Origin of the sequence: Kitasatospora sp. NPDC059327 (assembly GCF_042752535.1) — a bacterium.
Lineage (GTDB): Bacteria > Actinomycetota > Actinomycetes > Streptomycetales > Streptomycetaceae > Kitasatospora.
In genome coordinates, this window is sequence record NZ_JBHYYB010000077.1 from 1 (window position 1) to 42792 (window position 42792).

The following is a 42792-nucleotide window of genomic DNA, read 5'->3' on the forward strand; positions in this document are numbered from 1 at the left end:
CGTAGGTGAGGCCCTTGAGGGTGATCAGGGAGCGGATCACCGCCTCCCGGTAGGGGCCCTGGTAGGTGCACTGGTCGGCCCACTCGTGCCAGAAGCCCGCGGTGGCGTCGAGTTCGCGGTGGGCGTCGATGACGGGCGGGGAGCCGCGGTGGGATTCGCGGTAGGTGAGGACCAGGGCGACGCGCTGGCCGGCGGTGACGGTGAGGTCGGCGTTCAGGGTGCCCGTGTCGGGGGCGTGCCGGGGGCCGTCGAGCCACAGCGCGTCGGGTCCGGCGACCGCGACCGCGCGGTGGCGGCCGTCGCCGCGCTCCACCAGTGTGATGGCGGGCGTTGTGCGGCCGTAGCCGAATCGGGGGCGCAGTGTGGAGCGGACCCGGACGGTGCCGGTGAGACCTTCGACGATCCGGATGATCCGGGGCACGGGGTCGGCGCCGGCGCGTGGGGCGGTGGGCATGAAGTCGATCACCCGCACGGTCCCGCCCGGGGTGTCCCACTCCTGCTCCAGGATCAGCGAGTCGCCCCGGTAGCGGCGCCGGTCGGCCGGGGCGGGCGGGCTGTCGGCGCTCACGGGAGCGAGGTGCCAGGAGCCGTGGTCGTCGGTGCCGAGCAGGGCGGCGAACACGGCGGGTGAGTCGAATCTGGGCGCGCACAGCCAGTCGATCGCGCCGGTACGGCCGGTCAGGGCGGCGGTCTGCATGTTGCCGATCAGCGCGTAGTCCTCGATACGCGGAGCCATCAGGTGGTCCTTCCTGTGGGCGGGTGGGCCCGGTGGGTGGGGTGTGCGGGTCGGTCAGAGGGGTGTGGTGAGAGTTCCGGCGAGGGCCGCGCGCAGCAGCGCGTGACTGTCCTGGGGGTTCAGGGCGCGGGCCTGGGCGGCGTCCAGGAGGGTGCCGAGGTCGTGGTCGGCCGCCGTCCCGGCGCGGTAGAGGACGCCGAGCGCGTCGGCGCTCGCGTACAGGCGCCCGGTCCCGTACTGGGGGAAGTCGAACTGCGTGACGTCCACCGGCGACGGCTCGTCGGCGCCGGAGGGAAGGACGTGGAAGGCCTCGACGCGGGTCAGCGGCGCGAGGTCGAGCCTGCCGGCGGGAGTGACGGCGCGGCTGCGTAGCAGGTGTTCGGCCAGGAGCACGGTATGGGTGGTATGGATGTGTCGGTCGTCGAGGGCGGCCGCCGGGGGCAGGGCCTGGGTGGCCGCGATGCGCAGGTGGCCGGCGCTGGCCGCCACCGTTGCCAGCCGTTCCTGCCATGCCCCGCGGTCGCGCATGGCGCCGCCGGCGGCCGGGGAGGTGCTCTGGCGGCACAGGGTGAGCAGTTCCTGTCGGTGGCGCGGGTCGGCGTTGTAGTGGGTGAGGAGGCGGTCGGTGAGGGTTTCGGTGAGCCGGAGCTGGCCGTGCTCGATCTGGCTGAGGCTGCTGAGGGCCACGCCGGTGGCGGTGCTGACCTTGGCGAGGCTGAGGCCGTGGTCGATGCGCAGGCGCCGCAGTTGCAGGCCTACGACCCGGCCGAGGACCGCTGCCGGGCCGCTCGGACGCCCGACCGGGGACAGCGGCCTGGGTGCGGGTGTCGCGGGCGGAGCTTTGGGGCGTGCCGGGGTGGGCGGGCGGTGCTGCCTCGGCAGGTCGGCGGTCAGCAGGGTCGTTCCGATCTCTTGCCGTAGACCGCGTGGCAGGTCGCCCGGAAGGTTGACCCAGTCGAGTGCGCCTCCCGGGTGAAAGGGGTCCTTTCCTTCGCCGGCGCCCGCGTGTTCCGTCCGGAGGCGGTGACGCAGGTGGGAATCCAGTGCGGCGAGGGCCCGCACGACGGCGACCGCGTCGGCGGGGGCGGCCGGCGGGCGCCACCGCCGGCCGGCGCCCGGCTGGATCGGTGCCGTCATCAGGAGCAGCGGCGTCGACGACGGCGCGGCGAGGGCGCGTTCGAGGAATGCGAGGGTCCGCCACGGCTGTTGGTGGGCGGCGAGCAGCATGAGCGCGCCGGTCCCTGACGGAACGGACGTGGGTTCGGTCACGGCCACGGCGCCATGGGCACCGCGCCCCAGTCGCTCTAGCACTGCGCGCTGAGCCGCGCGGCTCTGGTCCGGGGTCAGGCTCGCGGTCACCCATGCGCGTCCCCTGGCGGGGGCCGGGTTCGGGTGTGTCTCCAGGTGGCGGGCGAGCCGGCGGGCCAGGCGTTCGTCAGGGCATGCCACGGCGATGAGGCGCGTGTCCGGGCGGGTGGCCGCTTCCAGCAGTTGGTCGACGGCGCAGGTGAGCGGTGTCCTGCCTGCTCCGGGCCTGTCGGCGGTGGTCAGAGTGATCTTCAGCCGGTAGGAGCGTCCGATGCCTGGTCCGAGGCGGTGCGCCTCGCCGAATCGGGTGCCCGGCTGCGCGGTCCACGTCCGGCCGGTGCCGTCGACGAAGCGTGTGGTGCAGCTCTGCAGTAGCCGGCGCGCGGCCGGGATCGCGTGGTCGGACAGTAGGTCTGCGCCGATGCCGTGGGCGGCGTCCAGGGCCAGGGCGTTCTCGACGACGAGCAGGTCCCAGGCGGGGAGGTGGTGGTCGCGGTAGGCGCCGGCGAGGACTTGTGCCCCGCCGAGGGTCGCGACCAGCAGCATGGCGCCGGGGATGTGTAGGTGGTGGGCCAGGTCGGTGCTGCGGGAGACGATCGGGCCGCCGGGCGGGCGCCGGTGGATGGCCGTGCGTTCGCCGGGTCCCCGGATTCCGAGGAGTCGGGTGGAGGGGGCGGCGACGGCGCGCCAGTGGGTGAGTGCTTGCGCGAGGTCGCCGTCTTGAAGGACCAGGACCGCGCGGCGGGCTCCGCGAAGGGCCGCTCGGGCGTGGCTGTCCAGAACCGTGCGGTCGCCGGTCATCAGTACCCGCTCCCCGGCCCTGCCCTGCCTGTTGTGATCTTCGTGGCCCGGGTCATGGGCAGGTGGGGTCGGTGCGGCTTGGACCTCGTGGCTGTGTTCCGTTTCGGGACGCGGTGCGGCGGCCAGGTGGTCGGCGCTGATGTGCCCGGTGATGACCAGGACCGCCACCGCGCCCTCCAGCGTGGTGTGCCATTTGCTCAGCAGTCCCGCGACGCTGGCCCGGGCCCTGGCTGGGTGGGTTCCGGTGAGTTGGGCCGCCTGTTCGACGGTGTGTCCGGCGGCGATCAGGCGCAGCAGGCCGAGCTGGAGGTCCGTGGCGTCGGCGCGCCGAGGGACGGCGGTGAGCATCGCCTGGTCCACCGTCGCGTCGAGCAGGCGCTTCGCGACAAGGGCGGGCCCGGAGGCCACGCCGGCGCGGACGCGGAGTTCGGTGACGGCCTGTTCGGCCTCCTCGGGTGTGACGTCGTGTTCGGCGGCGATCGCCGCGATCTCGAGTCCGGAGGCGAGGAGAGTGACCAGGGCGGCGTCGCCGTCGATCACCGGCGCCGCGGTGGTGACGTGTTCGGCGTCCTGCCTCGTTTCAGCGGCCCGTCCTCGCGGGGGGTGACTCGCGCCCGCAGCCGCCGACGTGCTCTCGTGCGTCATCGCCTTTCCCCCGCCCGGGCCGGTGTGGCGGACTTGCGTCGGGGGCGGGTGCGTGCGCGCATCGCCTGCGCCGCCGACCGCAGACGCTGCGGTGCGGTCGTGACGGAGCCGGCGCGGTGCTTGACGGAGTCGATCACGGTGATGGCGTCGGCCGCCGCCTGGCCGGTGCGGTAGACGACTCCATCCGGGGTGACTTCGACCACCATTGGCCCGACGTGGCGGGCCCTCATCTCGATGAGCGCGGGCCCGGGATGGGCCGCCTCGGAGTAGACGACCGCGACGGATACCATCCGGTTCCCCAGCAGGGCCAAGAGGTGGTCGAGCTGATCTGCCGTCGTCGCGGGCCCGCCCACGGGCCGCTCCAGCGCCGCCTCGTCCAGCAGAATCAGCGGCGCGGTCCAGCGGCCGGGCACCGTGGTGGCGAGGGTGGCGAACACCGACAGGTCCGACCGGGCGAACTGGTCGAACGCCGTTGGGAGGCAGGCCTCGTGGAACGGCGCGGTGCGCAGTCCGAGCGGGACCGCTCCCCCGCACGCGGAACGCCAGCTCGTGGCGCTGCCCAGCACGCCGGCCAGGCGCGCGGCCCAGCCCCGGGACCGGTCGGTGACGCTCTCGCTGGCGTCGGCGGACAGCCCGGTGAGCGCGTCGAGCTCACCGAGGGCACCCAGTGCGTTGAGGAGGGAACCGAGTTGGCCTGCGGTCGGCGTGGTGAGGCCGCTCTCGATGTCCTCAAGACGGCGGGGTGTCAGGCGCGTCATCCCGGCGAGATCCGGCCAACCGCTCCCCAGGGTCGTGCGCAGGGCGGTCAGCCGCAGGCGTGTGACGGCCTGCCCGGCGGACACGCAGCGTCCTGGTACCTGGGTGACGAACTCCTCTCGGATGGTCACGCCTGCTCCTCGGTGACGGCCAGGGTGTGCGCGGCGACGGCGATTCGCTCGTGGTGTCGCTCGCTCAGGTGTGGGTCGATCTCAAGCCACGCCCGCGCGGAGCCGATGGGGTGCGCGGTGGCGCGTTCGGCCAGGCCGGGGTCGAGGAGGGCGGCCGCCTGGGTGAGAACGGTCACCGGGTCGCTGGCCTCCGGTCCCTGGTAGTCGGGCGTGAGCGCGGCGATCACCAGGAGGGGAGGGCCTGTGTCGCGCCCGCGGGGATCCAGCGCCCAGTCGATGATCTCGGCCGCGGTCCGGGCGTCGGGCGGGTCGAGGAGGAGCAGGGCGTCGGCGCCGGTGGCACGTGCGGGCCCGCGGGTGATGAGGACGCGCAGGGTCTCGTTCCCGTCGGCGAAGTGGCCGAGCGTCACGTGCCTTTGGGAGGGCGTGGTGTGTGGGGTGAGGGTCTTGGTCCACAGGGAGCGAGGGCGTTTCCCGGCCGGGAGCGCGGCGGTGGCCCGGTCGAGGGCGGCGGTGAGTTGGCGGCTCTGAGGAGCGGAGGAGGAGGCCACCTGGATGCGGCGCAGTCCGTGGCGGCGGGCGATGTCGTGGAGCAGGAGCGCCAGGGGCACCATCGCACCGCGTCCAGTGGGCGCGGCCGGCGCGGGCGCGGTGACCAGCAGCCGGAATCCGCGTAGGCGGCCGTCGTGTTCGGCGTCGGCGGTGCTGCGGAGCACCGAGAGCGGTCCGGGCGGGGTCGGCGGGACGGTGGGCGCGGTGGCGGTCAGGGCGAGATGGGCTCCGGCGGGTAGGGAAGGTTCAGCGCCCGCGGGGTGGGGGTCGAGGGTGACGATCAGGTCCCAGCTGGCGACCGGGGCCAGGCGGTGCGTCGCGGCCACGGTGGGCAGGGCCTCGGGTGTGGTGACGACGGTAATGGGCTGGCGGGTGCCGGCGAGGTCGAGCAGGTGGCGGGCGGATGTCGCCACCGGCCGGTTCTCGGACAGCGCCGTATGGTGCGCCAGCTGGCCGGGGGCGAGAACGCCGACCGCGTGACCGACGTGGGCGCGGGCCGCCCGCCACACCTCCAGCGCGGTGTCCCAGGCGGGCCCGTGCGGGGCGACCACCAGGACGCGGGTGTGGAGGCCGAGGTGGACGAGCGTGGCGGCCATCGACACCTGGGCCTGTTCGGCGCGCGGGATCTGTCCGGCCGCCCGGTGCGGGGCCGTGGCCATCGTCGCGGCCAGGGCTTGCGCGGCCGGGCGCAGCCAGTCGTCGACGGCGGGTGCGGGTAGGGCCAGGTGGGTGTCGGGGCGTACGTCGAAGGGGCGCACCAGGCCGGTGGAGGCGGCGCCGAGGACGGCGAGGTGGGTGGCGTCGGTGTGCAGCGCGGCGAGCAGGCGGGCGACGCGGCGGCGTGCGGTGTCCGGTGTCACGCCGAGTTCGGCCGCGAGGTCGGGCGTGGTGAGGCGGGCGGTCAGGCGCAGGAGGACCTGGTCGGTCCAGGTCAGGTCGCTCAGGCCGGTCAGTGTGCCGGTGGGGGCGACGGGGCCGATGAGGCCGGCCAGGTAGTAGGTCGCGCAGACGTGGGCGCGTGTGGCGCAGTGGGAGCGCTGGGCCAGTCCGCTGGCCGCCCGTTGCACGGTGTCGGTGGGCAGGTGGTGGGTGCGGGCGATGTCCGCCTCGGAGCCGCGGCGGCACAAGAGCCGGGCCCAGGCGAGCGAGTCCTCGTCGGTCGCCAGGGTGCGCGCCAGCGCGGTCACGGTCTCGGTGACGAGGCGGTACCGGGCCGGGGCGATTGGCGAGGTAAGGGTGGCGGCGAGCGCCGCGGTCGAGAAGGTCGTGGTGGTGGTCATGCGGTGCGGCTTCCAGTGGGTCGGGCGGCGGGTACGGGCGAACGGCCGGGGGCAGGGAGCGCGGACAGGAAGGCGGTGGCGGCGGGTGCGCGGTGGCGGGCGAGCCAGGTACCCAGGCTCAGGCCGCTGGGTGAGACGGTGGCGGGCCGGGCCCGGTGGTGGAGAGCCACGTCCCGGTCGCGGGTGCGTACCATCTCCTCCTCCCACGTCGTGGGCGCCCACGCGCACACCGCGCGGGCCCGCCGCCGGGTTTCGGCCGTCAGGCCGGGCAGGGCGAACTCCAGTGCCTCCCAGCCGTCGTCGGGCCGGCTGTCGCGGGCGGCGCGCAGGGCGGCGCGCAGTCCCGGGTCCAGGGCCGCGGCGGCGCCGGCCAGGGCCGCCAGTTCCGTCCACACGCGGTCCTGGCTGTCGACGGCGGCCACAGCGAGCAGGGGCCCCACTCCCGGACCGGAGGGGGTCAGCGCGGCTTCGAGGCTGGCGGCGGTGTGCGCGGCGGGATGCTGGTCGGTGGCCTGGACGAGAAGGTCCGGGTCCAGGGCCGGTGGCAGCGGCCCGCACGTCAGGAGCACGCGCAGGCGTTCGCTTCCGCCGGTGAACCGCGCCATCGCCTCCTCCTGCCCGCCGCGCAGGGGCAGGACCACGGCCAGCACGTCGTCGCCGTCCCCGGCGGCGGTGATCTCGCGCTCCAGGCGGCGTGCCTCGGTGGTGGTGGAGCACAGGACGGCGGCGCACGTGCGGTCGTGGGCGGCGGCCAGGTCCAGGACGAGCCGGGCCAGGCGGCCGCGGGCGCCGGTGGCGGCGGGCAACGGGGCGGCCGCGATCCGCAGCTCGCGCATCCGCCCGGCCCCGGCGACCTGGCGGGGCGTCAGAGCGGCCGTGATCGGGCCGGTGGCGTAGAGGTCGGCTCCCTCGATACGGGTGCGGTCGGTCGAGACGAGCCGGGGCGTGGACGTCAGCCACACCGTCGCCTGGGCCGGCGGACTGCACTCGTACCGGCCCGCCTTCGCGGCGATGTCCGGCAGGTGCGCGTCGAGCGCCACCAGCAGGTCGTACGGGCGCTGGTGACGCGCTGTGTCCCAGGCCGCGCGGGCGACTGCGAGGCCGCCTGGGGACACGATGACGGTGGCGGGCAGCGTCGACCCGACCAGGCGCTTCAGGTGGGCCGGGTGGGTGGCGACCGGGACGCCCGGCGGGGTCCGGACGGCGGGGTGGTCGGCCTCGTCGCGGGTCAGGACCGCCGCTACCTCGCCGTGGCCGCCGCGGCCGGCGGCGAGCGCCTCGACGCTCTGGCACCAGTGGACGCCGGGCCGCGCGACGACGAGGATCCGGCCGTCGGGGCCGGCCTCGCTTCGGGCGAGGAGGGCCGCGAGCGCCGGCTGCTCGCGGCGCGGTGCCACGGCCATGGCCCGCCCGGACATCAACGCCAGCCGCACAGGCGGCAGCAGGGCGAGGAGAAGCTCGTCCCCGTCCGCCGGCGGACCGGACGCGGCGTCCGCCGGGAGTCCCAGGTCGGAGGTCCGTACGAGTTCGGTCAGGCAGGCCAGGCCCACCGCCTGGTGGACCTCGGTGCAGCCCATCCGCGCCACGGCCGCGGCCTGGTAGCGGGCCGCCGTCAGCCGGGTGACGCCGACCTCGTCGGCGATCGTGGTCTCGCTCAGGCCGCGCGCGAGCATCCGCAGGATGAGCCGGTCCATCGCGTCCGAGCCGGGGTCCGTCGCGGCCGCCCCGAAGTCCCGCCGTGCGAGGTGCCCGGCGAGCGCGTAGCGCGCCACCAGCGCCGTCCGGTCACGGGCCCCGGCGGCGGCGGTCAGCTCGGTCAGGGCGCGCCCGGCCTCACCGACGGAGCAGCCGACCGCGTGGGCGACCTCCTCCAGCGGTAGGGGCCCGGCGAACCGGCGGACCCACGCCCGCGAGGCGCCGTCGGCCGGCAGCGGCGGTGGCGCCGGTGCCGGGCTCACCGCGCTCCCCCGGTGGCCGGGAGCGGCACGTCGCCCGTCCGGCAGGGGGTTTCGCGCGCGGTGCAGAGCGGGCTGTCCTCGTCGGCGGCGTGGAAGGAGCCGTCCGGGGCGGAGGGCACGGCGGCCTCCGCGATGGTGTCCAGCCACACGCGCGGTACGGGCCCGGTGAGCGCCGTCCGTGTCGCCAGGACGAGGACCGCGTCCTTGAGGTGGACGACGCGGGCACGGGCGTCACCCGCGGCGTACTGCGACGCCGCGTGGTGGTGGCCGTCGACGCGCAGGAAGACGACCGGGCCCTCGGCCGCCCCGGGACCGAGGACGGTACGGGCGACCGTGTGCGCCGCTGTCCGCGCGGGCAGCAGCCACAGGTCGATTCCGCCGTCATAGCCGACACGGACGGCCGTGGTGCCGTCCTCGCCGATCCGGCGCGTCAGGTGGTGCGGGCCGCGTGCTCCGTACAGCAGTGGCACCCTCAACGGCGGGGCCAGGAAAAGCTCCGGGACAGGGCCACGGGGGTGGGAGGAGGGCATGGGTGGTTCCTCGACAGGGGCGAAGTGGGCGACGGGCGGAAAGCACGGGCGACGAGCGTCGGGGTCAGACGGCCCCGGCGGTGCTGAGGTGGCCGGGAACCGGCGGGCCCTGCGCGCCCAGGAGCCGGACAGCGCTCCCGCCGGCCGGGATGCCGTGGACGGTGACGCACCACCCTCCCGACCGCGCCGTCCAGGAACGCACCGGTTCTCGGGCGACCGTCCGGTAGCCCGTCGCGCGCACGCGGGCACCGTCGACGACGAGCACACCGGCCTCGAACAGCCCGCACGCATCGATCGCCGTCAGGGTGTCCGCCGCGTTCTGGGGATCAGGGTCCGGGAAGGACAACGGAAGGTGTACCGAGACGGCCACGCCGTGCGGGTAGCTGGTGCGACTGCCGGTGAATCGCAGGACGGCGTCGATCAGGTCGCTCTCGGCACTGATGCGCAGCGGATCCTGGCGGGTGTCCAGCAGTGCCACCGGAACACCGGTGACCCGCTGTACGGCCATGACCCGCTCTGCGACCGGTAGGGCGGACGCGGCCTGGCCGAATGCGGGGTCCAGCACACGCGCGTGGCCGTCCGGACACCTAGGTTCGTGCCAGTCGGCCAGGTCCCGTCCGGTCAGCTCCCGCCGGATCTCGTGATCGTCTCGCGGGGTGAGCGGTACCGGCTCCAGGCCGGCGGTGCTGCGGCGCACGAGCTGTTGTCCTTCCATGGGTGGTTTCGGGGCCGGGAGAGGGTCACCGACCGGGTCGTGGTCGCTGTGGCCCTTGGTCGCGTGTCGGCCCGCCGGGTCGTTCAGCGGTCCCGGCTGTTGGCCGGCTACCAGCCCCGGCGGGGCAGGCGCAGGGTGCCGGCCGCGGCCTTGTCCAGCAGATCGCCGCTCACATCCGGGTCGAGGGATCTCTCCAACGCGAAGCGCAGGCCGGGGTGTGGACCGTCGCGGTAGGAGACGCCCGCGTCGCCGAGTGACGCGGTCACGGTCCTTCCGCCGCCGAGGTCGAGTTCGGCCTTCTCGCCGCGCAGCATCGCTCCGCTGTTGAACGGCACCACCCGCACCAGCAGCCGGGTGTGGCGGGTCAGGTCGGCGAGGTGGCCCATCTGGGCGGCGTGCGCACGCGCGCTGCCGCCACGGCGGTGGAGGACTCCCTCGTCGAGGAGCAGGATCGTCTCCGGGCCGTCCTCGCGCCGGATGCGCTTGTCGAACGTGTCGGCCCGCGCCTCGGCGACCGCCCGCTGCCACCGGGCGGCCGTGCCCGGTTGCGCGAGCAGATCGGCCCGGTACGCCACGCACACCTCACAGCCCGCCGCAGGCACCATCGCGAGCACCGGGGAGGTCCCCTCTCGTGGCACGGGATCCGCACAGTCTCCCTCCATCCACATCGCGGCCCACGTCTGTGCGGTGCGCAGCGGGCCCGGCAGGTTGGCGAAGGCGGTCAGCAGCACGCGGGCGGCGCCCTGCTCCAGGACCTGGTAGCGGTGCGGCCAGGCGAGCGCGTCGTCGGTCAGGACCGGGCCGAGGCCTTCGCGCAGGCAGGCCGCGACGACCCGGTGGTAGTCGGCGAGCGCGATCCGGCCGGCGCCGCAGGCCCGCAGTACGGACCCGAGACGACCCAGTCGGGCGGATCCAGGCACCGGGGTGCGGCCGGCTTCCACGTCGCTGACACCGTCGGCGTCCAGGCGGTGCGGGCCGGGAACGCGGGCGGCGACGTCGGCGGGCGTCAGGTTCTGGCACTCGCGCAGATGGCGCAGATGGGCGCCGAGCAGGAGAGCACCCAGGCGACGGCGGGTGTCCTGCGAGATGTCCGTCATGTGTCCTCTCCATCAAGGTGCGGCGGGGCGGTCCGGGGCCCGGCGTTAGGTGTCTGGTCGCTGGCGCGTCGCCGCGCGAGCGCCCTGGACGGGCGGTCGGCGCGGGCCGCGTGCCGGGCGGCGCGCGGGCTCTTCGTGTGTCCGTTCGCCGACACGGGTCGGGCGCCGGTCGCGGTGCGTGCGGAGATCAACGGCCCTTCCCCCGGCGGGCGAGGTCGGCCTTCAGCAGCCGCTCACTGACGGTGCTGCAGCCGGCCAGGGTCCGCAGCAGGTGTGTCGCTGCCACGCGGTGCAGGTCCGGGGATTCCATGGCGAACTGGCCACGGACGGGGTGGTCGGGCCGGTCGCCGCACAGGTCGAACGCCAGACCCGCCACGCCGAACGGCCGCGTTTCGAAGGACCGTACGAGCCTGGCGCCGCGCAGGGCCGGACAGCGGCGCGGGGAGGAGAGGGCGTGCGGGGCGCAGATCGGCGGGTGTTCGGTCACTGCGCCCTCCGGCCAGCCGGGCTGAAGGGTGCGCGGCTGTCCGCCCGGCGTCGTGGGGCGCGGCAGGAGCCACAGCGTTCCCTCGTCGGTCCGGTCGGCCGGCCGCTCGCACACCCGGCACAGCAGGCTGTCCATCTGGCGTGCCTGCCGACCGAAGTGCACGGCCTCCCATAGGGGTTCGCCCAGGCCCTGTCGGCCGGTGCAGCGCAGGACGAGGACACCGTGTACGCGGTCGGCCGGTGTCTCCCGGTCGTAGGCGATCCGGGCGCCGTCCGGGCCATGGTCGACAACCAGGCTGTGGTCGACGAGTTCGCCGCTCCAGCGTGTGATGGCCGGAACCGCCTGGTCCAAGCCTCGGCGTGCCGCCGTGGGAGCGGCCGCGGTGGTGCTCGTCGCGGTGGCGGTGCCGCTCATGCCGCCCACCGCCCGGGGGCGACGGTCAGCGTCGTGAAGCCCGCGATCTGGCCGGTGGGTGCCCAGGGCAGGGGCTGCCATCCGGCGGCCAGGGCCGCGACCTGGCCGGCGTCGCGGGGATGCCAGGCGAGCGCGGACTGGGCGTGGGCGTCGGCCACCGTCGCGCCGGTGCCGCGGTCGCCGGGGGCACGGTGGGTGAGCAGCAGCACGCTGCCGGCCGGCAGGGTCGCGCGCAGGGCCTCCAGCAGTCGGTGGGCCTGGTCGTCCGTCAGCTCGTGGAGTACGTCGGACAGCACCGCGGCCACCGGGCGTTTCCGCCGCGGGCCCGCTTCGTCGCGGAGCGCTGCCAGGAGCGGGGCGGGGGCGGTCAGGTCCGCGTGCACGTGCCGGACGGTGGTGGGCGCGTTCGGGCGTAGCAGGGCCCGGACGTGGGCCATGGCCATCGGGTCCCGGTCCACGTAGACGACGTTCGCGGCCGGACACGCGGTGAGGACGGCGGTGTGCAGAGGTGCGAGGGCGGTGCCGGCCGGCCCGGTGGTCAGGCCGCAGCCGAGGTCGGTGAACTGGTCGATCCCGTGGGCGGCGGCCGCGGCCGCCATGGCGAGCACGGCCAGCCGCGCGGCCGCGCCGTTCTGTGCCCAGTCGGGGGCGGCGTCGCAGAGCCGGCCCGCCGCTGCCCGGTCGGCGGTCCAGTGGTCCTTGCCGCCGAGGAGGGCGCTGGAGACCCGGGCCGACGCGGCGCCGTCGGGGCTGATCAGCTTCCGCGTCGTCGGGCCGAGCGTCTGCCGTTCCCACGGCGCGGCGATACCGCGCGTGGCGGTCTCCGGTTCGCGCACCCGCACGACGCCGGCCGTTCGTGGCGCCGGTGCGCGGCCGGCCGGGCGCTGTACGGCGGTGGGGCCGCTTCTGGCGTTCACGCGGCACGCTCCGAGCTGCCAGGGGCGGCGGGTTCGATGATCCGGCCGTCGGGCAGCAGTGCTTTTGTGTCGTCGAAGGCCAGTGTGCCGTTGCACAGCAGGCTCCAGCCCTGTGCGGCGTGGGAGGTTACGGCGATGGCCGCCGGGGCGTCCGTCGCGCAGTGGTCGGGGCAGGCGGGCTTGTGTCGGCAGGGCACGACCTCCCCCGGGGCCGACATGGCGGGGGCGGTGAGCCGGACCTGGGGCAGGCCGCTCTCGCTGGAGGGCGTGCGGGTGATGACCGCCCACGGGCCCGCCTCGCAGGCGCGCACCGTCCACGCGCCGAGGACCCGGTCCTGCGACGGGACGGGTTTCCCGTCGATGTGAACGAGGCTCGCCAGTCGCGTCCCCCGCGGCAGGGTGCGCTCCGCGAGGACGGCCGGTTCGGGGTGGCCGGGGCCGTGGACGGCGACCCAGCTTCCGTCCGGGTAGGTGGTCGTGCACACGAACCCGCCGTGGGCGAGGACCTCGGTGGTGGTCTGCGCGCTGCCGGTGTGCCCGATGAGGACGGCGACGACCGGGGCGGTGGGGTTCGGGTCGGTGAGGTGCGGCATCGGGCCTCCGGGAGAGGTGGTGAGGGGCAGGGGCGAGGCTCCGGCGCCCGTGGGGGCGGGGCGCCGGGTGGCGGGGCGGGGAGAACCGGCCCGACGGCTCCGCGACCGCCGGGCTCGTTCACGTGTGATGGTGCGGCCCTGACCCGGGCGGCCGCCATGGGCCCCGGGCAGCCCGCCCGGGGAAGGGGAGCGCCACCTCGGCGCCTCGGTACGGATGTACGGTCGCGCCCAGTCGGCGGCCGCAGCGCCGGCTGCCGACGCCGCGACGAACACGACGAGCAGAGCGGCCTGCCATCCCGGTACACCGGTCACGTGCCGCAGTCGCGGAACGAACACCACCACCACCGCGACGGTCGTCGCGGCGAGCGCGCAGCCCGCCGCCGCGAGCAGCGGACGGTGTTGTGGCGGCTGGGACGGGTCAGAGGGCACGGCAGGTCTCCGGACGGTGGTGTGTCTACGTGGCGGGCGCGAGGTGGACGGGCAGCGCCTGGTGGCCGTTGGAGATCAGGGACTCCAGCGGCTCCGGCCGGGTGCCGGGGGCGAGGGCGGCGTCGGGGAAGCGGTCGAAGAACTGGCTCAGGACGCTCTCGGCCTCCATCCGAGCCAGCGGCGCTCCCAGGCAGAAGTGGACGCCGTGCCCGAACGCCAGGTGTTCCTTGTTGGCCCGCCGGGCGTCGAAGGCGTCCGCGTCCTCGCGGTGCAGGCTCGGGTGGCGGCCGGCGGCCGCGTAGGAGGCGAGGATCGCCTGGCCCGTGGGGATCGTCGTGCCGTCCGGCAGTTCGATGTCCTCGACGGCGTAGCGCAGTGGCAGGTGGGCGATCGGAGCGCTGTGGCGCAGGCTCTCCTCGACGACGTCGCCCCAGGTGGTACGGCCGGCCCAGACGTGTGCGAGCTGGTCGGGGTCGGTGAGCAGGGCGGTGAGGGCGTTGTCGATGAGGTTGACGGTGGTCTCGTAGCCGGCGGATATGACGAGCAGGAGGGTGTCGCGCAGTTCCTGCTCGGTCAGGGAGCCGCCGTCGCCTTCGGTGTCGCGGGCGTCGATGAGCAGCGAGGTCAGGTCGTCGCCGGGCGTGGTGCGCTTGGAGGCGATGAGCTCATCGAGGATCGCGTACAGCGCGCCGGTGTTGGCGTGGGCCTGTTCGGTGGTGAGGGTGGTGTCGAAGACTCCGTCGACGATCTGGCGGAAGTCGATGCCGTCGGTGAGTTCGGCGGACAGTCCCAGGAGGTGGCTGATCACCTGGATGGGCAGCGGGTAGGCGAGGCGCTCGCGCAGGTCGGCCGGTTCGCCCGCGGGTGTGGTGGTGAGGTCGTCGAGGAGGGCGCCGGTCAGCTCGTCGACTCGGGGCTGGAGGGCGTGGACGCGGCGGGCGGTGAAGGCGCCGCTGACCAGGCGGCGCAGGCGCCGGTGGTCGGTGCTGTGGGCGGTGAACATGTTCTCCACCGCGATCCAGAGGCTGAGCGGCCAGGTGGCGGCCGTCTCCTCGAACCGCGGCCAGTGGCGGCGGGCGTCCTTGGAGACGCGGGGGTCGGTGAGCAGGGATGTGAGGACGGCCGGGTCGGAGACGGCCCAGGCCTGGACGCCGAGGATGTCGACGGGGGTGGCGGTGGCGGTGTTGAGGCGGGCGGTCTCGGCGTCGCGGTCGCGGCCGGTGGGGTCGAGGACGAGGGGCTTCACGGTGGGTCCTTCGGTGGTCGGGTCAGCGGACCGGTACGGAGGCGGGGAACTGGACGGGCAGGGATGCCAGGGCGCGATGGAAGGGGCCGGGCCGCCAGCGGAGCTGGTCGGTAGGGACGGCGAGGCGCATCTCGGGCAGGGCGTCGATGAGGAGTTCGACGGCGCTCTGGGCGATCACGTAGGCCGGGGTCCGGGCGGGGCAGGCGTGGGGTCCGGCGCTGAACGCGAGGTGGGAGCGGTTTCCGGCCCGCTGTCCCCCGGCCACGGCGGGATCGTCGTTGCACGCGGCCAGGCCGATGATCACCGGCTGGTGGGCCGGCAGGAGCACCCCGTCGATCACGACCGGCAGCGGTGGGTAGGAGAGGCAGTACTGGGCGAGGGGCGGGTTGCGGTGCAGGACCTCCTCGAGCGCGTCGCGGACTGTGAGGCTGCCGCCGATCACGCTTCCCGCGAACCGCTCGTCGGTCAGGATCAGGCGCAGGGCGTTGGCGATGAGGTGGGTCTGCGGCTCGATGCCGGCGCCGTAGAGGGTGACGAGCTGGTGGACCAGCTCGTCGTCGGTCAGGCGGGTGTGGTGGGCGATCAGACGGGAGGTGATGTCGTCGCCCGGTTCGGCGCGTTTAAGGGTGACCAGCGCGGCGAGGGCCTGGGAGATCATCATCTCGCCGCGCTTGGCGTCCTGCTCGCTGTCGAACACCTTGGCCATGCCGTCCGCGACCTGGGCGCTGATCCGCGGCGGGCATCCCAGCAGGGAGTTGAGGACCTGGAAGGCGAGCGGCAGGGCGTACTGGCCGACCAGGTCGGCCGAGCCATGCCCGGCCAGGCCGGTGATCAGGGCGCCGGCCGACCGCTGGACCGTGGAGCGCAGCTGGTGGAGGTCGACGGCGTCCAGGGCCGCGAAGTTCGCGGAGCGGTAGCGCTCATGGGCCGGGCCGGAGTTGCGCAGCGCGTTGGGCCGCCAGCCGGTCATCGGCAGGATCGGGCAGTCGGCGGGCACGGTGGTCTGCCAGGTTCGCGGGTCAGCCGGGAAGCGGACCGGGTCGTGGAGGATCCGCAGGGCGGTGTGGTAGCCGATCACCAGCGTCGCTGGGACGCCGGGGTGCAACTCGACCGGGACCAGCGCACCGAACCGCTGGCGCATCCACGCGAAGGCGGCGTGGGGGGCCGCGGCGAACTCCTCCGTGTAGAGGGGCACGGGTGCCTGGTCGGCCGGGGATCCGGTCGGCGGGTACGGGGCGGTGGTCACTGAAGGGCTCCCGGCTGCTGGGACAGGTGGGTGACGAGCGTGATCAGGGCGTGGACGCAGGAGGCCGTGTCGCGGGCGTCGCAGATCACCAGCGGGGTCGCGGGCGCGAGGTCCAGGGCCTCCCGGACCTCTTCGAGGCGGTGGCGCGGGGCGCCGTCGAACTGGTTCACGGCGACGGCGTAGGGCAGGCCGCGCTCCTCGATGGCGGACAGGATCTTGTCCGAGGCGTCCAGGCGGCGGGTGTCGACCAGGACCAGCGCGCCGAGCGCGCCGCGGGCGAGGTCGTCCCACACTCGCGCGAACCGCTGCTGGCCCGGGGTGCCGAACAGGTACAGGGCGACGCTCTCGAACGTGCGGCGGCCGAAGTCCAGTGCCACGGTGGTGGAGTGCTTGCCGGGCAGCCCGGCCAGGTCGTCGACGCCGACGCTGGCCTCGGTGATCGGCTCCTCGGTGCGCAGCGGGGGGATCTCGGAGACGGCGCCCACCAGGGTGGTCTTCCCGGCCCCGAAGTGGCCCGCGACGAGGATCTTGACGGACTGGACGACACCGCCGGGCACGAAGGAGACGCCCTCAGGCGACGAGCTTGCGCAGTCCATTGAGCACCTCCTTAAGGACGTCGGTGGGGGGACCGTGATGGGCCGTGGGCGTCGCGAGGCAGCCGAGGTCCATGAGGTCGGCCACGAGGATCTTGACGAGTGAGGGCGGCAGTTGGAGGTGGGCGGAGACCTCGGCGACGGACAGTGCGCCCCGGGTCCCGAACAGCGCCATGATCCGGCGATGTTCGGGACCCAGGTCCGGCTGGGTTCCGGTGGCCGCGACCACGAGGGAGGTGAGATCGAGCCGGCGTGAGGCGCTCGCCCGTCCTCCCGCCATCACGTACGCGCGCACCAGGCCCGCGTCGCTCGGCCCGTTCACGGCCTAACGCCGCCCTCGGGACCGGCCGTGCGCAGCCCCGTGGACAGCTGCGCGCTCAGCCGGGCCGACAGGTCCGTCATGCGGTGCGCGACCAGGGCGGCGTCGACGAGCGCGTCGGTGGCCACCGCGAGGAGGGTGTTCTCCCCGGCCGCGGCGATGAAGATCATCCCCTGGTCGAACTCCTGGACGCACTGGCGCAGCGCGTTGGTGTCGTCGCCGCAGAACGGGGCCAGGGCGCGCGCGGTGGACAGGATGCCGCAGACGGAGGCCGCCAGCCGGTCCGCGTCGTCCCTCGAGATGGCGCCGGCGCAGGCCTTCAGCAGTCCGTCGTCGGAGGCGACGACGGCGTGCCGCACCCCGGCCAGGGCGACGACGTTTTGCAGCATCCAGTCGGTGGAGGGGGCGGGGTTCGGGTGGGTGCTGGTCATCGTGCGGTTCCTTCCAGGGATTCGGGCGATCCGGCGCGGCTGCGCCTGGTGGCGGCCCAGGCGGCGATGGGAGCGGCGGTCGGCGGCGTCGAGCTCAGGGCGCCGGCCGTCGGCTTCGGGGGAAGCGGGGACGGCTCGCGCCGGGTCCGCCGGGGCAGGCCGCCGTCCGTGGCCGCGGGGACCGGTATCCGCGGTACGCCCTGGGCCTCGGGGACGGGCGCAACGGTCGCGGGCGCGGCCAGAAGGTGGTGGGGCAGGAAGACGATCGCCCGGGTTCCTCCGTGGATGTTCGGGGCGTCCACGAAGGCGTTGAAGCCATACCGGGCGGCGAGCGCGGCGACGGCGGGCAGGCCGATGGCGGGGGCCGGTCCGAGCCGGTTCACGTCCACCACCCGGTGGCCGGCCAGGAGCGAGTTGGCCTGGGCCAGCTGCTCGGGACTCATCCGCATACCGGCGTCGTCGATGACCACGCTCACGCCGTGGTGGCCTGTCAGGAAGCCGACCTCCACGACGGCGTTGGGGGGCGAGTAGCGCAGCGCGTTGTCCAGCAGGGTGGCGATCGCGTGGACGACGGGCTCCACCGCGCGGCCGGTCAGCTGGTAGGAGAGTTCCTGGTACCGGACGCGCTCGAAGTCGCGGACCCGGCCGATGGCGCCGCGCACCACGTCGGTCAGCGGCTGCGGCGGCCACCGGCGGCCCGGCACACCGCCGTAGACCACGAGGAAGCTCTGTCCCTGGCGCAGCAACTGCTGAACGGCGTGGTCCAGACCGCTCAGTGTCGCGTACACCTCGTCGCCGGCATGGCGGCGCATCGCCTCGCCGATCAGCTGACTCACCTCGGTACCGAGACTCACCACGCTCGCGGCCACCGACGTGACCGCCGCGGCCGTGGTATTCCTGGCGTGCGCGTCGGCCGCCCGACGGCTCTCGTCCTCGGCGCGGAGCAGCGCCTTGGCGAACTCCCCGAGCAGCAGGACGAGGTGCTCGTGGAAAGCCGTGCCCTCCAGCCCGGGTCCCACCGGCATCGTTAGGAGGGAGGAGGGGGCCCAGTCCGACGCCAGCGACGACGGCGCCCACGTCGCGGCCAGCTCCTCGACGGCCCGCTCGAATTCGGCGATGGTCCGGTCCCGGTCAGCCACACGGCGCCTCAGACGGCGCACCCGCACGGCAGCCAGGCAGAACCCGGCCGTCGAAGCACCCCCCAGGGCGACAGGCACCAGGAGACCCGTCATGACCGGTGCCCGATGCCCGGCGCGACGACGGAAGCCACGAAGGCGCGCCGTGTGAGCAAGATGGTCGGTGACATGTGTCGGGTCCTTCCGGGGCAGTGGGCCTGGGAACCGGGCGGTCGCAGGAACGGGGCCGCGCTGCGGTAGGCGGCGGGCGTTGGTCGGATGTGCGGTGGTCGCGGGCCTGCGAGACTCTGCGGCTGCGAAAGCCGCCCGGCCGCTTCGGTGCGCCTGGTCGAACCTCCGGTTCCGCCAAGGCGCTCTCGTGGATGGACGAGGGCACGAGCGTCATTCCTCGGCGCTCGGACCCACCCTCGAGGCACGCCCTGGTGCCGGCGAGTGACAGGCGCTACCCGATGGCTCAGGCGGACGCGAATTCTCGGTGAAACCGTCTGTGGGCTGCGTCGTTGGGCTCTATCGTCATGACGTTGAGCGAACCGCTTGTCACCACTCATGGGAATCCCTTGGCTGGTGCGAGTACCGCTAACGCCGCTAAAGATCGTTTCGAGGACAGGGAGCGCATCGTGGCGCCGACCCGCAACACCCGACTGGAGGCCGTGGTCAGGGAACTGGGCTGGTCCCAGGACCGGCTGGCCTCTCGTCTGAGGCGAGTGGCTGCGGAGCAAGGCGCCAACGAGCTCCTGCCGGTGACCCGCTCGCACGTCTCCCAGTGGCTGCGAGGGGTACGGCCCTCGGGTCGCGCCCCGGCTGTCTTGTGCGAGACGCTGTCCCGGGGGCTGGGACGCGCGGTCACCCTGTCGCAGATCGGGCTTACACCGGCCCGCGACGAGACCGACGGGGTGCCCGGATGGGACGTCGACACACTCTCCGCTCTGGCGGATCACGGGGGCAGCGAGATGATGAACCGCCGGGAGCTGCTGGGCAGCTCCCTCTACTCGGTCCTCGGGACCGCGCTCCCGTCCGAGCAGTGGTGGGACCAGCGGCTGCGGATCGCCCGCGACCGCCCACCGCTGTCCACGCTGACTGTCACCCGCGTCCACGTCGACGCGCTGCGCGAGGCCACGAGCTGGTTCTCCAACCGCGACCAGCGTCTGGGCGGCCGTGCCGGACGCGCCGCCCTGGCCGCCTACCTGCGTACCGACGTCGCCGACTGTCTGGCTGGACGCTGCCCGGACGAGCAGACCAGGCGCGCACTCGTCTCCGCAGCCGGTGAGGCCGTCTACGTGGCCGGCTGGATGGACTTCGACTCGGGCGCCCACGGGCGCGCCCAGGCCAACTTCCGTCTCGCCCTCGCTCTTTCCGCCGAGGCTGGCGACGGCGCGCTGGCCGGACACGTCCTGCGCGCCGCGGCCCATCAGGCCGTCGACCTTGGGCACCCCGGCCGGGCCTTGGAATACGCCGAGGCCTCCATGGCCGGATCCCGTTACGGCGCCGCGAGCCACCGAGAGAAGGCCCTCTTCGGTGTCGTTCACGCCCGCGCCCTGGCCGCCGCCGGCCGCAAGCACGAGGCGTTGGCCGCCCTGCTGCGCGCCGAGGACGACCTGCGCGGCGCCGGCACCCCGGCCGACAGCCCGGAGCCGACCCGGGTGCACTTCTTCACCGAGGGAAGCCTCGCCCACGAAGCCGCCTGCACGCTGAGGGACCTCGACGACCTCCCTGGCGCCGAAGCGGAGTTCGAACGCAGCGTCCGCACCCGACCCGCGCACCTCGTCCGCACCCACGCCGTCACCCTCGGATACCTGGGCGATGTCCAGGCCCGTCGCGGCCACGTCGACGCGGCCTGTGACACCTGGCACCGGGCACTCGACGCCATGGCCGGCATCCAGTCCGGCCGCACCCACGACACCGTGACCCGGATGCGCAGCACCCTGTCCCCGATCCGAACCCGGGGCAAGGGCCCTGCCGCCGGCCTCGACCAGCGTGCCCGCGAATTCCTGCAGGCCGTAGGCTGACCGCGTCGGCCCACCGCGCGCCCGTCGTGCCGTGACGCCGGTTCGCGCCGTTCCAATCTCGGGAGACAGGAAGCCGCCATGCCAGAACCGATCTTGGTCACGCCGGTCGCCATCGTCGTGGGTGGCCACCGCGAGCCGGCCGACGACTATCAGGGCGGCGTCCGAGCCGTGATCCGCCTCAACCCCGACTACCCTCTCGACGCGGTGCAGGGCCTCGAGGAGTTCAGCCACCTGACCGTCACCTGGCACTTCCACCTCGGGTCGCCCGACGATGTCGAACTCCATGCCCGCAGCCCACGCGGCAACCCCCGCTGGCCGGCCACCGGAACGTTCGCGCACAGGAACCACAGGAGGCCGAACCGCCTCGCGGTCTCCTACCCGCGCCTGGTGCGCGTCGACGGCCTGGACCTGCACGTCACGGACCTCGACGCCGTCGACGGGACGCCGATCATCGACATCGCGCCGTACTTCCAAGCCATGGGTCCCCGCGGACAGGTGAGGGAACCGGCTTGGCCGGGCGAAATGCTCGCCGACTACTGGACCGACGCCGCTGAACGTCCCGTGTGAGGCCGGTCCGCCGATTCCCGTGAAACCCCGCGCCGACCCGCCGGAGCTGCGGCGGGTCGTGCCGCCACCAGACGTCGCGCAGCGCAGCGATACACCGACGCTTTGTCGGTGCCACCGGCGGATCACCTCAGCGGGCGGCACCATCAGGGCGAGCCCGGGCACCGACGTCACCCGGGGGCCGGGCGTATGACGCAGGTGCCGTGTGGCTGTGCGCGAAGTGGTCAGTGTCATGGATCGGGTCCTTCGAGCGCGTGAAAGTCGGGCATGACGTGGCGGTTCTCGACAGCGGCACTCGCTGATACCGAGCGAGGCGTCAACCAGCCGGGTGGGGTAGGAGTCGGGCCGGTCGCCTCAGGGCGGAGGCGGCGCGCCGAGCGCTGTGAGCAGGGCTCTGGCGGACGTGGCCACCAACCGCCTCGGCGGGACAGCCCAGTGCGTGTCCCGGCCCGACCGCACGTCGGCGGGCGGCACGCTCAGGCGGGTGTCGGCACGGAGCAGCCGCGCACCGTAGCCGCGCCAGCCGGGAGTCAGCGCCCCGGATTCGACCAGGAAGTCGGTGCTGTCCGCCAGGCGGTTGGCCAGGACCATCCCACACTCGTTCCCAAGCGCCGTGATCACCCGTCGGCCGACCGCGCCCGGCATCCGGACAACATCGAGACCTTCGCCGATGACTACGGACGTGAGCAGATCATCGGGCACCCAGGCGGGAACGATGCTGCGACCACGCCATGCTTCCGGCATCGTGCTGGTCCTGGTCGATGGCGCTGGTGGGTGGGATGATTCCGCAGGGGAAGACCTGTTCACCGGGCACCCGCCGTTCCCGCGGGTGCCGGGCCGGCGGATGCGGTGCGAGCGAGGCGGCCCAGTACGAACGTCGCCTCCTCGGCCGGCGGGCGACGCTCGTCGACCACGATGGCGCGCTCGGGAGCAGCCCCCGGGCGGGTGCGTCCCCTCACGGCCTGGGACGCGGAACCTGCGTATCGTACGAGCCTCACCTCGCGGTCCAGTCGCTCCGCGAGACGGCACAGTGCCGCCTCATTGAGCAGCTGGTCCGCCGGGTATGCGAGGAGTACGGGGCGCTCGGCGCGCCGGTCGGTGTGCCATCCGGCGACCCTCAGCAGGACATCGAGGCAGAACTCCTCCTGTTCGTCCGAGCGCGTGAGGATGCCTTTCGGGAAGAGCAGCCGGTGCAGGCTGTCCAGCTCGAGGTGTACCCCGCTCAGGCTCCGCGACAGCTCCTGGCCGATGGCCAGGCGGTGCTGCACGGGCCCTCCGGCCAACGCGACGATCACGACTCCCCCATGGAGACGGTGCGGGTGGTGGTTTGCTTCACGGCTACGACGCCCGGGACAAGGCGTCGGGCTGGGCCGGAGTCCCATTGCCAGAGGCGAGGTTCCAGTACACGTGGACCTCCTTCCCCCCCGTCGTCGGTCGGTCTGGATGTCCAGGCCGAGCTGAGCGCGGTGACCAGAAGCAGCCCGCGCCCCGACGTGGCGCCAACCCGGGCGACCCGGGGAATCGGCGGGACGGGGTTGTGATCCCGAACCCGCAGTCCGAGAACGCCCGCCCGCAGACCGATGGACACGCTGATCTCCCGCGTCCCGCTCCCTTCCGTGGGCCGGCCGTGCACGACGGCGTTGGCGACCAGCTCGGCGACCACCAGCAACACGTCGTCCTCGAGACCGGCCAAGGCCCACTGCCGAAGTACGCGTCGCACCGACCGACGCGCCAGCACGGCGGAGGACTCCTCGTAGGGCAGCTCCACCCAGTGTGTCTCCTCCGCGGCCGTCGTGTCCGGAGCGGGCTCGTTCCGCACTGCCAGCACCGAGGCCGAGCCGTCGTGAACCGATGCCATGCCACCACTCCTCGTTGAGGGACCGACCCGGTCCGGAGCCCACGGCCTGCGCTGGGGTGTCCACACCGTCCGCCCCACGGTCCGTGGTCGGCAACCAGCCGATTCCGGGAAGCGGCACCGACACCGGGAATCCGCGATACCCGGCTCCCGGAAACCGACCCGAAACCGGGAAACGGATTCCCGACTTCGCGCCCGTGCCACTACCGCCGACCCGGTCCGGGCATCAGGATGGTGGACATGACGAGAGGTCACGGAGCCTTCTGCGCAAAGCGGTTGATCAGCAAGCCCGAGAACCGGGGAGCATCCGTCGGTGTCATCGCCGATGCCCTGCAGACCTGCTGCGCGGTCACCCGGCTGCGGGCCCATCGCCTGGCGCGCACCTGGACCCTCGAAGAGGCTGTGCGGCGGTTCAAGGCCCTGTGCGTTCGGCTCGGCACCGATCCCGGCGGGATCACCATCGACCGAATGAGCACCTGGGAGACCGGAGCGAACCACCCTCGAGCCCGCACGGTCGACCTGCTGTGCAAGCTCTACGACACCGACGCCCACGACCTCGGCCTGGCCGGCCCCCCGCCCTCCGCGGTGCCCGTACCGGGCCTGGTCAGTGCGGCGCAGGCCTCCGCCCTTGCGGGCGGTGACCCGTTCGACCGGCTGATCGACGACGCCCGCCGCGCGGTGAACCGCACCCTCGCCGCCGCCAGCGTCAGCACCGCCCAGCTGGACCAGCTCGAGGAACGGATGATCAGCGCCCGCCGGCTGTACGTCTTCACCCCGCCCGAAGAGATGCTCCCTCTGCTCATCGGCGACTTGGAGGAGATCCGCCTGGTGGCCGCCGACCGGCAGCCGGCAGCTGTCCAGGTCCAGCTCTCCGCCCTGACAGCCATCGGGTCCACCCTCGTCGCCGACGCCCTGATGAAGCTCGGCCGCCTGCGCCACGCCGGCCAGTGGTACGACACCGCCCGCACCGCCGCCGACGACAGCGGCGACCCCGAACTGCGTGCCCGCGTCCGCGTCCAGGCCGCGATGCTCCCCTACTACTACGGGCCCCTGGAGACGGCCGCCGGCCTGACCCGCGAAGCACGCCTGATCAGCCGAAACCGCCCCACGGTCACCGGCGCGTTCGCCGCCGCCGCCGAAGCCCGTGCCCTGGCCCGCCAGGGTGACCGCGACGGCGCGCTCAGCGCGATCCGTCACGCCGAACGGATCTGGCAGGCCTGCGAGCCCGGCCCGGCCGACGACGCGTGGGCATTTCCCGAAAGGCGCCTGCTGCTCTACCGCAGCGGCACCTACACCGCGATCGGCGACACCCAGCAGGCCCGCCACGCCCAGGACCAGGCGGTGCTCCTGTACCCCGAGCAGACCGGCATCGACCCGGCCCTGCTCGGCCTGGAGCGAGCCATGTGCCTGATCCACGAGCACAGCCTCGCGGAGGCCTGCCAACTCGCAGCCGCCTCCTACCTCCAGGTCCCCGAAGCACACCGCACCACCATCCTCGGCGCCCGCGCCCAGGACGTGATCGCCATACTCCCCCCGCAACTGCGCACCGCCCGACCCGTACGCGACCTTGGCACGATCCTGGCGCTGCCCTCCGCCCCGAAGTGACAGCCCCCCAACCCGTAGGCCAGCCTGAACCCCATGACGACGATCGCGACGGATGCCGGCGGCTTCAACCCGACCGACCTCACCAGTCTCCTTCAACGCGCCTGCGCCGCCGCGGAACTCGATCCGACGACCGCCCGGCTCCTTCGCGGTCACACCAACGCCGTCTTCGTCACCGGTGAGGTCGTCGTCAAGATCGCTCGCAGCGGCACCCAGGCCTCCAGCGTCCAACGCACAGTTGACCTCGTCACCTGGCTCACCGCCCAGGGCTTCCCGACCGTCCCCCTGCACCCCGTGAAACAGCCCGTCGACCTCGACGGCCACTACGCGACCTACTGGACGTACCTCCCGCAACCCGCCCACCCCGTCGCCGCCGAACAACTCGCCGGCCCGCTCAGGGCGCTGCACCGACTGACCGATCCGCCCACGCCACTGGCGCCGGTGGACACGGTCGCCGCGGTACGCCGCTCCCTCACCCGCACCCGTGCCCTCGCCGCGGAGGAACTGGACTACCTCTCCCGGCGCCTGGATCACCTGGAAGCGGATCTCGCGGACGTCACCTACCTGCTGCCCCCCGCAGTCATCCAGGGTGATCCCCAGCACCGCAACGCGCTCCATACCCGAGACGGCGGGGCGGTCCTGTGCGACTGGGACACGGCCAGCTTCGGCCAGCCCGAGTGGGACCTGATCACGGTCGAGATCCACTGCCGACGATTCGGCCACGGCCGGGCGCATTACGAGGCCTTCGCCCAGCGGTACGGCCTCGATGTCACCACCTGGGACGGCTACCCGGTCCTCGCGGCGTTGCGTGAGCTCCGGATGATCACGACCAACGCCAAACGCGCGGCCACCGACAACGGAACGCTCGAGGAGGTCCGACGCCGCATCAGCCACCTTGGCGATGAGGGCACCGGGCAGCCGTGGAACATCCTCTGAGTCGTGAGAGCCTTCAACGACCGCCTCCACGACGTCTACCTTTAGGAGGCCTGGCACATGCGCGTCGGCATCACCGGACACCGCGGTCTGGACGAGCCCCTCGAACGTAGGGTCACCGAGCTCTTGGAGGAGGCACTGTCGGGCCTCGACGACGGATCGCGCGTCCTCGTCACGTGTCTCGCCGACGGCCCCGATACATGGGCCGCCGACCTCGCGCTCCGGCGTCGCGACCGCCTGGCCGTGATCATTCCCGCCCGCGACTACCGAGCCGCACTGCCACACTGGCATCAGAGGGGCGTGTTCGGAACCGTTCACCGGGCCGCTCCCACCGGGGCGAGGGCGGTGCGGGCAGGGGCGGGCGGGGCGTCGTCGCGCAACTGGGTGCCAGTCGTGACGGCGACCATGGCATCCAGCAGCACCAGGTGGGAGCCAGGAACTTCCCCGCGCGCTACGCCGCGGGACAAGGCGGGTCGCAGCGTCGTCTGTGCGGCGGCGGGCACGTTGAGGGCCAGCTGGAGAGCGGCGGTGCAGCCGTCCGCACCGACCAGCCGCAACGTCGGCCAGCCGTACTCGAGGACCACCGCGACCAGCACTTGACCGGCCCCACGGGCGGCCGTGGCGTACGCCACGCCGTCCGCATACCGGCCGGAGCTGGCCAGCAGGTCCTGTCGGTGCATCACCTCGGTGGCCAGGCGGACCAGCTCGCGGTGGAGCAGCGAATCGAGCGTGAGCTCGTCCCAATGGTCGGCGGCGGTGGACACCACCGTGGCCCGCTGCGGCAGGAGACCGCTGACATGGGCCGAGGCGTGCTCCGCCGTCGGTGTCGAAGCCTGCGGGCGGTGCCGCCCGGTCTGCCGGCCGACCGGGCGGCGGGCACCGAGGCGGAAGAGGAGGCGGCCCCAGGGGCGCTGCCTGCGTTCGGTGCTGGTCATCGTCTCCCCAGGGAGTTTGTGGTGAGCGGGTGGCGGTCGGATCAGCAGGTGAGGAGACGGGGTCCACCACTGCTGCGGTACGGGCCAAGTCGCCAGAAGGCGCCTGCCCGCCTAGGCGGGACGGAAGTGACCGCCAGGCGTGTCCAGTGCGGCGGCCACCAGGAACGCGCCACGGTCCGCGACGAGAGCGGCGAGCTGCTCCCACGAATCCCCCGTGGTGGCCACCATCGACCGGGTCCAGGTGACAATGCCGCTGGCAGACCCGCTAGACAGGGCTGCCGTTATGCTCTTCCAGCCTGTCCGCTGGCCGAGCGGCTGTTCCGGTGACCGGTCTCCTTCGCATACGACTACGTCCCACTCGCGCGCCTCGGCATATCGGCGGCAGTGTTCGGCCAGGGTCGTCGCAAGGGTGGTGTCATTGGTGACCACGTAGAGGGCGACAGACACTCGACCAGCAGGCAGGTGCGGGGGTTCCCGATGCATGCGACAACTGTTGCTGACGTGCCGAGGCGGTGGAACGGACGGAGCGTAGGACTTTCAGGAGCCAGAGCGGGCCAAAGGCGCATGGAGCGTGGGTATTTGCGCGGCTTCTGCCGTTCCTGTGGCCTGATCTCGTCCGCCGGGGTGCGCAAGGGCCCTTTCGAGGGCCAGGATGTGACGTGCAGTCATTTCGTCGGGCCGGGACGTCCGCAGGAAGCGGCTCGCTGGCCGGCAGTGAGTTCAAACGGCCGGACCAGGTGGGCACCCTGGTGAAAACCATGGGGCCTGGAAGCCGGCGGCCACGGGCCGGTGTAACCGAGTAGGGAGTGTGCGGATATGGCGCAGTGGCTGGAATTCAGCACGGGTGAGCGCATCAAAATGCTGCGCGGTAAGTCCGTCACCCAAACCCAGCTGGCTGAGCGGAGCGGGTTGTCCTTCTCGACAATCCAGAAGGCCGAACAGGGTGGCAACGTGTCGCTTCCCACATTGCTACGGATCTCCGAGGCCCTCCACACGGAGGTCGCGGTGGTCCTAGGTCACCAGCCGCCGCGCCGGGGGATGTCGACCGACGAGCGGGCGATGCTACGCGAACTCGCCCGCAACGTCCACGACATCGCGTCCGGGATTCTGCTGGAGCCAGCAGAGGACATCGCGCCCGGGCTGGCCGATTTGACGGAAGCCGCCTCGCGCATGTGGCGCGTCTACTGGCGCGGTTCCTATGCCGACGCCGGCGTGATGGTTGGACCGCTGCTGCGCTCTGCCGCCTTGTACGCCAGGGAGGCTCCGGTCGGCCAGGAGGCTGCCGCCACGGCGCTGCTGTCCGACGCGTACCGCGCCGCCGGGCTCATCGCGAACTTCCTTGGATCCCGGGATCTCGCTTACGCGTCGGTCGGTCATGCGATCCGGTACGCAGACCTCGCTGGCGATCCGGTCCGCCGAGCCATGCTCGGCTCGGCCCGCGCTCGTGTTCTTCTTCGAGACGGCCGGGTGAAGCAAGCTCTCTCTGAGGCAGAGAACGCGGCAGCTGCAGCCGAGCCAAGCTTCTCCGAACAGGGGTCGAGTCGGCTCGCGGCTTACGGCAAGAACATCACGTTTGCAGCGGTCGCAGCCTCAAGGCTCGGTGACACCTCACGAGCCACGGACCTCCTGTCCCAAGCCCACGCCGTTGCCGCCCGGCTGGGCACCGATGTCTTCATCAACGGGCTCCAGTTCGGGCCTTCGTATGCCGGCGCGCAGGCAGTGGGAGTGAACGTCTCTCTCGGCAACGCCGGCAGGGCCCTGGACCTCGTGCGCCGCTTCGATCCTTCCGGCCTGACACAAGCCGCCCACAACCGAATGATGCTCGACGTCGCTCTCGCACAGTGCGACGCACGTCAGTGGGACAGCTCGTTGGACACGCTTCAAGCGGTCTGTGAGTCCCACCCGGACTGGGCACGACACCAAGCCATCCCTAGTGTCATCATCCAGAGGGCTGGGCAGGCCAGCACCAGCCGGATCCGTAAGCTGTCGGCGATTCTCGGCATGTCGTCGGCCAGCCACTGACCGTCGGACTCGAACATCAGCAAGGAGCGTCCAGGTGCCCTACCGCGGTTTGATCCTCGACTTCGCGGGAGTGATGACCACACCGATCGGCAGGTCATCACAGGCCTGGTGCACCAAGGCGGGACTCCCCGCCGACGCCTGGCGCAGCACTCTGGAGGACGATCCAGTGGGCCGTGCCCTGTACGTCGAACTGGAGCTCGGCCGCATGACTCAGCATGCCTGGAACACCGGAACTGCGGCGATCCTCGGTGTCGATGCCGAAGATCTCATGGGTCGAGTCCACGCCCAGGTCCGGGCTGTGCCGTCCATGCTGGAGGTTGCCCGGCAGGCCAGGCTCAGCGGGATATCAGTGGCGCTGTTGTCCAATTCCTATGGCTTCGAGCCCTACAACCCCTACCTGGAAACCGGTGTATGGGATCTCTTCGACATTCACGTCCTCAGCGGCCACGAGGGCATTGCCAAGCCCGATCCAGCGATCTACGCCCTGACCCTCGAACGCCTCGGTCTTAGTGCGAACGAGTGCCTGTTCGTGGATGACCACCCAAGGAACCTGCCGCCGGCCCAGTCGCTCGGGATCGCCACCCTCCACGCCACTGGGAGTGATGAGACCGCCCGGGCTATCGCGAATCGGCTCTCGCTCACGCTTCCGGCCGCCGTGCCGCGGTAGTGCCGCCGAACAGCGTGTCATGCCGCTGGCACACCTCAACCTCGAACAGTCCGAAGACAAGAGGTTCAGCGACGGCTACGGCGCACTGATATCGAGGCTAGCGGCGGCGTGGATCTCGTCTACAGACCGTGAGTCGCGGCTGAGGCTTTCTCAGGGACCGGGACGTTCAATTCGTTCGCCAACCGGCACTTCCGGCTCTACCCTCGCGAGGATCCGGATACAACGAAAGGACAAGCATGGCCAGTCACGCCACAGTCGAAGCCATCAACGGGCTGACCGTACGTTGGGCCGCGACGCTTCCGGACGATGGCACGGTGCTCGCCGCAGCCGGGGTGTGGCCGTTGCTCGGCCTCCTTGCCGGAGGTGCCGCAGGTACCGCCCGGCAAGAACTCTCTGACGCCCTCTGCATCCCCGCGGAAGGCACCGCATCCGCAGCACACGACATGCTCTCCACCCTCGGGGCGGTCCGGGGACTGAGCATGGCCCTGGGCCTGTGGACCCACAGGGCCCTGCCCATCGAACCGTCCTGGTTGAACCGACTGCCCGCCGGCGTACACGGGCAGCTCACCGGCGAGCCCAAAGGCGACCAGGCACACCTCGATGCTTGGGCGGCCAAGCACACGGACGGGCAGATAGACGCGATGCCGGTCACGGTGAGAGAGGAGACTCTACTGATGCTGGCCAGCTCCTTGAGTCTCCGTACCGACTGGATCCGGCCCTTCACCCCAGGCGGATTGGAAGCCGAGACAGGGCCCTGGCACGGCCAGGACCTGGCCGGACTGCATCGAAGCACCAGTCTCCTAAACCGGGTCGGCGTCACGGACACGGCAGCTGGCCCACTAACCGAACTTCAGGTCATCGGCACCCACGGCATAGATGTCCACCTGTACCTCGGAACACCTGAAGCAACCGCCAGCCAGGTATTGGTCGCCGCCGTCAAGAGCCTTCACAACCGCCGCGCGATGGTCCGCGGCGACCGTCTCCCCTACGGCACCCCGGGACCCGGACTGTCCGTGGAACGCGTCCCGAGCATCGACGGCGAACCCACGCTCCACGTGTCCACCGTGCCCTTCACCGTCCAAGCCCACCACGACCTGCTCGACGCCCCCGACCTGTTTGGCCTGCGCACGGCGACGGACCTCTCGCAAGGCCACTTCCCCGGCATCAGTGCCCAACCACTTGCCATCCAGCAAGCCGCGCAGGCGATGACCGCGACGTTCGGCCCCTACGGCTTCCGCTCCGCAGCCGTCACCGCCTTCTCCGGAATGGCCGCCGGCATCCCACGCCACCCCTACCGGGCCCGCGAAGTCAGCGTCAGCTTCGACCGTCCCTTCGGATTCCTCGCCCTTCACCGCACCTCACGACTCGTCCTCAACGCGGGCTGGGTCACCGCCCCCGAAACCTTCGAGGAATCTACCTGGGACTTGTGATCACCCCCAAGAGACGCGGGACGGCAGGCGACTCGGCCGCTCGGCGCTGGTCCGCAATCGGAGGGAGCGGGTCTCGAGCGCGGGCATCGACGTCGACAGGCTGATCGGCCACGTCCTCACCGCGGACCATCTGGCCGCCGGCGGCACCCGCGAGGACGGTGAGCCAGCGAGCTGGTCATCGGTCAGAGCAGTGACGTCGAGGGCGCCCAGGGCATCATCACAGGCGCCCCAGGGGACTGCACCACCCACCAGGGCGGCTGCGGCGATTACGGGAAGGTCACACCAGGCACGGTCCACGACGGCAAGTAGGGCCGGCACGGCGATCAGCGCCAGTCGTGGGTCGGCACTGCCCCAGCATCGCCGCTCACACCGGCGGGAACCGACTCTTGCTGCGCCCTCGGTCTCGAGGCCCGATCGGCTCCGGGTCACCCGAGACGCCCGGCACCGGCCTTCACGCGGAAACGAGTGTGCGGATCATCGAGCTTCGACGGAAGGGGCTGAGTCGAGCGGCACTTTCCGTAACAAGGCGGCCGGGTTGCCGATCCGCTCGAGGAACGGACGCAGCGAACCGGGCACGGTCGGCGCTACCCGGACGATGTCGACACCCGTCCACCGGACGGAGCTTCCGGGGGCAAAGGTTCGACCACCGTCGTGATCGTCAGGGTCCGTGATCAGCGGCCGCAGGCGCAAATAGCCGGGCCTGGCTTGGGCCGGGTCGGGTTCTACACACCATCCCAGAGGCCGCAGCCAGGCCTCGACCTTCACCGTGTCGTCCGGGTCGGTCGGCAGAATGAAGGTGTGCTCGTTGCTGACGGACTGACGTTCGCTCATGCGTGCAGCCTATCGGCGTGGCCGCTGCTGGAGGCACTGCCGCCGAGGCTACGTCTCGGCATGCCGGTCGGCCACACTGCGAGGGTGCGCACCCGGCCTCGTGCGACGACGACGGCTCGGGCCACGGCTCTTCCTCGGCGCGTCACTCCCTGGGCCCTGAAGCGGCGCGATCCCCACGCTCAGCACCACCACCCCGAACACTGACCAACTCGCCCATGCGTTCTTGAAGCCTGACGAGGTCGGACCAGCGGCTCGCGGTGACCTCCGGGCGCGGGCGGGTGCCGGGCAGGGCCTGCGGTGAGCAGGAGGATGCCGGTGCGGCGCAGGTGGGCGGCGAGCCGGTCCAGGGCGCTCGGTGGCACGGGGATCGGAGTGGCGGCGAGCCCGAGCGCGGGCGAACCGCCGGCTTCCCTGTTGAATCGGCGTGTCCGAGCCGTAGCCTGTCCCCCTAGGCTGATCAACGCGGCGGGGGTGTCGTGACCGGGGGCGGGGCTGTGGACGAGAGCGGTCGAGCAACGAAGGACCCGGTCTCCGGGGAGCCGGTTTCCGAGGGGACTGCGGCACAGGGGCCGGCGGACCCGCCGGCCCATGTGCCGCAACCCACCACGCCACCCCACCCTGCACGGCCGACACGGCCTCGGCGAGTGCCGATACCCCCGGGCCGGACCCGCTGGTCGCGGCGCAAGCGACGCACGGTCGCACTCAGACTGCTCACGGTGGCGATGCTGCTCATCGCGCTGACCTACGCCGCGGCCCAAGCCGCTTGGCACGGCGGACTGGTGGTGCTCATCGAGGTCTTCTACCACCCGTTGGCGTACGGCGCCGCGGTTCTGGTACTGATCGCCCTCGCCATCCTGATCGGGATCCGCGACCGGATGACCAGGAGACTGCTACTGGTCCCACTCCTCGGCTGCACACTGCTGGCCTGGCCCCTCGCCCTGCTCGTCTTTGGCAGCATGCCGCACAAGACCGCGGACCGGCCGGCTCCCGGCCGCTCCGACCGCAGCCTGGTGATCCACGAGGGCGCCGCGATGATCGATCCGCTCTGGTGGGTCTCGGTCGACACCGGCTCCGGCCTGACCGCACGACGGTGGCCGGTCGGCTACTTCAACGGAGACGCCACCGATACTGACCTCGGCTCGTCAGGGTGAACCTTCTCGAAGTCCCTGATTGGTGCGGTGCGGTGGCTGTATCCGGTGGTGTGTGAGATATGCGGATGGGGGCGGGTTGACCGCCGTAGGCCGGGTGCGCCGGGAGTCGGTGCGGATGCAGGCCGCCGAGTTGTTCGAGCGGGGAGTCAAGCCGCCGGAGGTCGCGCGGCGTCTGCGGGTGAGCCCGAAGTCGGCCTACCGTTGGCACCGGTTGTGGCAGGAGGGCGGGGCTCTGGCGTTGGCCTCTCGCGGCCCGAGCGGGTCGCGGTGCCGTCTGTCGTCGCGCTGCCTGGAGAAACTGGCCGCGTATCTGGAGGAGGGTCCGGCCGCGCACGGCTGGGTGGAGGATCAGGTCTGGACCGCGGCAAGGGTGGCCACGCTGATCGGCCGCAAGTTCCACGTCTCCTACAGCGTCTCGGGCGCCACGAGGCTGATGCGTCGGCTCGGCTTCAGCCCGCAGGTCCCCGCACGGCGGGTGGCCGAGCGGGACGAGCAGGCCGTCACCGTGTGGAGGGAGTCTCAATGAGTGAGTCAAGCTGTCTGCGCGGCCGGATCGGGGGTGAATACCCGGTTGTCGCGCAGGAGTGCCCACAGGACGCTGACCCGGCGGCGGGCCAGGGCGATGATCGCCTGGACGTGTTTGCAGCCCTCGGCGCGCTTCTTGAGGTAGAAGTCCCGGTTGGGGCCGTCCTTGATGATGCTGGTCTGCGCGGACAGGTAGAACACCCTTCGCAGACGGCGGCTGTAGCGCTTGGGCCGGTGCATGTTGCCGGTGCGGCGTCCGGAGTCGCGGGGGACGGGCACGAGCCCGGCCGCCGAGGCGAGGTGGCCGGCATCCGCGTAGGCGGTCAGGTCGCCGGCCGCGACGACGAGCTCGGCTCCGAGTATCGGCCCGATGCCGGGCAGGGACTCGATGATCCCGGCCTGCGGGTGGGTGTGGAAGGTGTCGCGGATCTGCTTGTCGATCCGCTTCAGCCGGTCGTCCAGGGCCAGGATCTGTACGGCGAGGTCGGCGACGATTCCGGCGGCGACGTCCTCGCCGGGCAGCACGGTGTGCTGGGCTTCGGCGGCCTCCAGGGCGGTGGCGGCGACCGCGTCGGCGCCGCGGACGCTGCGGTTGGCGAGCCAGGCCGTCAGCCGGGCCCGTCCCCTGCGGCGCAGGGCGGCGGGGGTCTGGTAGCCGGTCAGCAGGACCAGGGCGCCCTTGTGGGCGGAGTAGTCGAAGGCCCTCTCCAGAGCGGGGAAGATGCCGGTGAGCACGTCGCGCAGCCGGTTGATCATCCGAACCCGGTCGGCGATCAGGTCTGTGCGGTGGGCGGTCAGCAGCGCGAGCGCGGCGGCGAGCTGGGCGGGGACGTCGATGGTGGTGAAGTCGCGGCGGTGGCGGGCGGTTTCGGCGATGACGTAGGCGTCGCGGGCGTCGGTCTTCGCCTCGCCCCGATAGGCGCCGGACATGCGGTTGACGGTCCGTCCAGGCACGTAGACGGCCCTCTGGCCGTGGGCCGCGAGCAGGGCCAGAAGCAGGGCCGAGGACGTCCCGAAGATGTCCACCGCCCAGTGCACTATGTCGGCCAGGTCGAGGAACTCGCCGAGCGCGGTCAGGATCGCCGTCTCGTCGTTGTCGACCTTCTTCGACCACAGCGTCGCACCGGCCTCGTCGACCACTGCCGCCCAGTGGTGCCCCTTGCCGGCGTCAACTCCCGCCCAGACCTGGGCCTTTCGCTCGCTCACTCGCCCCTCCTCGATCCCACCCGCATCCCGTTGGCCCGAGGAACACCCCGCCGTCGTCTCCGTAAACAGCGACCGCACATGGCGCGCACATCTCAATCAGCAGCCAGGGCGCCCCGAAGAGCCGGGCGGCCACTCCTTCCAAGCCACTGAAGACAAGGCGACCTGAGCCACACCCGGCCCTCCCGGGCCGACTAACACCTTACGGAGGCGACCTGGGCGGAGGCAGAAGAGCACGGGCGGCCTGCGGGGGCTACATCTGCTTCGAGGACGAGGCAGGCTTCACCCGCCGTCCGCCCAGAGGACGTACCTGGGGCCGGCGAGGCCGCACCCCGGTCGTGACGGTCGGCGGCCGCCGATCGGGACGCCTGTCGGTGGCCGGGCCGATCGCCATGCGGCCCGGCGCCCGCACCCGGCTGTGCCACCGCCTGATCACGCACCCCGCGGGCAAGGGCCAGCGCCGCAGCATGGGCGAGCGCGACTTCATCGCTCTGATCGACGGCGTGCACCACCTCGTCAAAGCGCCGATCGTGCTGGTCTGGGACCGCCTCAACACCCACGTCTCCCACGCCATACGCGACTTGATCGCCCACCGCACCTGGCTGACGGTCTTCCTTCTCCCCGCCTGTTCACCCGACCTCAACCCCGTCGAAAGGGGTCTGGACACACGTCAAACGCAGCCTCACCAACCTCGCCGTCATGGCCCTCGACCGACTCGAAGCCCTCGTCCGCAACCGGCTCAAACGCCTGCAATACCGACCCGACACCCTCGACGGCTTCATAGCCGGCACCGGTCTGAGCCTCGACATCCCGACATCACCCTGACGAGCCGAGGTCAGTAACGCACTGATCTCGGCGCAGTGGGACGGACCCGACAGGATCAGGCTGGCCACCCGGGGCGGCCAGGTGTTCGTGGTAGCCCTCGACCCGGAGAGCGGCCGGCCCGAGCGCCAGGTACGAGCAGGCTGAAGGCTCGATCCTGGGATGACGAGGATCTCTACTACGTGGGCCCGACGGGAACCGTGTGAACGCCTCGGCCAGCAGCGGCGGCGTGCTTCGTTACGAAGGCAACTCGCATTCAACACGCTGACTTGACAGACATCCCATGAGCTGGCGTGTCAATCAGCGAGTGCATGGGCCGGGAAAGGACAGGCTGCCCCTCACCCCGCGGCCGCGACCGCTTGTGCTCGACCCGGCGAACGCTCTCGTGTGAATCGAGCGCACTCGCCAGCTGGTGGTCTTCCGGGGCGGGCCAGTGGCCTGTCGGAGCCGTGGCCTAGAGTGCAGCCTCTGACAGACTGACGGCCGGGAAGGGTTGGACAATGACCGAGGCGTGGGGCCGGCTGCGGGCGATCATGGGCGCGCCGGTGTACACCCCGGCGCGAGTACCGTGGGAGCTGGCACCGGCCGAGCTCGGGGTCCAGCTGCCGTCGGACTACCGAGCGTTCGTCGACCTGTACGGCGCGGTGAGCCTGAACGGCGAGTGGGGCGTGCGGTCACCGAGGGTGCAATCCCGCATAGCCGGCTCTCCCGGCGGCCTGGCGGGGTGGCGCTTCGAGACCGACACGGAGTTTCGGGTGCAGGTCGCGGGTGAGGACGAGTTCTGGGACCAGGAGCACACCCCCGTGTTTCCGGACCCGGGTGGACTGCTGCCCTGGGGCAGGAACAGCAACCACGTCTACTGCTGTTGGCTGACCACCGACCCGGACCCGGATCAGTGGCCGGTGGCCGTCCTCTGCGACTTCGATGGCGTCGATGACGGTGAGCTCGACCGTTTCGACGGCGGCTTCGCCGAGTTCGTGGCGACCGTACTCACAGGCGGCTACGCCCATGAGGACGAGTTGCTGGTCCGCCCGGACCCGGAAGAGTGGGGACCTCAACCGGCCCGACCGCTCTGGACACCCTCCTACGACTGGACCGGCAAGGACTGGGCCGCGGAGTGGGGCATCACCTGGTACGAACCCACCGGGTCGACGGAGATGCCCTGGACCAGGTGACAAGGATCCGGGTGCACCGCCGTGACTGTGCAGAGGCTGCCTCAATTCGTACGTGGCAGGAGGAACGGCCCCGCCCATGAGTTGGAGGGTCAAACGGCGAGTGTGTGGGATCGGTGGGCCCGGTCGGTCGTCCCGTCATAGGGTGCGCCGGTATTCAGGCAGCCGTGCCGGATGCCGATGATTCTGGAGCAGATCAGTGCCGGCGAGGTGTCGATGTCAAGCCAGCCGTCGGAGTGCGCGCAGTCCGGTGTAGAGGCAGGCTCCGGGACTACGGAACAAGGAGGCCAGCGATAGCGGCGTTGGCCGCGCGGGCTGGGTGACGGAACGTCAGGGGATGTCGAGGTTGTCGTCCTCGTCGTCGTCGAAGTCGATGCCGAAGGCGAGGTCGTCGTCGAAGTCGCCGGGCTCCTCCAGGGGGCGGGCAGCCCTGTACGCGGACCGGATCCCGCACCGTCCCGGTCCACCGGTGCCCGTACGCCAGCGTGTCGTCTGCCAGGTCGCGAAGCGTTCCTCGGCGGGGACCTCGCGCTCGGCCGCGCAGTGGCCGTCGCGCTCGGCCCGGTCCGGGTGCCCGCACCGCATCCCAAGAGGTTCACCACGTCATCGTCGGGCCGCCCCGGGCAGTCGCGCGACGACGCGCCCGGGCACCGCGTGTCGGTGGCGGTTCGTAGAGTCCCCGGTATGAACGTTGACGATCTTGCCTGGCAGGCCCACACCCTCCTTGGCGTTCCCCCGAACCTCGCCCGCACCCTCATCACCCACGGACACCTGGAGGTCGTGATCCAGGCAGCCCGGGAACGGGAGGACTGGCACTGCGCCGAGGCCGCGGCCGAAGCCCTGAGCGCGGACGGGCGCTTCGAACGGGCACTGGAGGTCCTGGCCCCCTTCACCGCCACCGGCTGGAACCACTCCCGCTGGGTCACCGCCGACGTCATGACCCGCCAGGGCCGCGGCGACGAGGCACTCACGCTGATGCGCCCCGACACCGAGCAGCGAACCGACGAACACTACTGTGCCCGCTACGCCGAGCTGGCCGCCAACGTCGGCCGGGCCGACGACGCCGTCACGGTCCTCACCCCACACCTGGACAAGGCTTGGCTGCTGGACAAGCTCGTCGAGGCGACCAAGGGCGGGGACCGCGACGAGCAGGTGCTCCAACTGCTCTACCGCGCGCTCGAAAGCGCGACCGACTGGCCCGGACCGGCCCGCTGGGAGGTGCTGCTCCACATCGCCGCCGTGCTGGAGCGGACCGGGCGCGCGAGCGAGGCCGTCGCGCTGCTGCGCGAGGAGACGGCCGTCGGCGACCACCACCCCCTCAACTTCCCGGAGTACTACGCCGCACTGCTCGCCCGCCAGGGCCTGACCGAGGAACTCGCGGCGCTCGCCGCCGACAACTACCACCTCGTCGGCGCCTACACCGCCGCCCTTACCAGGGCCGGACGGGAGCCGGAGACCGAGGCCCTGCTGCGCGAGCGCGTCACCGTCCACAACCATGACCACGACCGTGTGCGGCTGATGACGCTGCTCGGTGCCCAGGGCCGGATCGACGAAGCCGTCGAGGTCGGCCTGCCCGCCTGCGAGGACCACGACCACGGCGGCGTCGTCCACCAGCTGATCGGCCTTCTGGTCGACGACGGCAGGCCCGGCCGGGCACTGGAGGTGCTGGACAACCTCACCGGCTGGTGGGTTGAGGGCCACCCCGAGGACGTCCAGCACATGCGCCTGTGGCTGCTCGGCCAGGCCGGCCGCCACACCGAGGCCATCGCACTCGCCACCGCCCTGCCCCAGGACGAACCCGGACAGTGGGACGAATCCATCGCCGCCCTCCTCCAAGGCGACGGCCGCATCGAGGAAGCCGTCACCCTGCTGCGCTCGTCCCCGCACCGGTCGGCCGCCAACCTTCTGGCCGACCTGCTGGCCCGCACCGGCCGCCCCGCCGAGGCGATCGCGGCCGTCCCCACCACCGCCGACCAGCGCGCGGCCTACGAACAGCGGCAACGCGAGTGGAAGGAGGCGGACCCCTGGGGCATCGCCGCCGCACTCGCCCGGATGGAACAGAACGAGCAAGGTCCGGAGAAGACACAGTAGAGCCGGACGGTGGGCTCCCGCCGGTCCCCCAGCTCTGCCCGGAACCCAGTACGACTAGTACCGCCGCATGATCCGGTCCCAACCACCCACTCCCGGCGGGCCCGACCTGCGATTGCACGGCAAAGCCGACGGCATGTTCGTGCCCGAAAGGCCGCTGGCCAAAGCACTAGCCGCAGCCGATCGGCAGGCCTAGTGTCTGCGCCACGGCACCACACCACGTCACCACTGGCCGCCGCGCAGAGCAGCCGCGCCACGCCCCCGGGCACGGCCGGCCTCCCACCGGCCGGGCCCGCCGAGCGTCCCCCGTCGCTCCGGGTCCGGCCGCTGCCACCGAGACTGGCGCGCACCAGTTGGCGGCAGTGGGGGCTCGAAGACCATGGGCGAGAAGACCGAGCGGTTCGAGCAGGCCGTCCGCGACCTGGTAGGGAACCGGCGCTCTGAAGGTCGGGAAGCTCCCCCTCCGAACGCACCCTGGCAGCAGACCACGGCGAGGGACGGACCACGGTGCGCCGCGTGCTCGCCAACCTCGCCACCGAAGGGCTGATCACGCCCACCACAGCAGCGGCTACTTCGTGAGCGATCCCAGCGCCGGCGCCGCCGCGCCCCACACGCCTCTCGCCCTGTACGCGGACCGGATCCCCCACCGTCCCGGTCCACCGGTGCCCATACGCCAGCGTGACGTCTGCCAGGTCGCAAGCGTTCATCGGCGAGGACCCCGCACTCGGCCGGCCAGTGGCCGTCGCGCTCGGCCCGGTCCGAGTTCCCGCATCCCAAGAGGTTCACCACGTCATCGTGAGGCCGTCCCGGGCAGTTGCTCGACGACGCGCCCGGGCACCGCGTGTCGGTGGTGGTTCGTAGGGTCCCCGGTATGAACGTGGACGATCTTGCCTGGCAGGCCCACATTCTCACCTCGGTCGCTGTCCCGCCAGGCACGCCAAACCCTGAGCCGGAACCACTACGGCGGCGAAGCCGTCACGCGAAGCTTTGCCTCGGGATAGTGGCGGCGAAGTTCGTTGAGTACGCGCCCGTCGACCGCTTTGACGTCCCACAGGGAGCTGTCCCCTTCGGTCAGAACGACCATCACCTCGTCCTCGGCGAATCCACGTGCCTCAGCGTCGATCAATTGGAGGAAGGGGGTTGTCAGCGACAACAGTGTCAACGGGTCCGTGCCGCCGTCGGCAGACTGCCCCTCCATCTCGACGCAGCGAGGATCGACGATCTCGTCGAACTCGACGCGCCACTTCAGGTCCAGGCCGAAGCTGCCGAGGCGAACCAGTGGCTCAGCCAGGGTCACTAGTAGTACTTCGTTAACTTGGCTTGATCCTGATCTGTGTATCGGGCATTCTGGAGGGCGTGGACTTGGGGGAGATTGAGCAACTGCGTGGCGAGCTCGCCGCGTTCGTGGCCGAGGTGTTCGCGTCGGTACCGCGGAAGGACACGCGTGGGTGGGGTGACTGCTATCTGCGCGGGTTGATGCTGGACGGTCGCAGGAAGTCGATCCAGCCTATGGCCGAGCGGCTGCCGGACGGCGACATGCAGGCCCTGCAGCAGTTCGTGAACCAGTCGCCGTGGGACCACACGGCGGTGCTGCGGGCGGTTGCCCTCAAGGCCGTCACGGTGGTCGATCCGGTGGTGTGGGTGATCGACGACGTGTCGTTCCCCAAGGACGGGCGGATGTCGGTCGCGGTGGCCCGGCAGTGGTGCGGGGCATTGGGCAAGCAGTCGAACTGCCAGGTGGGGGTTAGCCTGCACGCCGCCTCCGACACCGCGTCCGTGCCCATCTCCTGGCGCCTGTTCGTGCCCGCCGAGTGGCAGGACGACACCGAGCGCCGCACACGCGCGGGCATGCCCGAGGAAATCGGGCACCGCGAGAAGTGGCGTCTGGCCCTGGACCTGATCGACGAGGCGCTCGCCTGGGGCCTGGAGCCGAAGGTGGTCGTCGCCGACGCCGGCTACGGCCAGATCACCGCGTTCCGCCGGGGCCTGGCGGAACGCGGGCTGGACTTCGTCGTGGCCGTCCGCTCCGACGAGTCCGCGCATCCTCACGACGCGGCCCCCACCACCGCGCACTGGAGCGGGAACGGCCGCAAACCCGCGGCCCGCTACCGAACCAAGGCCATGTCGCTCCAGGCCCTGACCACCGACGGCGGACGCACGACCCTGCGCCGGACCACCTGGCGCCACGGCTCGAAAGGCCCGATGCGTTCCCGCTTCCGGGTGCTCACGGTGCGGCCGGCGGGCGTCGCGGCCCGTACCCACGCGATGGCCCGGGCCGGTGGAGCGAGCGCCTGGGACGGCGTCCTGCCGGAGGCCACCCTGCTCAGCGAATGGCCCGCCGGACAGAAGACGCCCACCGAGTACTGGCTGACCAGCCTGCCCGCCGACACCCCGACCCGCCACCTGGTCCGCCTGGCCAAGATGCGCTGGCGCGTCGAGCACGACTACCGCGAGCTGAAGCACGGCCTCGGGCTGGACCACTTCGAGGGCCGCACCTGGCGCGGCTGGCACCACCACGTCGCCCTCGTCACCGCCGCCCACGCCTTCCTCACGCTCCGCCGGCTCGACCCAAAAGCCCAAGCGCCGGCCTGACCTTCTACCAGATCCTGGACCAGCTCCAGGATCTGCTGAACTGCTGGACCGGCATTTGCCACACCTGCCAACACCCACTTCCCACAACAAGGCCCAGAAGCCGAACCCGACAACCCGCCCCAACCTAACGAAGTACTACTAGTGTCCTGCACCTGAAATGTCAGCTCTAAGTATGTAGGCTGTTTTCATGTCGTCTCGGGGTCCTCGTGCTGTCGAAGTCGTGCTGTCCGTCGCGGAGCGTGCGGAGTTGTCGCGCTGGGCGGCCGGCTCGCTATCGGCTCGTGCGGCGGAGCGGGCCCGGATCATCCTGGCCTGTGCGGACGGAGCGTCGAACACCGTTGTGGCGGCGGGCTTCGGGGTCAGTACGGAGACGGTGCGCAAATGGCGCTCCAGGTTCGTAGCCCGGCGGCTGGCGGGGCTGGCGGATGAGCCGCGGCCTGGCCGGCGCAAGCCGGAGCTGGTGCTGTCCGAGGTCGAGCGGGCGGAGTTGACGCGCTGGGCAAGGCGGGCGAAGACCGCGCAGTTCCTGGCGCTGCGGGCGAGGATCGTGCTGCGGTGCGCGGAAGGCGGGACGAACAAGGAGATCGCCACCGAACTCGGTGTCTCGCACGGAACGGTGAACCGTTGGCGGTCGAGGTTCATCCGCTTGCGGCTGGACGGGCTGAGTGATGAGCCGCGTCCCGGCAGGCCGCCCTCGATCCTCCTGGACCAGGTCGAGGACGTACTCACGGCAACGTTGGAGTCCGCCCCGGGCAAGGACACCCACTGGTCGCGGGCCTCGATGGCCAAGCACTCCGGGCTGTCGAAGTCCACCATCGGGCGGATCTGGAAGAAGTTCGACCTCAAGCCACATCTCCAGGACGCGTTCAAGCTCTCCACCGACCCGCGGTTCATCGCGAAGGTCGTCGACGTCGTAGGCCTGTACCACAACCCACCCGAGAAGGCGGTGGTGCTGTGCGTGGACGAGAAGAGCCAGATCCAGGCGCTGGACCGGTCCCAGCCCGTGCTGCCGATGATGCCGGGCATGCCCGAACGCCGCACCCACGACTACTACCGGCATGGCATCACCAGCCTGTTCGCCGCCTTCGACATCGCTGACGGCACCGTCATATCGGCACCGCACCGCCGCCACCGGGCCATCGAGTTCAAGAAGTTCCTGGTCACGATCGACAAGGCTGTGCCCGCCGGCCTCGATGTCCACCTGGTCTGTGACAATTACGCCACCCACAACACCGCCGAGATCAGGACGTGGCTAGGAAGACACCCGCGCTTCCACGTCCACTTCACCCCCACCGGCTCCTCCTGGATGAACCAGGTCGAGCGATGGTTCGGCATGCTGACGGACAAGCTCATCCGCCGCGGGGTGCACACCTCCGTGAAGGCCCTGGAGCAAGACATCAGGGTCTGGATCGACGGATGGAACGAGAACCCCAGGCCCTTCACCTGGACCAAGACCGCCGACGAGATCCTCAACTCCCTCGCCGACTACCTCACCAAAATCAACCCGCCGACCACTGAAACCTGACGCAGACTTAGAAGCCGTTGTCTTTCCGGGAGTGATGGCTGCGTTTCCGTAGGTCAGGCATAGTTCGGTGTTTCGGTGGCAGGGACGGGGTGTCGTGTCGTCTCTTCGGTGGAGGTGCCGGGATGCCGTCGGTGATGGGGTTGCTGGAGGAGCGCGAACGCGCGGCTCGGCAGCGGGTGGAGGCCCTCCAGGCCGAGCTGCGGGAGGCGGAGTCCGTGTGGGAGCGGTTCGTGATCGCCCGCGAGACGGTGGCCGAGGTCCTCGGGCAACCATGCGGAAGCGAGGAGGTGCCGCCGGCCGGGGTGGCCGACGAGCGGCTGGTGCAGGCCGCGGCGGTGCCCGGTTCGATGGTGCCGCACTGGCGGAACGGGCTTGCTCCCACGGTCCTGGCGCCGGACTACCAGCGGATCATGGACGTCCTGGCTGGTGGGAACGGGCCGCGCGGGGAGGCGATGGACTGTCGCCAACTCTCGGCGGCACTCGGGCTGGAGACGATTCCGGCGAAGGTGGAAGGGGTGCGGTCGAAGGCGAAGCGGCTGGCCGCGCGGG

39 protein-coding genes and 2 pseudogenes are annotated in these 42792 nt (G+C 71.9%); 16 read left to right on the forward strand and 25 right to left on the reverse strand.

Going from position 1 to position 42792, the window contains the following annotated elements; genetic code table 11:
* The 17 genes from ACFXHB_RS33175 to ACFXHB_RS33255 all read right to left on the reverse strand — a co-directional run.
* On the reverse strand, positions 1–736 hold a 736-nt coding region (locus tag ACFXHB_RS33175; protein ID WP_380578633.1), incomplete at its 3' end, for a glycoside hydrolase family 15 protein.
* 54 nt (positions 737–790) lie between these two features.
* Positions 791–3490, reverse strand: coding sequence for a helix-turn-helix domain-containing protein (locus ACFXHB_RS33180; protein ID WP_380578635.1), 2700 nt, complete (start codon positions 3488–3490; stop codon positions 791–793).
* Positions 3487–4377 (reverse strand): Scr1 family TA system antitoxin-like transcriptional regulator, encoded by an 891-nt coding sequence (locus tag ACFXHB_RS33185; protein ID WP_380578637.1) that lies wholly within the window; start codon positions 4375–4377, stop codon positions 3487–3489. The genes ACFXHB_RS33180 and ACFXHB_RS33185 overlap by 4 nt, the downstream gene beginning before the upstream one ends.
* Positions 4374–6209, reverse strand: coding sequence for a hypothetical protein (locus tag ACFXHB_RS33190; RefSeq protein WP_380578639.1), 1836 nt, complete (start codon positions 6207–6209; stop codon positions 4374–4376). The genes ACFXHB_RS33185 and ACFXHB_RS33190 overlap by 4 nt, the downstream gene beginning before the upstream one ends.
* Positions 6206–8167: a hypothetical protein gene (locus ACFXHB_RS33195; RefSeq protein WP_380578641.1), complete on the reverse strand. Its 1962-nt coding sequence runs from the start codon at positions 8165–8167 to the stop codon at positions 6206–6208. Before ACFXHB_RS33195 ends, ACFXHB_RS33190 begins: the two co-directional genes overlap by 4 nt.
* A complete protein-coding gene (locus ACFXHB_RS33200; RefSeq protein ID WP_380578643.1) occupies positions 8164–8697 on the reverse strand; it encodes a hypothetical protein in 534 nt (177 codons plus the stop codon). The genes ACFXHB_RS33195 and ACFXHB_RS33200 overlap by 4 nt, the downstream gene beginning before the upstream one ends.
* Positions 8698–8761: 64 nt before the next feature.
* Positions 8762–9394 (reverse strand): hypothetical protein, encoded by a 633-nt coding sequence (locus tag ACFXHB_RS33205; protein WP_380578645.1) that lies wholly within the window; start codon positions 9392–9394, stop codon positions 8762–8764.
* A gap of 125 nt (positions 9395–9519) precedes the next feature.
* The gene (locus ACFXHB_RS33210; protein WP_380578647.1) at positions 9520–10509 is read right to left on the reverse strand and encodes a Scr1 family TA system antitoxin-like transcriptional regulator; all 990 of its coding nucleotides are present in this window, start codon (positions 10507–10509) and stop codon (positions 9520–9522) included.
* A 187-nt stretch (positions 10510–10696) separates the two neighbouring features.
* Complete coding sequence (locus ACFXHB_RS33215; RefSeq protein WP_380578649.1) at positions 10697–11410, reverse strand: hypothetical protein; 714 nt, start codon at positions 11408–11410, stop codon at positions 10697–10699.
* On the reverse strand, positions 11407–12327 hold the full coding sequence (locus tag ACFXHB_RS33220) for an SAM-dependent methyltransferase (protein WP_380578651.1): 921 nt from the start codon (positions 12325–12327) through the stop codon (positions 11407–11409). Before ACFXHB_RS33220 ends, ACFXHB_RS33215 begins: the two co-directional genes overlap by 4 nt.
* Positions 12324–12920: a DUF5999 family protein gene (locus tag ACFXHB_RS33225; RefSeq protein WP_380578652.1), complete on the reverse strand. Its 597-nt coding sequence runs from the start codon at positions 12918–12920 to the stop codon at positions 12324–12326. Before ACFXHB_RS33225 ends, ACFXHB_RS33220 begins: the two co-directional genes overlap by 4 nt.
* A gap of 454 nt (positions 12921–13374) precedes the next feature.
* The gene (locus ACFXHB_RS33230; protein ID WP_380578654.1) at positions 13375–14595 is read right to left on the reverse strand and encodes a cytochrome P450; all 1221 of its coding nucleotides are present in this window, start codon (positions 14593–14595) and stop codon (positions 13375–13377) included.
* A gap of 22 nt (positions 14596–14617) precedes the next feature.
* Positions 14618–15841 (reverse strand): cytochrome P450, encoded by a 1224-nt coding sequence (locus tag ACFXHB_RS33235; RefSeq protein WP_380578656.1) that lies wholly within the window; start codon positions 15839–15841, stop codon positions 14618–14620.
* Positions 15838–16437, reverse strand: coding sequence for an ATP/GTP-binding protein (locus ACFXHB_RS33240; RefSeq protein ID WP_380578658.1), 600 nt, complete (start codon positions 16435–16437; stop codon positions 15838–15840). The genes ACFXHB_RS33235 and ACFXHB_RS33240 overlap by 4 nt, the downstream gene beginning before the upstream one ends.
* Positions 16412–16756, reverse strand: coding sequence for a DUF742 domain-containing protein (locus ACFXHB_RS33245; RefSeq protein WP_380578660.1), 345 nt, complete (start codon positions 16754–16756; stop codon positions 16412–16414). Before ACFXHB_RS33245 ends, ACFXHB_RS33240 begins: the two co-directional genes overlap by 26 nt.
* Positions 16753–17184 (reverse strand): roadblock/LC7 domain-containing protein, encoded by a 432-nt coding sequence (locus ACFXHB_RS33250; protein WP_380578662.1) that lies wholly within the window; start codon positions 17182–17184, stop codon positions 16753–16755. The genes ACFXHB_RS33245 and ACFXHB_RS33250 overlap by 4 nt, the downstream gene beginning before the upstream one ends.
* Positions 17181–18323, reverse strand: coding sequence for a hypothetical protein (locus ACFXHB_RS33255; protein ID WP_380578664.1), 1143 nt, complete (start codon positions 18321–18323; stop codon positions 17181–17183). Before ACFXHB_RS33255 ends, ACFXHB_RS33250 begins: the two co-directional genes overlap by 4 nt.
* A gap of 614 nt (positions 18324–18937) precedes the next feature.
* Here ACFXHB_RS33255 and ACFXHB_RS33260 point away from each other — a divergent pair.
* The gene (locus tag ACFXHB_RS33260) at positions 18938–20326 is read left to right on the forward strand and encodes a Tat pathway signal protein (protein WP_380578666.1); all 1389 of its coding nucleotides are present in this window, start codon (positions 18938–18940) and stop codon (positions 20324–20326) included.
* A 78-nt stretch (positions 20327–20404) separates the two neighbouring features.
* Positions 20405–20893: an SAM-dependent methyltransferase gene (locus ACFXHB_RS33265; protein WP_380578668.1), complete on the forward strand. Its 489-nt coding sequence runs from the start codon at positions 20405–20407 to the stop codon at positions 20891–20893.
* A gap of 351 nt (positions 20894–21244) precedes the next feature.
* Here ACFXHB_RS33265 and ACFXHB_RS33270 read toward each other — a convergent pair whose 3' ends face one another.
* The 3 genes from ACFXHB_RS33270 to ACFXHB_RS33280 form a co-directional block, all read right to left on the reverse strand.
* Positions 21245–21592, reverse strand: a complete 348-nt coding sequence (locus ACFXHB_RS33270) for a hypothetical protein (RefSeq protein ID WP_380578670.1) — start codon at positions 21590–21592, stop codon at positions 21245–21247.
* A 101-nt stretch (positions 21593–21693) separates the two neighbouring features.
* Positions 21694–22185 carry a hypothetical protein gene (locus tag ACFXHB_RS33275; protein WP_380578672.1) on the reverse strand — a complete coding sequence of 164 codons (492 nt, stop codon included), beginning with the start codon at positions 22183–22185 and terminating at the stop codon, positions 21694–21696.
* Positions 22182–22748, reverse strand: a complete 567-nt coding sequence (locus ACFXHB_RS33280; RefSeq protein ID WP_380578674.1) for an ATP-binding protein — start codon at positions 22746–22748, stop codon at positions 22182–22184. Before ACFXHB_RS33280 ends, ACFXHB_RS33275 begins: the two co-directional genes overlap by 4 nt.
* A 237-nt stretch (positions 22749–22985) precedes the next feature.
* On the opposite strand from ACFXHB_RS33280, the gene ACFXHB_RS33285 reads away from it, so the two are divergent.
* Both ACFXHB_RS33285 and ACFXHB_RS33290 read left to right on the forward strand, forming a co-directional pair.
* Positions 22986–24350, forward strand: coding sequence for a helix-turn-helix domain-containing protein (locus ACFXHB_RS33285; protein ID WP_380578676.1), 1365 nt, complete (start codon positions 22986–22988; stop codon positions 24348–24350).
* 33 nt (positions 24351–24383) lie between these two features.
* Positions 24384–25283: a phosphotransferase family protein gene (locus tag ACFXHB_RS33290; RefSeq protein ID WP_380578678.1), complete on the forward strand. Its 900-nt coding sequence runs from the start codon at positions 24384–24386 to the stop codon at positions 25281–25283.
* Positions 25284–25594: 311 nt separating this feature from the next.
* Here the strand turns inward: ACFXHB_RS33290 and ACFXHB_RS33295 are convergent, their stop codons facing one another.
* Entirely contained in the window at positions 25595–26215 is a 621-nt protein-coding gene (locus ACFXHB_RS33295) for a hypothetical protein (protein WP_380578680.1), read from the reverse strand.
* Between the two features lie 816 nt (positions 26216–27031).
* Between ACFXHB_RS33295 and ACFXHB_RS33300 the strand changes: the two genes are divergently transcribed.
* The 3 genes from ACFXHB_RS33300 to ACFXHB_RS33310 all read left to right on the forward strand — a co-directional run bounded on the left by ACFXHB_RS33300 (position 27032) and on the right by ACFXHB_RS33310 (position 30334).
* Entirely contained in the window at positions 27032–28237 is a 1206-nt protein-coding gene (locus ACFXHB_RS33300; protein ID WP_380578682.1) for a helix-turn-helix domain-containing protein, read from the forward strand.
* Between the two features lie 34 nt (positions 28238–28271).
* Positions 28272–28904, forward strand: coding sequence for an HAD family hydrolase (locus ACFXHB_RS33305; protein WP_380578684.1), 633 nt, complete (start codon positions 28272–28274; stop codon positions 28902–28904).
* A 236-nt stretch (positions 28905–29140) separates the two neighbouring features.
* Complete coding sequence (locus ACFXHB_RS33310; RefSeq protein WP_380578686.1) at positions 29141–30334, forward strand: serpin family protein; 1194 nt, start codon at positions 29141–29143, stop codon at positions 30332–30334.
* 474 nt (positions 30335–30808) lie between these two features.
* Here ACFXHB_RS33310 and ACFXHB_RS33315 read toward each other — a convergent pair whose 3' ends face one another.
* Positions 30809–31165, reverse strand: a complete 357-nt coding sequence (locus ACFXHB_RS33315; RefSeq protein ID WP_380578688.1) for a hypothetical protein — start codon at positions 31163–31165, stop codon at positions 30809–30811.
* Between the two features lie 716 nt (positions 31166–31881).
* Between ACFXHB_RS33315 and ACFXHB_RS33320 the strand changes: the two genes are divergently transcribed.
* Together ACFXHB_RS33320 and ACFXHB_RS33325 are read left to right on the forward strand one after the other, a co-directional pair.
* A complete protein-coding gene (locus tag ACFXHB_RS33320; RefSeq protein ID WP_380578690.1) occupies positions 31882–32316 on the forward strand; it encodes a hypothetical protein in 435 nt (144 codons plus the stop codon).
* 76 nt (positions 32317–32392) lie between these two features.
* Positions 32393–32842, forward strand: coding sequence for a winged helix-turn-helix domain-containing protein (locus ACFXHB_RS33325; RefSeq protein WP_380578692.1), 450 nt, complete (start codon positions 32393–32395; stop codon positions 32840–32842).
* Between the two features lie 5 nt (positions 32843–32847).
* Here the strand turns inward: ACFXHB_RS33325 and ACFXHB_RS33330 are convergent, their stop codons facing one another.
* A complete protein-coding gene (locus tag ACFXHB_RS33330; protein WP_380578694.1) occupies positions 32848–34047 on the reverse strand; it encodes an IS110 family transposase in 1200 nt (399 codons plus the stop codon).
* A gap of 254 nt (positions 34048–34301) precedes the next feature.
* On the opposite strand from ACFXHB_RS33330, the pseudogene ACFXHB_RS33335 reads away from it, so the two are divergent.
* Together ACFXHB_RS33335 and ACFXHB_RS33340 are read left to right on the forward strand one after the other, a co-directional pair.
* Positions 34302–34869, forward strand: a pseudogene (locus tag ACFXHB_RS33335) (transposase).
* 497 nt (positions 34870–35366) lie between these two features.
* Positions 35367–36041, forward strand: coding sequence for an SMI1/KNR4 family protein (locus ACFXHB_RS33340; protein WP_380578696.1), 675 nt, complete (start codon positions 35367–35369; stop codon positions 36039–36041).
* Between the two features lie 327 nt (positions 36042–36368).
* Here the strand turns inward: ACFXHB_RS33340 and ACFXHB_RS33345 are convergent, their stop codons facing one another.
* Positions 36369–36623, reverse strand: a complete 255-nt coding sequence (locus ACFXHB_RS33345) for a hypothetical protein (protein WP_380578698.1) — start codon at positions 36621–36623, stop codon at positions 36369–36371.
* A 99-nt stretch (positions 36624–36722) separates the two neighbouring features.
* On the opposite strand from ACFXHB_RS33345, the gene ACFXHB_RS33350 reads away from it, so the two are divergent.
* Positions 36723–38129: a tetratricopeptide repeat protein gene (locus ACFXHB_RS33350; RefSeq protein WP_380578700.1), complete on the forward strand. Its 1407-nt coding sequence runs from the start codon at positions 36723–36725 to the stop codon at positions 38127–38129.
* A gap of 468 nt (positions 38130–38597) precedes the next feature.
* Positions 38598–38705, forward strand: a pseudogene (locus tag ACFXHB_RS33355) (hypothetical protein); the annotation flags it as partial.
* 379 nt (positions 38706–39084) lie between these two features.
* On the opposite strand, the gene ACFXHB_RS33360 reads toward ACFXHB_RS33355, so the two are convergent.
* Positions 39085–39423, reverse strand: a complete 339-nt coding sequence (locus ACFXHB_RS33360; protein WP_380578702.1) for a hypothetical protein — start codon at positions 39421–39423, stop codon at positions 39085–39087.
* A 59-nt stretch (positions 39424–39482) separates the two neighbouring features.
* On the opposite strand from ACFXHB_RS33360, the gene ACFXHB_RS33365 reads away from it, so the two are divergent.
* From ACFXHB_RS33365 to ACFXHB_RS33375, 3 genes are all read left to right on the forward strand, one after another.
* Positions 39483–40718, forward strand: a complete 1236-nt coding sequence (locus ACFXHB_RS33365) for an IS701 family transposase (protein ID WP_380578704.1) — start codon at positions 39483–39485, stop codon at positions 40716–40718.
* A gap of 187 nt (positions 40719–40905) precedes the next feature.
* On the forward strand, positions 40906–42243 hold the full coding sequence (locus tag ACFXHB_RS33370; protein WP_380578706.1) for an IS630 family transposase: 1338 nt from the start codon (positions 40906–40908) through the stop codon (positions 42241–42243).
* A 122-nt stretch (positions 42244–42365) separates the two neighbouring features.
* Positions 42366–42792 (forward strand): hypothetical protein (locus ACFXHB_RS33375; RefSeq protein ID WP_380578708.1); only part of this gene is annotated, 427 nt, incomplete at its 3' end.

Excerpts from the sequence above, each read along its gene's own strand:
- ACFXHB_RS33180 (WP_380578635.1), bottom strand. The coding sequence starts at position 3,490 with ATGACGCACGAGAGCACGTCGGCGGCTGCGGGCGCGAGTCACCCCCCG.
- ACFXHB_RS33225 (WP_380578652.1), bottom strand. The coding sequence starts at position 12,920 with ATGCCGCACCTCACCGACCCGAACCCCACCGCCCCGGTCGTCGCCGTC.
- ACFXHB_RS33350 (WP_380578700.1), top strand. The coding sequence starts at position 36,723 with ATGAACGTTGACGATCTTGCCTGGCAGGCCCACACCCTCCTTGGCGTT.
- ACFXHB_RS33210 (WP_380578647.1), bottom strand. The coding sequence starts at position 10,509 with ATGACGGACATCTCGCAGGACACCCGCCGTCGCCTGGGTGCTCTCCTG.
- ACFXHB_RS33280 (WP_380578674.1), bottom strand. The coding sequence starts at position 22,748 with ATGGCATCGGTTCACGACGGCTCGGCCTCGGTGCTGGCAGTGCGGAAC.
- ACFXHB_RS33295 (WP_380578680.1), bottom strand. The coding sequence starts at position 26,215 with ATGACCAGCACCGAACGCAGGCAGCGCCCCTGGGGCCGCCTCCTCTTC.
- ACFXHB_RS33240 (WP_380578658.1), bottom strand. The coding sequence starts at position 16,437 with ATGGACTGCGCAAGCTCGTCGCCTGAGGGCGTCTCCTTCGTGCCCGGC.
- ACFXHB_RS33345 (WP_380578698.1), bottom strand. The coding sequence starts at position 36,623 with ATGCGGTGCGGGCACCCGGACCGGGCCGAGCGCGACGGCCACTGCGCG.
- ACFXHB_RS33190 (WP_380578639.1), bottom strand. The coding sequence starts at position 6,209 with ATGACCACCACCACGACCTTCTCGACCGCGGCGCTCGCCGCCACCCTT.
- ACFXHB_RS33215 (WP_380578649.1), bottom strand. The coding sequence starts at position 11,410 with ATGAGCGGCACCGCCACCGCGACGAGCACCACCGCGGCCGCTCCCACG.
- ACFXHB_RS33315 (WP_380578688.1), bottom strand. The coding sequence starts at position 31,165 with ATGAGCGAACGTCAGTCCGTCAGCAACGAGCACACCTTCATTCTGCCG.
- ACFXHB_RS33370 (WP_380578706.1), top strand. The coding sequence starts at position 40,906 with ATGTCGTCTCGGGGTCCTCGTGCTGTCGAAGTCGTGCTGTCCGTCGCG.
- ACFXHB_RS33300 (WP_380578682.1), top strand. The coding sequence starts at position 27,032 with ATGGCGCAGTGGCTGGAATTCAGCACGGGTGAGCGCATCAAAATGCTG.
- ACFXHB_RS33250 (WP_380578662.1), bottom strand. The coding sequence starts at position 17,184 with ATGACCAGCACCCACCCGAACCCCGCCCCCTCCACCGACTGGATGCTG.
- ACFXHB_RS33285 (WP_380578676.1), top strand. The coding sequence starts at position 22,986 with ATGACGAGAGGTCACGGAGCCTTCTGCGCAAAGCGGTTGATCAGCAAG.
- ACFXHB_RS33310 (WP_380578686.1), top strand. The coding sequence starts at position 29,141 with ATGGCCAGTCACGCCACAGTCGAAGCCATCAACGGGCTGACCGTACGT.
- ACFXHB_RS33340 (WP_380578696.1), top strand. The coding sequence starts at position 35,367 with ATGACCGAGGCGTGGGGCCGGCTGCGGGCGATCATGGGCGCGCCGGTG.
- ACFXHB_RS33200 (WP_380578643.1), bottom strand. The coding sequence starts at position 8,697 with ATGCCCTCCTCCCACCCCCGTGGCCCTGTCCCGGAGCTTTTCCTGGCC.
- ACFXHB_RS33265 (WP_380578668.1), top strand. The coding sequence starts at position 20,405 with ATGCCAGAACCGATCTTGGTCACGCCGGTCGCCATCGTCGTGGGTGGC.
- ACFXHB_RS33290 (WP_380578678.1), top strand. The coding sequence starts at position 24,384 with ATGACGACGATCGCGACGGATGCCGGCGGCTTCAACCCGACCGACCTC.